This is a genomic window from Runella sp. SP2, from assembly GCF_003711225.1.
Taxonomy (GTDB): Bacteria; Bacteroidota; Bacteroidia; order Cytophagales; family Spirosomataceae; genus Runella.
In genome coordinates, this window is sequence record NZ_CP031030.1 from 5,416,739 (window position 1) to 5,474,409 (window position 57,671).

53 protein-coding genes (2 of these 53 running past the window's edge) are annotated in these 57,671 nt (G+C 45.1%); 23 read left to right on the forward strand and 30 right to left on the reverse strand.

The window, feature by feature from the left end:
• The 3 genes from DTQ70_RS21795 to DTQ70_RS21805 all read left to right on the forward strand — a co-directional run.
• On the forward strand, positions 1–1,938 hold the 3' portion of the coding sequence (locus DTQ70_RS21795; protein WP_122932774.1) for a ribonucleoside-diphosphate reductase subunit alpha. 483 nt of this gene lie to the left of the window's left edge; only the last 1,938 of its 2,421 coding nucleotides appear in the window; its start codon lies beyond the left edge, outside the window; the stop codon is at positions 1,936–1,938.
• 364 nt (positions 1,939–2,302) lie between these two features.
• Positions 2,303–3,355: a PD40 domain-containing protein gene (locus DTQ70_RS21800; protein ID WP_164490149.1), complete on the forward strand. Its 1,053-nt coding sequence runs from the start codon at positions 2,303–2,305 to the stop codon at positions 3,353–3,355.
• A gap of 117 nt (positions 3,356–3,472) precedes the next feature.
• The gene (locus DTQ70_RS21805; RefSeq protein ID WP_122932776.1) at positions 3,473–5,026 is read left to right on the forward strand and encodes a glycoside hydrolase family 10 protein; all 1,554 of its coding nucleotides are present in this window, start codon (positions 3,473–3,475) and stop codon (positions 5,024–5,026) included.
• Between the two features lie 33 nt (positions 5,027–5,059).
• On the opposite strand, the gene DTQ70_RS21810 is transcribed toward DTQ70_RS21805, so the two are convergent.
• The 6 genes from DTQ70_RS21810 to DTQ70_RS21835 all read right to left on the reverse strand — a co-directional run bounded on the left by DTQ70_RS21810 (position 5,060) and on the right by DTQ70_RS21835 (position 10,886).
• Complete coding sequence (locus tag DTQ70_RS21810) at positions 5,060–5,953, reverse strand: S-adenosyl-l-methionine hydroxide adenosyltransferase family protein (protein ID WP_122932777.1); 894 nt, start codon at positions 5,951–5,953, stop codon at positions 5,060–5,062.
• A 13-nt stretch (positions 5,954–5,966) separates the two neighbouring features.
• Entirely contained in the window at positions 5,967–6,803 is an 837-nt protein-coding gene (locus DTQ70_RS21815) for a ribose-phosphate pyrophosphokinase (protein ID WP_164490150.1), read from the reverse strand.
• Positions 6,804–6,879: 76 nt separating this feature from the next.
• Entirely contained in the window at positions 6,880–7,293 is a 414-nt protein-coding gene (locus DTQ70_RS21820; protein WP_122932779.1) for a GxxExxY protein, read from the reverse strand.
• A gap of 152 nt (positions 7,294–7,445) precedes the next feature.
• The gene (locus DTQ70_RS21825; protein ID WP_122932780.1) at positions 7,446–8,921 is read right to left on the reverse strand and encodes a nicotinate phosphoribosyltransferase; all 1,476 of its coding nucleotides are present in this window, start codon (positions 8,919–8,921) and stop codon (positions 7,446–7,448) included.
• A 28-nt stretch (positions 8,922–8,949) separates the two neighbouring features.
• Positions 8,950–9,597 carry an NrtR DNA-binding winged helix domain-containing protein gene (locus tag DTQ70_RS21830; RefSeq protein WP_122932781.1) on the reverse strand — a complete coding sequence of 216 codons (648 nt, stop codon included), beginning with the start codon at positions 9,595–9,597 and terminating at the stop codon, positions 8,950–8,952.
• 104 nt (positions 9,598–9,701) lie between these two features.
• On the reverse strand, positions 9,702–10,886 hold the full coding sequence (locus DTQ70_RS21835; protein WP_122932782.1) for a DUF1343 domain-containing protein: 1,185 nt from the start codon (positions 10,884–10,886) through the stop codon (positions 9,702–9,704).
• A gap of 79 nt (positions 10,887–10,965) precedes the next feature.
• Between DTQ70_RS21835 and DTQ70_RS21840 the strand changes: the two genes are divergently transcribed.
• The 3 genes from DTQ70_RS21840 (at position 10,966) to DTQ70_RS21850 (ending at position 13,916) form a co-directional block, all read left to right on the forward strand.
• Positions 10,966–12,126: a PLP-dependent aspartate aminotransferase family protein gene (locus DTQ70_RS21840; RefSeq protein ID WP_122932783.1), complete on the forward strand. Its 1,161-nt coding sequence runs from the start codon at positions 10,966–10,968 to the stop codon at positions 12,124–12,126.
• Positions 12,127–12,219: 93 nt separating this feature from the next.
• Positions 12,220–12,534 (forward strand): L-rhamnose mutarotase, encoded by a 315-nt coding sequence (rhaM, locus tag DTQ70_RS21845; protein WP_122932784.1) that lies wholly within the window; start codon positions 12,220–12,222, stop codon positions 12,532–12,534.
• A gap of 29 nt (positions 12,535–12,563) precedes the next feature.
• Positions 12,564–13,916 (forward strand): Gfo/Idh/MocA family protein, encoded by a 1,353-nt coding sequence (locus DTQ70_RS21850; protein WP_122932785.1) that lies wholly within the window; start codon positions 12,564–12,566, stop codon positions 13,914–13,916.
• A gap of 163 nt (positions 13,917–14,079) precedes the next feature.
• Here the strand turns inward: DTQ70_RS21850 and DTQ70_RS21855 are convergent, their stop codons facing one another.
• Positions 14,080–14,838 (reverse strand): DUF547 domain-containing protein, encoded by a 759-nt coding sequence (locus tag DTQ70_RS21855; protein WP_122932786.1) that lies wholly within the window; start codon positions 14,836–14,838, stop codon positions 14,080–14,082.
• A gap of 87 nt (positions 14,839–14,925) precedes the next feature.
• On the opposite strand from DTQ70_RS21855, the gene DTQ70_RS21860 reads away from it, so the two are divergent.
• The 4 genes from DTQ70_RS21860 (at position 14,926) to DTQ70_RS21875 (ending at position 17,752) form a co-directional block, all read left to right on the forward strand.
• A complete protein-coding gene (locus DTQ70_RS21860; protein WP_122932787.1) occupies positions 14,926–15,714 on the forward strand; it encodes an SDR family oxidoreductase in 789 nt (262 codons plus the stop codon).
• Positions 15,715–15,914: 200 nt separating this feature from the next.
• Positions 15,915–16,322 carry a MaoC family dehydratase gene (locus tag DTQ70_RS21865; protein WP_122932788.1) on the forward strand — a complete coding sequence of 136 codons (408 nt, stop codon included), beginning with the start codon at positions 15,915–15,917 and terminating at the stop codon, positions 16,320–16,322.
• Positions 16,319–16,897: a nucleoside triphosphate pyrophosphatase gene (locus DTQ70_RS21870; RefSeq protein ID WP_122932789.1), complete on the forward strand. Its 579-nt coding sequence runs from the start codon at positions 16,319–16,321 to the stop codon at positions 16,895–16,897. The genes DTQ70_RS21865 and DTQ70_RS21870 overlap by 4 nt, the downstream gene beginning before the upstream one ends.
• Positions 16,898–16,975: 78 nt before the next feature.
• Positions 16,976–17,752: a hypothetical protein gene (locus DTQ70_RS21875; protein ID WP_122932790.1), complete on the forward strand. Its 777-nt coding sequence runs from the start codon at positions 16,976–16,978 to the stop codon at positions 17,750–17,752.
• Between the two features lie 92 nt (positions 17,753–17,844).
• On the opposite strand, the gene DTQ70_RS21880 is transcribed toward DTQ70_RS21875, so the two are convergent.
• Positions 17,845–19,191, reverse strand: a complete 1,347-nt coding sequence (locus DTQ70_RS21880) for a glycosyltransferase 87 family protein (protein ID WP_164490151.1) — start codon at positions 19,189–19,191, stop codon at positions 17,845–17,847.
• Between the two features lie 186 nt (positions 19,192–19,377).
• Here DTQ70_RS21880 and rpmH point away from each other — a divergent pair, with 186 nt between their 5' ends.
• The 3 genes from rpmH (at position 19,378) to DTQ70_RS21895 (ending at position 20,919) form a co-directional block, all read left to right on the forward strand.
• Positions 19,378–19,536, forward strand: a complete 159-nt coding sequence (rpmH, locus tag DTQ70_RS21885) for a 50S ribosomal protein L34 (RefSeq protein ID WP_028523643.1) — start codon at positions 19,378–19,380, stop codon at positions 19,534–19,536.
• A gap of 76 nt (positions 19,537–19,612) precedes the next feature.
• A complete protein-coding gene (locus DTQ70_RS21890) occupies positions 19,613–20,023 on the forward strand; it encodes a ribonuclease P protein component (RefSeq protein WP_122932792.1) in 411 nt (136 codons plus the stop codon).
• Between the two features lie 194 nt (positions 20,024–20,217).
• Positions 20,218–20,919, forward strand: coding sequence for a response regulator transcription factor (locus DTQ70_RS21895; protein ID WP_122932793.1), 702 nt, complete (start codon positions 20,218–20,220; stop codon positions 20,917–20,919).
• Positions 20,920–20,928: 9 nt separating this feature from the next.
• Here DTQ70_RS21895 and DTQ70_RS21900 read toward each other — a convergent pair whose 3' ends face one another.
• The gene (locus DTQ70_RS21900) at positions 20,929–22,149 is read right to left on the reverse strand and encodes an NADH-quinone oxidoreductase subunit D (protein WP_122932794.1); all 1,221 of its coding nucleotides are present in this window, start codon (positions 22,147–22,149) and stop codon (positions 20,929–20,931) included.
• Between the two features lie 108 nt (positions 22,150–22,257).
• On the opposite strand from DTQ70_RS21900, the gene DTQ70_RS21905 reads away from it, so the two are divergent.
• Entirely contained in the window at positions 22,258–22,824 is a 567-nt protein-coding gene (locus DTQ70_RS21905; protein WP_122932795.1) for a hypothetical protein, read from the forward strand.
• Here the strand turns inward: DTQ70_RS21905 and DTQ70_RS21910 are convergent, their stop codons facing one another.
• Complete coding sequence (locus tag DTQ70_RS21910) at positions 22,825–23,310, reverse strand: MarR family winged helix-turn-helix transcriptional regulator (RefSeq protein WP_122932796.1); 486 nt, start codon at positions 23,308–23,310, stop codon at positions 22,825–22,827. It lies immediately after the preceding gene.
• 191 nt (positions 23,311–23,501) lie between these two features.
• Between DTQ70_RS21910 and DTQ70_RS21915 the strand changes: the two genes are divergently transcribed.
• The 4 genes from DTQ70_RS21915 to DTQ70_RS21930 all read left to right on the forward strand — a co-directional run bounded on the left by DTQ70_RS21915 (position 23,502) and on the right by DTQ70_RS21930 (position 28,462).
• Positions 23,502–24,548, forward strand: coding sequence for an HlyD family secretion protein (locus DTQ70_RS21915; protein ID WP_122932797.1), 1,047 nt, complete (start codon positions 23,502–23,504; stop codon positions 24,546–24,548).
• Between the two features lie 36 nt (positions 24,549–24,584).
• Positions 24,585–26,144 carry a DHA2 family efflux MFS transporter permease subunit gene (locus DTQ70_RS21920; RefSeq protein ID WP_122932798.1) on the forward strand — a complete coding sequence of 520 codons (1,560 nt, stop codon included), beginning with the start codon at positions 24,585–24,587 and terminating at the stop codon, positions 26,142–26,144.
• Positions 26,145–26,159: 15 nt separating this feature from the next.
• The gene (locus DTQ70_RS21925; RefSeq protein WP_122932799.1) at positions 26,160–27,476 is read left to right on the forward strand and encodes a TolC family protein; all 1,317 of its coding nucleotides are present in this window, start codon (positions 26,160–26,162) and stop codon (positions 27,474–27,476) included.
• Between the two features lie 62 nt (positions 27,477–27,538).
• Complete coding sequence (locus tag DTQ70_RS21930) at positions 27,539–28,462, forward strand: sugar phosphate isomerase/epimerase (protein ID WP_122932800.1); 924 nt, start codon at positions 27,539–27,541, stop codon at positions 28,460–28,462.
• A gap of 149 nt (positions 28,463–28,611) precedes the next feature.
• Here DTQ70_RS21930 and DTQ70_RS21935 read toward each other — a convergent pair whose 3' ends face one another.
• The 5 genes from DTQ70_RS21935 to DTQ70_RS21950 form a co-directional block, all read right to left on the reverse strand.
• Entirely contained in the window at positions 28,612–29,265 is a 654-nt protein-coding gene (locus tag DTQ70_RS21935; protein WP_164490152.1) for an OmpA family protein, read from the reverse strand.
• 285 nt (positions 29,266–29,550) lie between these two features.
• Complete coding sequence (locus DTQ70_RS21940) at positions 29,551–30,537, reverse strand: aldo/keto reductase (RefSeq protein WP_122932802.1); 987 nt, start codon at positions 30,535–30,537, stop codon at positions 29,551–29,553.
• A gap of 37 nt (positions 30,538–30,574) precedes the next feature.
• Positions 30,575–30,724, reverse strand: a complete 150-nt coding sequence (locus DTQ70_RS30830) for a hypothetical protein (RefSeq protein ID WP_164490153.1) — start codon at positions 30,722–30,724, stop codon at positions 30,575–30,577.
• The gene (locus DTQ70_RS21945) at positions 30,717–31,310 is read right to left on the reverse strand and encodes a gluconate 2-dehydrogenase subunit 3 family protein (protein WP_122932803.1); all 594 of its coding nucleotides are present in this window, start codon (positions 31,308–31,310) and stop codon (positions 30,717–30,719) included. The genes DTQ70_RS30830 and DTQ70_RS21945 overlap by 8 nt, the downstream gene beginning before the upstream one ends.
• An 11-nt stretch (positions 31,311–31,321) precedes the next feature.
• Positions 31,322–33,028, reverse strand: coding sequence for a GMC oxidoreductase (locus DTQ70_RS21950; protein ID WP_122932804.1), 1,707 nt, complete (start codon positions 33,026–33,028; stop codon positions 31,322–31,324).
• 236 nt (positions 33,029–33,264) lie between these two features.
• Between DTQ70_RS21950 and ygiD the strand changes: the two genes are divergently transcribed.
• Positions 33,265–34,089 (forward strand): 4,5-DOPA dioxygenase extradiol, encoded by an 825-nt coding sequence (gene ygiD / locus DTQ70_RS21955; protein WP_206019772.1) that lies wholly within the window; start codon positions 33,265–33,267, stop codon positions 34,087–34,089.
• Positions 34,090–34,148: 59 nt separating this feature from the next.
• Here the strand turns inward: ygiD and DTQ70_RS21960 are convergent, their stop codons facing one another.
• The 4 genes from DTQ70_RS21960 to DTQ70_RS21975 form a co-directional block, all read right to left on the reverse strand.
• Complete coding sequence (locus DTQ70_RS21960; RefSeq protein ID WP_122932806.1) at positions 34,149–35,168, reverse strand: zinc-binding alcohol dehydrogenase family protein; 1,020 nt, start codon at positions 35,166–35,168, stop codon at positions 34,149–34,151.
• A gap of 75 nt (positions 35,169–35,243) precedes the next feature.
• Positions 35,244–35,744, reverse strand: a complete 501-nt coding sequence (locus DTQ70_RS21965) for a thioredoxin fold domain-containing protein (protein WP_122932807.1) — start codon at positions 35,742–35,744, stop codon at positions 35,244–35,246.
• On the reverse strand, positions 35,741–38,035 hold the full coding sequence (locus DTQ70_RS21970) for a TonB-dependent receptor (protein ID WP_122932808.1): 2,295 nt from the start codon (positions 38,033–38,035) through the stop codon (positions 35,741–35,743). The genes DTQ70_RS21965 and DTQ70_RS21970 overlap by 4 nt, the downstream gene beginning before the upstream one ends.
• Positions 38,036–38,311: 276 nt before the next feature.
• Positions 38,312–38,695, reverse strand: a complete 384-nt coding sequence (locus tag DTQ70_RS21975) for a hypothetical protein (RefSeq protein WP_122932809.1) — start codon at positions 38,693–38,695, stop codon at positions 38,312–38,314.
• Positions 38,696–38,952: 257 nt separating this feature from the next.
• Here DTQ70_RS21975 and DTQ70_RS21980 point away from each other — a divergent pair, with 257 nt between their 5' ends.
• Together DTQ70_RS21980 and DTQ70_RS21985 are read left to right on the forward strand one after the other, a co-directional pair.
• Positions 38,953–39,246 (forward strand): type II toxin-antitoxin system HigB family toxin, encoded by a 294-nt coding sequence (locus DTQ70_RS21980; protein ID WP_122932810.1) that lies wholly within the window; start codon positions 38,953–38,955, stop codon positions 39,244–39,246.
• Between the two features lie 3 nt (positions 39,247–39,249).
• Positions 39,250–39,645, forward strand: a complete 396-nt coding sequence (locus tag DTQ70_RS21985; RefSeq protein WP_122932811.1) for a helix-turn-helix domain-containing protein — start codon at positions 39,250–39,252, stop codon at positions 39,643–39,645.
• Here DTQ70_RS21985 and DTQ70_RS21990 read toward each other — a convergent pair.
• The 4 genes from DTQ70_RS21990 to DTQ70_RS22005 all read right to left on the reverse strand — a co-directional run bounded on the left by DTQ70_RS21990 (position 39,642) and on the right by DTQ70_RS22005 (position 46,336).
• Positions 39,642–42,767, reverse strand: a complete 3,126-nt coding sequence (locus DTQ70_RS21990; protein WP_122932812.1) for an efflux RND transporter permease subunit — start codon at positions 42,765–42,767, stop codon at positions 39,642–39,644. The two genes, DTQ70_RS21985 and DTQ70_RS21990, sit on opposite strands and share 4 nt — an antisense overlap.
• A gap of 1 nt (position 42,768) precedes the next feature.
• Entirely contained in the window at positions 42,769–44,559 is a 1,791-nt protein-coding gene (locus tag DTQ70_RS21995) for an efflux RND transporter periplasmic adaptor subunit (protein ID WP_122932813.1), read from the reverse strand.
• Complete coding sequence (locus DTQ70_RS22000; protein ID WP_122932814.1) at positions 44,556–45,749, reverse strand: TolC family protein; 1,194 nt, start codon at positions 45,747–45,749, stop codon at positions 44,556–44,558. The genes DTQ70_RS21995 and DTQ70_RS22000 overlap by 4 nt, the downstream gene beginning before the upstream one ends.
• A gap of 140 nt (positions 45,750–45,889) precedes the next feature.
• On the reverse strand, positions 45,890–46,336 hold the full coding sequence (locus DTQ70_RS22005; protein WP_122932815.1) for a hypothetical protein: 447 nt from the start codon (positions 46,334–46,336) through the stop codon (positions 45,890–45,892).
• A gap of 134 nt (positions 46,337–46,470) precedes the next feature.
• Here DTQ70_RS22005 and DTQ70_RS22010 point away from each other — a divergent pair, with 134 nt between their 5' ends.
• A complete protein-coding gene (locus DTQ70_RS22010) occupies positions 46,471–46,884 on the forward strand; it encodes a DoxX family protein (RefSeq protein WP_122932816.1) in 414 nt (137 codons plus the stop codon).
• A 199-nt stretch (positions 46,885–47,083) separates the two neighbouring features.
• On the opposite strand, the gene accC is transcribed toward DTQ70_RS22010, so the two are convergent.
• The 6 genes from accC to DTQ70_RS22040 form a co-directional block, all read right to left on the reverse strand.
• On the reverse strand, positions 47,084–48,583 hold the full coding sequence (accC, locus tag DTQ70_RS22015) for an acetyl-CoA carboxylase biotin carboxylase subunit (RefSeq protein ID WP_122932817.1): 1,500 nt from the start codon (positions 48,581–48,583) through the stop codon (positions 47,084–47,086).
• A 113-nt stretch (positions 48,584–48,696) separates the two neighbouring features.
• Positions 48,697–49,692 (reverse strand): PorP/SprF family type IX secretion system membrane protein, encoded by a 996-nt coding sequence (locus tag DTQ70_RS22020; RefSeq protein ID WP_122932818.1) that lies wholly within the window; start codon positions 49,690–49,692, stop codon positions 48,697–48,699.
• Between the two features lie 25 nt (positions 49,693–49,717).
• On the reverse strand, positions 49,718–53,128 hold the full coding sequence (locus DTQ70_RS22025; RefSeq protein WP_122932819.1) for a PKD domain-containing protein: 3,411 nt from the start codon (positions 53,126–53,128) through the stop codon (positions 49,718–49,720).
• A 76-nt stretch (positions 53,129–53,204) separates the two neighbouring features.
• Complete coding sequence (locus tag DTQ70_RS22030) at positions 53,205–53,573, reverse strand: LytTR family DNA-binding domain-containing protein (RefSeq protein WP_122932820.1); 369 nt, start codon at positions 53,571–53,573, stop codon at positions 53,205–53,207.
• A gap of 106 nt (positions 53,574–53,679) precedes the next feature.
• The gene (locus tag DTQ70_RS22035) at positions 53,680–55,128 is read right to left on the reverse strand and encodes a hypothetical protein (RefSeq protein ID WP_122932821.1); all 1,449 of its coding nucleotides are present in this window, start codon (positions 55,126–55,128) and stop codon (positions 53,680–53,682) included.
• 23 nt (positions 55,129–55,151) lie between these two features.
• The gene (locus DTQ70_RS22040) at positions 55,152–55,736 is read right to left on the reverse strand and encodes a hypothetical protein (RefSeq protein ID WP_164490154.1); all 585 of its coding nucleotides are present in this window, start codon (positions 55,734–55,736) and stop codon (positions 55,152–55,154) included.
• Positions 55,737–55,790: 54 nt separating this feature from the next.
• On the opposite strand from DTQ70_RS22040, the gene DTQ70_RS30835 reads away from it, so the two are divergent.
• Complete coding sequence (locus tag DTQ70_RS30835) at positions 55,791–55,949, forward strand: hypothetical protein (protein WP_164490155.1); 159 nt, start codon at positions 55,791–55,793, stop codon at positions 55,947–55,949.
• A 35-nt stretch (positions 55,950–55,984) separates the two neighbouring features.
• Here the strand turns inward: DTQ70_RS30835 and DTQ70_RS22045 are convergent, their stop codons facing one another.
• Positions 55,985–57,671, reverse strand: partial view of a CHAT domain-containing protein gene (locus DTQ70_RS22045; RefSeq protein ID WP_122932823.1) — the 3' portion only. The gene runs 1,154 nt beyond the window's last position; 1,687 of the gene's 2,841 nt are visible here — the last part of the coding sequence; the start codon falls outside the window, past its right edge — the gene reads right to left on this strand; it ends in the stop codon at positions 55,985–55,987.

The following is a 57,671-nucleotide window of genomic DNA, read 5'->3' on the forward strand; positions in this document are numbered from 1 at the left end:
AAAATCGCCGAACGCCCTCAGCACATGCTGATGCGGGTAGCAGTAGGGATTCACTTGGACGATTTAGATTCAGTCATTGAAACCTACAATTTGCTTTCTGAAAGATGGTTTACGCACGCAACTCCTACGCTTTTCAACGCAGGAACACCGAAACCACAGATGTCGAGCTGCTTCTTGTTGACGATGAAAGAAGATAGCATCGCGGGTATCTATGACACCCTCAAGCAATGCGCGCTCATTTCGCAGTCGGCAGGAGGAATCGGGGTAAGCATTCATAATATCCGTGCAAAAGGTAGCTACATCAAAGGGACCAATGGTAATTCTAACGGTATCGTACCGATGTTGCGCGTATTCAACGACACTGCCCGCTACGTGGACCAAGGCGGTGGTAAGCGTAAAGGCTCGTTTGCCATTTATTTGGAACCTTGGCACGCCGACATTTTTGATTTCTTAGAATTGAAGAAAAACCACGGGAAAGAAGAACTCCGCGCTCGCGATTTGTTCTACGCCATGTGGATTCCTGACTTGTTTATGAAGCGCGTAGAAGCCAACGATACTTGGTCGTTGCTTTGCCCTCACGAATGCCCAGGTTTAGCAGATACGTATGGCGATGAGTTTGAGGCATTATATACTCAATACGAACGCGATGGGAAAGCCCGCAAAACGGTAAAAGCCCAAGACCTTTGGTTTGCGATTATGGAGTCGCAAATCGAGACAGGGACGCCTTACATGCTCTACAAAGACCACGCTAACCGCAAGTCGAACCAAAAGAACTTGGGAACCATCAAGTCGTCGAACTTGTGTACTGAAATCATGGAATTCACCTCTCCTGACGAAGTAGCGGTTTGTAATTTGGCCTCGATTTCATTGCCAAAATTTGTAGAACAAGGTCCCGACGGATTCTTACATTTCAACCATGAGAAGTTGTTTGAAATCACAAAAGTGGTAACGCGCAACCTCAACAAAATCATTGACCTCAACTACTATCCCGTACCTGAAGCAGAACGTAGTAACAAACGCCACCGCCCCATCGGTATTGGTATCCAAGGGTTGGCCGATGCGTTCTTGTTGATGCGTATGCCGTTTGAATCCGAAGAAGCCCGCCGCCTCAATGAAGATATCCACGAAACGATTTACCACGGCTCGTTGGTAGCCTCGATGGAGTTGGCTCAAAACGACGGTGCTTACGAAACGTGGAAAGGCTCACCAATTTCTGAGGGTATCTTCCAATTTGATATGTGGAACGTAACGCCTAAGAGTGGCCGCTGGAACTGGGAACAGCTTCGCAAAGATGTGGTGAAACACGGTGTTCGCAATTCACTTTTGTTGGCACCTATGCCAACAGCTTCTACCAGCCAAATTTTGGGTAACAACGAATGTTTCGAACCATTTACTTCTAACCTCTACGTTCGTCGCGTATTGTCGGGTGAGTTTGTGGTTGTTAATAAATACCTCCTCAAAGACCTCGTAAAAGAAGGTTTGTGGAACGATTCGATGAAGAACAAGTTGATGATGCACAACGGTTCGGTTCAGAAAATCGCCGAAATACCACAACACCTCAAAGACCTTTACAAAACAGCTTGGGAGATCAAACAAAAGACGATTGTTGACATGGCTGCCGACCGTGGTGCCTATATTTGTCAGTCGCAGTCGTTGAATATTTTCATGGAAAATGCCAACTACGGCAAACTTACGTCGATGCACTTCTACGCGTGGAAAAAAGGCTTAAAAACGGGTATGTATTACCTCCGTACCCAAGCTGCCGTTGACGCTGTGAAGTTTACGGTTGAAAAACACGTAGAAGCCGTGTTGGAACCTGTAACGACGAAAGTTTCTGAAAAAGACCTCAATTACGAGAAATACGCGCAAGAGCACGCTCCTCAGGTAGCGCCAAAAGAAGATACGCAGTATCCTCTGAACTCACCTAAGGACAATTAATCTTTCGCTTTCTACCTACCCCTTGCAAGCCCGAGCCTTTGTGTTCGGGCTATTTTTTTCTCTATAGTCCTCAGGGTATGAGTACCCTGAGACACGACGCAAGTACCCTGAGGCACAACGCGTGCGGAGGGATACTCATATCCCGACCAAGCAATCCTGACATTTCTCAGGGTATGAGTACCCTGAGACACAACGCGAGTACCCTGAGGCACGACGCGTGAGGAGGGATACTCATATCCCGACCAAGCAATCCTGACAGTCCTCAGGGTATGAGTACCCTGAGACACGATGCGAGTACCCTGAGGCACAATCCAACGTTATGCTTCTTTTTTGCGTCTTCTCAAAAACTAGACTCACCTCTTCTATGAACCGCCTCTTATCTTTTGGAATTGCTGCTGCAATTATATGTTTAATGACTGCATGCCCCAATGGTCTTTTTAATGACCGCAATGGAAAATTTCTTTCCCAGCCCGTCAATTTAGAAGCCTTTAATTCTGAATTTGACGATTATAATTCTGCTTTGCCAGGCAACCGCTACGGAAATGGCTACCTTATTTTTTCCTCAAAACGTGACCTTAAAGAGCTTTTTAACCTTGTTGCTAAACCTTTTGAGCTCGAATACGACGATAAAACCAATTTACTCAATGCCAAAGTCGGCATTCAATCCAACCTCGACATTGCCAAAGACGAACCTTACTACCAGCTTTTAGTACGGAAGGCCAATCAATCGTGCAATGTGCTAGGGCCAGTGGTTTATTCATTCGACCGACAAATTATCAACAGCGGAAGTAGTCGCCATGAGGGTAAATTTTTGTTGCTTTATGCCGACGATTCATCGGGGGATTTACAAATTAAGTTTGTGCATAATTTCAACGACAAAAACACCGCTGAAGGCCCTTTTGAAGTAGCATGGCTCAACAGCACCAACGACGACGCCTATCCTTCTTTCAATTCAGATTTTAGCAAAGTCTATTTTTGCTCCAACCGCGAGGGGAATTTTGACATTTTTGAGGCCGATTTGCCCAACGACAAAACCCAGCTTTTGTCCACCTTATTAGCCAGGGCGATTCTACCCGTTAAGAAAAATACGCAGCTTTCTTCACCCGCCGACGACAAATGTCCGCACTTTGCAACAAGCTATTGGGACAATACCCTATACTTTACTTCCAATCGTGCGGGTGGTTTGGGAGGTTTTGATATTTATTCTGCTCAACTCACCAACGGAACGTGGTCACAACCCGAAAACATGGGAAGTCATGTGAATACTTCTTACGATGAGTACCGCCCAATAACCCTTCCAAACTACGATTTTAACTATCATTTAGGGGTCTTTTCATCCAACCGTCCCCAAGGCAAAGGTGGCTTTGATTTATACATGGTAGGATTTTTGACGGGTGAGCAAACGCGGCCTAAATAGGCAACTTTCAGGGTTTTTATACCGCAAGATAAAGGATGCAAAATTGATTGGTCAAAATCATTACATTTGTGGATGTAACCAATCTTTTTTGCTCATTTTTAACTCTTGCATCATTCCGTGAAAAAACACCTCGCTTGGCTCTGCCTGCTGCTGTTTTTAGTGTTAGAAGGTTGCAAATCATCCAAAAAACCGCGTACCACGCCTCGTGATTTTGGCCCAATGGGAATGAAACGCGAAATGCGGGCGGTTTGGATTGCAACGGTCGATAACATTGATTGGCCCAGCCGCAAAAACCTTCCTCCCGCTGAACAACGGGAGGAGTTTATTCGGCTCATTGAAACACACAAACGGATGGGTATCAACGCGGTATTTGTGCAAGTACGGGCGGCAGCCGATGCTTTTTATGCGCGCGGGGAAGAACCTTGGTCAGAGTGGCTGACGGGAAAACAAGGCAAAGCCCCCGAGCCTTTTTACGACCCCCTCGATTTTATGATTGAAGAATGCCACCGTCGGGGCATTGAATTTCATGCGTGGCTCAACCTCAACCGCACGGCTCACCGAGCGAGTAAGAGTATTTCCAACGATAACATTGGCCGCAAGCATCCTGAATGGGTATTTGACTACGATGGCTATAAGCTATTCAACTTTGGCCTCCCTGAAGTTAGGGATTATATTACGTCGGTAACGACCAATATTGTCCACGAATACGACGTGGATGGCATTCATTTCGACGATTATTTTTATCCCTACACCGTCACTGGCCAAACGCTCAAAGACGAAGAAGCCTACCAACAATACGGCGGTCGATTTCGTAACAAGGACGACTGGCGCCGCGACAACGTTGATAAACTTATCAAACAAATCAGCGATGCGATTACGGCCGAAAAACCGTACGTTAAGTTTGGGGTAAGTCCATTTGGGGTATGGAGAAATCGCAAAGACGACCCTTCGGGTTCAGCAACGGAGGCTGGGCAAACATCCTACGATAATCTGTATGCTGATACGAAAAAATGGATGAAAGCGGGCTGGATTGATTACCTCGTTCCACAGATTTATTTTTCAACCAAATTTGACAAAGTCCCTTTTAAAATTGTGACTTCTTGGTGGTTGCCTTATACCTACGGCCGTCATTTGTACATTGGTCAAGGCCCGTATCGGATTGGCACCGAGGACAAAGATAGAACTTGGGCAAATCCATCTGAATTTCCCAATCAAATGCGGTTTATTCGCCTCAATCCAGAAATCCTAGGGAGCGTTTTCTTTAGTTCAAAGTCATTGATTGGAAACAAACTAGGGCACGCCGACTCCTTGCGTACCAATTTCTACAAAGAGCCTGCATTTCCTCCTACCATGCCGTGGAAAGACCATACGGCCCCTCTGACTCCCAAAAATTTACAGGTAAAAGATACCCGCGACGGCGTCGAACTGCGTTGGGCGGCCTCTGAAGCAGCCCGCGACGGCAGTTTTGCTCACTATTATGCCGTCTATCGTTATTCCGACAGTGAAGCCCCTCGCCTATTGGCAGGTTGTTACGAAGGTCAAACACGTGCGCTTGATAAAAGTGCCAAACGTGGCAGGCGCTATACCTACGCTGTTACGGCCCTCGACCGCCTCCACAACGAAAGTGAGCCTGTGTTAGCGACAGTCTATGCTCGTTTGGCGCGGAAATAAGAAAGACATTCCAAGTTTTTGAAACTTGGAATGTCAGCGTTTTTCTAGCTTTACTTTCCAATTAGGACCGCTTTTTACACTGTATTTAGTAGAAAAATCACCCATATTGACAGCAAAAGAGAAGTTCATCAAGCTATTCAAATAACAAAGATTTTGCCCTTCGGGCACTTCCCCAAACGTATTGGCAAAAGGCATTTCTCCTCGAAACACTTCTTTGTCGCCATCCCAAACCGTCACCATTATCTTTTTACCTGCCGTTAAACCCCACTTTTTCACCATTTCAGCGGGGATATTTGTCCAAACGTTGCCGTACTGAACGTCCAAAATTGGGATAGTTCCAATAATGGCATCTTCCTCCACCACCGCTTTTTGATAAGGAATTTGAACCACTTCGTTGGACAGACGCGTCCCTACTTGCCCCAGCGTAATGACACCCGCGGCCAACCGCGCCGCCGTAAACGCATACACATCGCGCCCATGAAAGGTATAAGAGCCTTGTGAATTACGTCTTCGATTGATGGCTTCGTCAATCTCTCGCACTTCCTGAATCCCCAACGACTCTGCCACCAAAGAAAAACTCCCGTTGTCGGGCCCTACAAAAAAATGCCCGCTTTTAGTTTTTAGCACTACCGATTTACGGTCGGTTCCCACGCCTGGGTCCACCACCGACACAAATACCGTTCCTTTGGGCCAGTAGGTTGCAGTTTGTTCGAGGCGGTACGCAGCTTCCCAAATGTTATATGCAGGAATTTCGTGGGTCAAATCAAACAACCGTAACGCGGAGTTTACGCCCATGGCCACGCCCTTCATGGCCGATACAGCCCCGTCTTTCAAGCCAAAATCAGTTTGAAAAACCACGGTTTTGGGTTGGGCGTACAGGGTAAAGGCAAAAATCCATGCTGTGATTGCAGTGATGAGTTTTTTCATTGAAAACCTATATTTACAGAACTGATTCTACGGGGAAGATTCGTAGCGAAGACGGAGTTTCAGTAAATTCTTTGAAAGAATTGGTACTAAATATGCCATCTATTCCTGCAATATCAAACCCTCGGCTAAAAATACCATGACTGACAATCAATATTACTTTGCCAGCGTTTCGACTTTTTAAAAGTGCGGCCAGTCCCGCAAAAGTACCGCCACCGTCACAAATATCATCAATGATAAAACAAGGTCGTTGGCCAAAATCTTCTTCAAACGTCTTAAAACCTGACAATTGTCCCGTTTTTACATCCCTAAATTTGATACATTCCGCCACCCGCTCTGCACCTATCGATGCTGCAATTTTATATACCTTTTTTAATGCACCTGAATCGGGCGAAACCAAATAATAACCGTCGTTATTGGTAAGATTGAGAAATGTTTTCATTGCCATTTTTACCAACGTTACGTTAGAAATTGCTACCGAACGATGAACAAGCGCCGTAGCAACGTCGGAATGTGGGTCAAAAATGTGGACTTTACGAAATTGCCCTGCATTGAGCATATCAGCCACAATTTTCAGCGAAAACGGCTCTCCTTCCGTCATCACTCGGTCCATACGAGCTGCCATTAGGTAAGATATAGTCACATCTACCGCCTCAACGCCTGCATAATCGAGGGCATTTTTGGCGGCAAGGCAGAGAAATACATCGTTCATGGTTGATAAACGTGTCAAAATATGCACGTGCTTGGTGTCGGCGGGAAGAGCCTCCAATTGAAGGTGCGGCTGTCCGTCGGGAAAAGTAAAGCTTTTGAAAGCTATTTCGCTTTTTTGTGGCGTAATTAAGTTAAGGTTCATTTGAGTTTTGTTTTTTTGAACCATATAAGAACAAAAACTTATAATCCCTTATGTGTCTTATATGGTTCAAAATAAGCTATTTATCAGCTAATTCTCTGTAATACTCGTTCACGTACGTTTTTTGCCCTTGACTGAAAATATGAGTAGCGTTAAAATTGATTAACAACCCCAGTGGAGCTTTAAGTAATTTCATATAGGTCATCAATTGCGCTTCAAACAGCGGCAAAACGGCATCAACAGCTTTTAACTCAACGACTAGGCAGTTTTCAACAAACAAATCACATCGTAAGTCAGCTTGCACGTTCACACCTTTGTACAAAACGGGCACAAGCATTTCTGATTGGAAAATGATACCACGTAGCTGTAACTCGTGTTTTAGGCACTTATGATACACATTTTCTAGCAGTCCAGGGCCGAGGGCTTTGTGTACTTCAATTGCCGCTCCATTGACTTGGTATGTCAAATCTTTTAGGTATGTCTTGGTTGGCATTTTGTCTAAAAAGTGGTTTTCACTTTGACCTATGCCAAGTTTGGGTCGTCACATTTCTGCTTTATTTTTTTGAACCATATAAGACATATAAGGGCATATAAGAACAAAAACTTATAATCTCTTATATGACTTATATGGTTTAAAATGTGGGGTTAAAGCTGTTGCTGCACCCGTGTTCGTATCTCCGACAGTGTCCAATCAATAGTAAGTTTTCCATCCAAAAAGACCGTTTTAAGCTCACCTTGGGCTTCTTCCTCCCACGTACATTGGTCTTGCAATACGTACTTGCCCGTAATAGCATCCCGATGCACCGCCATCAGTCCTTTGGCCGATTTTTTAGTCCCATCGTCGGTTTTAGGGTCTTTAAAAATATCACGCCCTTCGCCATCTACTTCGCCGTAAGTCGCCTTCATCGCAAAACCAAATGTATCGCGTGTCACGTATTCGTAGGTGTATGAACCTATTCCGAGTACCACATTATAACTGGCAAACCCTTTTTGTTTTAGTCCTTCTAAAATGGCTAGTTGCCGCGCAGGCGTAATGCTATCTCCGTAAATAAGGCCAATATGCGCATCCAATAGCTTAAAACCCTGAGGCGTAACGCTCCCCCCAAACGTTTCCCACATACACGCTATCGCCCCTTTGTATTCGGGTGAACCGACGGGCGCTGCTGGGTCACCAACGATAATTTTTATAGGATCACCGCTATCAGGGCGAATGACTACTTTTCCCTCACGGGCCAAAATTTGGTGTTTGAGTTTAGGTAAAAACTCCGTAATCACTTGCCAAAAATCCCACGTATCGCTCACGATAGAAACAATTCCAGCGGGATACACCTCCGTAATCAATCGCTCAAAGGTCTCTATTTCACCATCTTTTGTCCCCATACACATCACGCTATGCTCTGTAGCAGGCACCGAACCACCAATCAATTCTGCTTCACAATCTGCGTTATAGTAATTTTCCAAGAAATCAATGGCAGGAATAGTATCGGTTCCCGTAAAGCTCAGCAGATGTCCTGCCCCACTCATCACCGCATCTTCAATACCAGACATCCCTCTAAAACTGAAATCGTGGCCTTGCCAAGGCACAAAACTAAGGTCATCCCCCACGGTTTCGTGGGCATAATTGATAAACGTTTGGAAGTATTCAAATGCCGTTGTGGCCGAGGTGCTCGGTTTCCATAAAATGGTACTCATCAAGGTTTCGAGCATGTTGGTCAACCAAAAAAATTCAGGTTTTGTATTGCGAATCGTCAGAACAGGCACGCGCATTGACACAAGGCTACCTTCGGGTAATGCCTTGATTTCGAGCGGCAAATACCCCAAGTCATGCAATGCTTCTACGTGGTCGTATGGAATACAATCTTTTCCCAAATAGTTATCAATACGACGCTTGTATTGTTGGATAACTTCGGCTTTGGGGCGTTGAAAGAAATTTTCATCAAACTGGCGAATGAGGTATTCTTTGATAAAATACTGCAACCCAAAAAATACAATTTCGTTTTGTTCTGGGTTTCGTGATTTACGAGGCGTAAAGTTAGAATACACCAACGTCGTCCCGTCGGGATATTGGAATTTGTGTCCTACTTTGTAACCGTCTTTTAGTAAAATGGGAAGTGTTTTCATGGTAACTGTAAACGTATCTATTTAATTTTCAAGGGATAAACTCAAACAATTCAGCAGGACGACTTTTTAGCCCTTCTCGGCGCTCGCCTGTGCTTCGCAATAGGCCCGAAGCCATCATGCGTTTGTGAAAATTGCGGCGGTCGAGGGGTTCGTCCAAAATACATTCGTGCAAAGCCTGCAATTCGCTCATTGTAAATTGGGCATTCAACAATTCAAAACCAATGGGTCGGTACTGAATTTTGGCAGCTAAACGCGCCTGCGCCACCTGAGCAATGTTCTCGTGGTCAAACCCAAGCGAAGGGAGCTGTTTCCAATTAAACCACCGTAAGTCATTCGCCATTTGCCCGACCATCAATTGGTATTTTGCAGGGTTGACCAACGCGTAATAGGCCACCGAAAGGACCCGACCTCTAGGGTCACGCGAAAGCCCTCCAAAGGTGTATAATTGCTCTAAAAATAGATTTTCAATCCCCGTTTTCTCCTTCAAAATCCGTTGTGCTGCCTCTTCAAACGTTTCTTCCAAGCGTAAAAAACCACCTGGTAGCGTCCATTGATTGGCAAATGGTTCAGCTCGGCGATTGAGCAACAAAATCGAAAGCTGTTCGCCATCGTAACCAAATACAACGCAGTCGATAGTAACCGAAGGGCGAGGATATGTTGATAGTTCGTCTTGCATTTGCTTTGCGTATTAACAACACAAAGTAAATTACTACAATTCAAACCTGCAAAATATTTTGCGTATTTATTACACGAAGTTATTTAACGGTCCACCTAAAAGCACTAAAGCAACGAAAAAAGAGGTTCTTTTGACAAATGCCTAACAGAATTAATCCATTGACTTTCAGAACCTTTTAAACAAGAAACTACCTCTAAAAGCGGCTGTTTACCCTGTACAAAATCAATCAACAATTCGTCCCCAACCAAAATCTCCGACGCCGTACGCGGATTCCCTTTTTCGTAAGCGCCTGCTCGCCAAAGATTCGGAACGTATTCGTTAAAGACGCGTAGCAACAGCAGTGAACTCAACAATGAATGGTTTTTTGCTTGCGTAGAAAGGTGTATTTGAAAACCACCGCAGAGTTCGTTGGCATATTTATGAAAAGTAGGAATAAACTGGAGCGGCCTCAACACGTAATTGAACCAACCGTACTCTTTGCTTAGGTGTTCAACATCATGTTTGATGCGGTGGAGGGTTTCCCAGCGCAAAAAAGGGGCGCCCACTATTTCAAAAGGGCGCGTAGTGCCACGTCCTTCGCTCAAAATGGTGGCTTCAAACAAACACTGACCGCTGTAAAGCTTGGCAGTTTGCAACGAAGGGAAATTGGGAGAAGGGTAAATTTGCATAAAATAGTCGGGAGACGCCCCCATAAGCACCTGTAAGTCAAACGTCCCTCCATAAAACCCCTTTAGCCACAGTGCGATTTCACCGAGCGTCAGGCCGTGGCGGTGCAATAGCCCCTCATGCCCTATGAAGGACGCATAAGTAGCCGAAATGGGAGAGCCTTCCACTTGGCGACCTGCGGGATTAGGGTGGTCTATCACCCACACGCGCGGCGGGCGTTGGCAACGGGTAAGCGTCTCAAACAAATACGCAATGGTCGTCAAATAGGTAAAATACCGACACCCAACATCCTGAATATCAATCAGAATATCATCCAATTCCTCCACCTTTTCGGGCGAAACTTTCAAACTCAGCTCATCGTGTCCATACAACGAAACGCAGCTGACATCTTCCCAAAAATGATAGATTTCGGCATTTTCCAAGGCTTCTTGATCTTGTAATTCAGAAAAAAGGCCATGTTCGGGCACAAAAATCGTTTTCAGCACTTTTTCTTTGGCCAACCAATCCATCAAATACATTTTTTCTTCAAACAAAAAGGCGGTTTGGTTGCACAAAAGCCCTACGTTTTGGTGGTTGGTTTTGAGGGTATCAATGAGCGCACGTAACGAACGAGGTGATGTCATACAGTGAAGTAAAAGTAGTAAGACAGCAAATTAACAGAATCGGTTATCTTCGCGGAGTTTTGTTCCTTTTTTTATTCCCATGCACTACTCCCAAATCATTAACGAACTCGCCGAAGACCGCGAACAGTACTTCAACGCCGTCAGCCCGCCGATTGTCCAAACCAGCAATTTTGCCTTCAACGACTTTGCTTCATTACGCAGCGCTTTTGAAGACGAAATGTCGGATTACCTCTATACACGAGGCATGAACCCTACGGTGGATATTCTCCGTAAAAAACTCGCTGCCCTCGACGAAGCCGAAGATGCCCTTGTTCTCAACAGCGGTGCTTCGGCTATTTTTTGCGCCGTCATGTCCAACGTCCAAGCGGGCGACCACATCGTTAGTGTTCAGAAACCCTACACTTGGGCCTGGAAACTGTTTGACAACGTACTGACTCGCTACAACGTCACAACTACTTACATCGATGGCACACGTATCGAACATTTTGAAGAGGCCCTTCAGCCCAACACCAAAGTCATTTATCTCGAATCGCCTAATAGCTTAACCTTCGAACTTCAAGACATTGAGGCCGTAGCGAAGTTGGCCAAATCGCGGGGCATCATTACCATTATCGACAACAGCTATTGCACCCCTATTTTCCAAAAACCGCACCGCCTTGGCATTGACCTTTGTCTGCAATCGGCCACCAAGTACATTGGCGGGCACTCCGACACGGTGGCGGGTGTGCTCACGGGCAGTAAAGCCATGATAAAACAGATTTTTGACCGTGAAGCCCACAATACAGGGGCTTTTGTGTCGCCTTTCAATGCGTGGTTGTTGCTGCGGGGCTTACGTACGTTGCCAATTCGCCTCAAACAAAGCGCAGAAAGCACCCAAAAAGTGTTGTCTTTTTTCAAAACTCACCCCAAAATTGAGAAAGTCTATTTTCCACTTGACCCCGATTTCCCTCAATACGAGCTTGCTAAAAAACAAATGACGGGCGCAAGCGGCCTACTCACAGTGGCCATCAAAGCCGAATCGCACGCCCAAATCGAACGTTTTACTTTTGATCTCCAACACTTTTTGTTGGCCGTAAGCTGGGGCGGGCACGAATCGCTGGTATTGCCCAAATGCGCAGGGTTACACCCCGACGACTTTGACCCTAATGAGCAAGAACACCGATTGATACGTTTTTACATTGGGCTGGAAGAAGCCGATTTTCTCATTGAAGATTTGGCTCAAGCATTAGACAAATTGTAGGAACATCTGGTTTTCTATGCATAACAGTACAGGAGGGTTGAGCCCAAAGATTCTTTTTGGTTTGTTATCTTTTATTCCTTACCCAAAACACACATGGAAAAAGTTGCTTTTTTAATGAAACTAAAGCCTGGTTTTGAGGCTGAGTATAAAAAACGCCACGACGAAATCTGGCCCGAACTCTCCGCAGTGCTCACCGAGGCGGGAGTTTATGATTATTCGATTTATTTAGACCGTGCCACGGGTATTTTGTTTGCCGTTCAAAAACGTACCGAAAACAACACCGCCGACGACCTCCCCAACCACCCTGTTGTCAAAAAATGGTGGGCATACATGGCCGACATCATGGACACCAACCCCGACAACTCACCCGTGAGTACGTCCATCGAGTGTGTATTTCACATGGATTAATTTCGTTTTATAAACCACCTATTTTATACATGAACACTCCTCAAGAAACGTTTAATCGCCGCGAGTTTATTCAGAAATCTTCGTTGGCAACAGCAGGAATGCTCGCTTCTTCGACCTTGTTTGCCAATGCAACCCCCAACGCCAAACGCAAAGTAGCGATGGTCGGAACGGGTCACCGTGGGACGAGTATGTGGGGCATACCTGTGGTAAAAGAATTTGGTGACGTCATCGAATTTGTGGGCCTGTGCGACATCAACCCTGGCCGCGCCGAAACCGCCCGCAAAATGCTCAATGTCACCTGCCCGCTTTATACTGACTTTGAGAAAATGATGGCCGAAACCAAGCCTGATATTCTCATTGTAACAACGGTCGATGCTACGCACGATAAGTTTATTGTACGGGGGATGGAACTGGGTGCGGATATTGTTACCGAAAAGCCCATGACCACCGACGAAGCCAAGTGCCAGGCCATTTTGGATACCGAAAAACGTACGGGTAAAAAAGTGACAGTTACGTTCAACTACCGTTATTCACCGCACCGCCAAAAAATCTACGAACTCCTCCGTGAAGGCGCCATCGGGACTGTCACCTCCGTTGATTTCCACTGGTATTTGGACGTTCGCCACGGGGCAGACTACTTCCGCCGTTGGCACCGCCTCAAAGAAAACAGTGGTTCGTTATGGGTACACAAAGCCAGTCACCATTTTGATTTGCTCAACTGGTGGTTAGAATCGGAACCTGAGAGCGTTTTTGCGCAAGGTTCTTTGGAGCATTACGGTAAAAATGGAGCACTTAGAGGCAACAATTGCCGCAGTTGTGCCCACAAAAACGACTGTAAGTTTTACTGGGACGTGACGAAAGACAAACGTCTTGTCTCTCTATACGTCGATAATGAAAAGCACGATGGCTACTTACGCGATGGCTGTGTTTTCAAGGAAGACATCAATATTTTTGACAAAATGGCGGCAACCATTCATTATGCCAATGGCGTCAACGTAAGTTATTCACTGACGACTTATTCGCCTTACGAGGGCTACCGCATTGCTTTCAACGGAACAAAAGGCCGTTTGGAAGCTTGGATTAAGGAATCGGGCAAAATGACAATTGAACCGTACGATGAATTGATGTTGTCGAAGAACTTTGGCGATGTCGAATACATCAAAATTCCGCAAGCCGAAGGGCACGGCGGTGGAGATGCGCGCCTACGAGATAAGATTTTCCGCAACCCGAACGCGCCAGATACTTACCGCCAGTCGGCAGGTAGCCGCGACGGTGCCATGGCGATTTTGGTCGGAATCGGTGCTCGAAAAAGCATTCAAACGGGTCAACCTGTTAAAATTTCAGACCTTACCGACTTGAAGCCCAAAGCGGTGAAGGCATAGGTTTTAGTTTAGGGTTTGAGGTTTCCAGTTTGGGGTTTGCCATTTCTTGGTTTTAGGCTATTAAATAGTGAGTCGGGTTGCTTACAACCCGACATTTTTATTACCCTACCAAAGCTTATTCCATTTTTAAACTCGAAACCTAAAACCCTAAACCTCAAACACCCTACTTCCCATTCAACTCCCAATCATAATCCATGTAAGATACGGGGGTACTTTTGTCTATTTTTACCGTCGAGTATTTATTCACCCACTCCACTATCGGCATTTTTTTGGTAAAATCGCCGCCGTACCACGTCAAAATCTTCGATAATTCTGCTTTGTCTTTGCGGATGTTGTTTTTAGACTTATCATTCAAGAAATCTCTCCCTTGCTCATCAAGTTGCTTGTTGAGTTGATCGGCTGTAAACGCCTCATTACGCAGCGGTGGGCACGATTTTGCCGCGCAAACCAACGCAAAGTGAATACGAGGTTCGTCAAATTTTTTGCGAATAATTCCGTGTTCGATGTCGTTCAGGTTCATTTTTTTTCCACCAATGACGATAAAATTGACCGTCCACGCATCGCTCACAAACGGGATTTTAATTTTAGAGCCAATGTCTTTGATAGTAGAAATCCCAGGGTAGTGGTCAAGAATAAGCTGAACCGTAAAGGCATTGTAGGCATTAATCCAGTACGCCAACTGCTCTTCTTTCGTCCATTTATTGTTAGGAGCGCTTGCACTAAGCATATCCAAGTACTTTTTGAGCTCGTCGTAATCCTTTTTAAACGCCGTATAATTGACAAATCCTTTGTCGTTTACGTGTTTTTTGAGAAGTTTGTCCCACGCCGAATGATCTACGGGAGCGGCCGTTGAGGTTGGCGTAGCAGTACAACTACCAAATAGCCCCACGACAAAAAACAGAATAAAAGCGAAACTGCGCATAATTTTCGATGGTTTTACTTAACAAACGTAAATCTTTGAAAAACGGTTTTACTATCGTCCAAACGCGCTAACTATTTTTAGAACCAAATGAATCTTGACTTAACCCACAAAACTGCCATTGTCTGCGGAAGTACCCAAGGAATTGGGCGTGCTTCGGCCGTCGAGCTTGCCCTTTTAGGAGCCAATGTCACGCTCATGGCACGTAATGAAGCCTCGTTACAAGCAACTTTGTCGGCACTTGACACAAGCAAAGGACAAATCCACCGCTATCTTGTCGCCGATTTTGCCAGTAGTAGTTTGGTAAAAAACGCCATCGACGCCTATTTAGCCGAATTTCCTGAAGTTCACATTTTGGTCAACAATACAGGTGGCCCCACGGGTGGCCCTATCATCGACGCTGCCCCCGAGCAATTTTTGGCTACTTTTGAAATGCACCTCGTCAACAACCAACTTTTGGCGCAAGCCGTTGTCCCTGCCATGAAAAAAGCAGGTTTTGGCCGAATTATCAACGTCATTTCAACTTCCGTAAAACAACCTATTGTGGGGTTGGGCGTGTCTAATACAATTCGTTGGGCGGTAGCGAGTTGGGCAAAAACGCTTTCGCTCGAAATCGGCAAATTTGGCATTACGGTCAACAACGTTTTGCCTGGTTATACCAAAACGGGGCGCTTGGATTCGGTGAACAAGATGCGCGCCCAAGCGACGGGCAAAACGGTCGAAGAAATCGCCACTCAACTCGAAGCTGAAATACCCATTGGTCGTTTTGCCGAAGCCGAAGAAGTCGCCGCCGCCGTGGCCTTTTTGTGCAGTCCCGCTGCCGCTGCCATCAGCGGTATCAACCTGCCCGTAGATGGCGGAAAAACCGCAAACCTTTAAAAATGAATGTCGAGTCATTATTTTACCCGCAGATGTCCGCTGAATAAAACAAACGCAGATTTTCGCTGATAAGGATTTAATAAAGCCATTCATCTGCGGTTATCTGCGCCTCTCAGTCTGCGCCAATCGGCGGGTAAAACTTTAAATAAATTTAGCTAACGCTTTAACAAACTTGATATTACCTCTAAATCTTTATAAAAATGAAACTTTCCATTGGCGATACGTACGAGTACGAATTCCGTTTTTCACAAGAAGAAGTAATTGCGTTTGCTCAGCTTACGGGCGACGACAATCCTTTGCACTTAGACCACGACTACGCTGCTACAACGCCCTTCAAACGCCCGATTATCCACGGGATGCTAGGCGCTAGTGTTTTCACCAAAATCATTGGTACTCGTTTTCCTGGGTACGGTTCGATTTATGTGGGACAAACATTTCAGTTTTTACGCCCTATGTTTGTCGATACCGACTACAAAGTGAAGTTTACCGTACAAAGCCTCAACCCCGAAAAGCACACAGGCGAAATTCTAGGTGAGGTATTTGACGTAACGACGGGCAAAATCACAACCAAAGGCGTCGCAACGCTTATGCACAAAGAGAAGATATGATAAACCTCTCTCACGCTCTCGTTCTTGCTTCCAACTCTCCACGCCGTCAGCAATTACTGCGGGAAATGGGGGTTGAATTTACGGTGCAAGTTCGCCCCACCGACGAGCTTTTTCCCTCGAATATGCCCGTTTCGGACGTGGCTGGGTACTTGGCCCAACACAAAGCCGAACAATTTGCCCATGATTTAGGCGATAAACTCATTCTTTGTGCCGATACAGTCGTGGTCGTCGATGATACTATTCTGAACAAACCAGCCGATGCCGCCGAAGCGCGCAATATGTTACAGCTATTGTCGGGGAGGTCGCATCAAGTCATTACAGGCGTGTGTTTACTAAGTCCTCAAGGCTATAAAACCCTCAGCGATGTAGCCCATGTCACGTTCAAAACGCTCACCGACAGTGAAATTGAGTACTACATCACCCACTATCGCCCTTTCGACAAGGCGGGAGCGTATGGGGTACAAGAATGGATTGGTATGATAGGAATTCCTCGTATCGAAGGTTCGTTTTATACCATCATGGGCTTGCCGCTTCACAAAGTTTACGAACTTTTGCAGCCTTTTATGGTCGCTTAACCGTTCGTCAAAAAATTATTTGAAAGCGAGTTTTCTGTGTGTATTTTTGTTGTACAGCACTGAAAATTCGCTTTTGCCATGAAACACCTACGACTCGTTTTGTTTTTAGTTGCCGCTTCGCTCATGTCGGGTTGCAGCACGTATTTTTACCAATGGAAACCCGCTTCGGGCGACATTGCTTGGATAGAAGGAAGAGAAGTGACGCGCGCCGAACAAAACGGCGTTGTTTTGGTCGCCTCCTACGAGTTTGAAGATGCCCATAATATTGTTTTGGACGTCGAAGTCAAAAATCGGACTCAGACCTCGCTCTTGGTTGACCCCAACGATTTTCACTACATTCCTTTCGATACTAAAAATGACACCCTGCGCAGTGCTATCAACGCTTCCTATACGGCTTTTTACCGCGCCCTCAATCCCGAAGAAAAAATTAAACAAGCGACCTTGGACATCCAACGGGAAAAACGACGCCTTGCCGCAGCTTCTATTCTGAACGGCGTGTTGTTGGTGGCAACCGTTGCCAGCGACATCAACTCATCCAACCGCCGCGATAAGTCGTGGACGCAACGCGCCAACTCGCAATATGCCCACGCTCAAGCCTACAATTTTATCATCCAAAAACAAATTGCCGACGTAAATCTCCAACGAATCCGCACGGAACGACTACAACACGAACGCGCCAATTGGCAAGAAATGGCCCTGCGAAAAACTACTCTTCCGCCCAACGAATCCATCCGCGGCTTGGTGTTTTTGCCCAAAGATGAACGTGCTTCTTCGGTTTGGCTAACTTACATTTCTCCCAACGACTCCACCCAAATGCAACTGAAATTTTTACAGGAAAAGATAAAAGGAAACTAAGTGAAGAGGCTAAAGGGCAAGTAGGCAAATGAGCAAAGGCAAAAGAGCAAGAGGCAAGTTTGCATGAGGCAAATGGCAAATGAGCAAAGGGGTTAGTTCGTTTGCCAATCAATTCCTTTTAGAAATACTTCGTACGCAAAAAGCCCAAACACAAGTATGTATTCAAGCCCTACTACTCGAAGGTTTTCTTGGTAGGGAGACGAAGCGTAGGCAACGTACGTCAATGGCAACAACAGCGACCAAACCACAGGATACCAATACCTTGTAATCGCGCCCAATGCTACCAGCGTCGTGATATACCACGGATGTACGGTCGTGGCCAAAAAGAAATATATGGTCAAAGAAAGGAGCATTTTTTCGGCAAGACTTCGTTTTTGAAACGCTAACCAGCTCACCGTTCCTAAAGTAATCAAAGACAACACAGGGCCCAACGATTGGATGAGGTTATAACCCGTTATCCAATAGCCAACTTCACGTAGGAGGTAATAGACACTGGCATTAAACTCAAACTTCTGAAAATACAAATCAAGGCTTTTTCCTACGTTGATAAAAAGGCTTTTACTCAAAAAAGGGAGAAATAAACCAACCATTGTTGCCCCAACTATTGCACCGTAAATTATTCCTTTCTGCCAACCTATCCGCCGTACCAGTAATGGTAGAAAAATCAGCGGCAGCAGCTTCACCGATGCCCCCAGTCCTAATGCCACGGCTGAAGGTATAAAATAGGAATCCTTGCCACAAGGGCGGTTAAGCCAACGCAAAGCCAGCAACACAAAAAACAACGTCACTGCTTCGAAATGTAAATTGCCAGTCAGTTCCACAATCACCAGCGGATTCAAAGCATAGACCAAACCGTTGATTTTCCGCTTTGCCGCTGGTTGAATTCCAAGATTTTGAGGTGATGATAACAGCCAGCAATTCCCCACCTCAGCCATGAGAATAATAACCCGCATCACAACCACCGAAAGTTGAATATTGTCGCCTCCTATCCAAGCCGCAATTCCAAAGAACAACTGATTAAGAGGTGGATAAACTGTAAAGTAATTCGGGGAATTAAGCCCTTCATACAGAGTTGTGGTTAGGTTTGCTGATAAAAAAATGGAAGAAGGAAGCAAGTCAGAAGGAAGATACAGGTATGGATTAAAACCCGCCACCAACAGACGTCCGTCCCACACAAAACGAAAAAAATCATCGGACAATACAGGCGTAGAACACAGCAAAATGAGCCGAAAAAGCACGGCGACTCCCATCCACCAACGGATTTGAATGGCATTCCAAAAGCGAGTTACAACAAGCCCATATACCAAAAACAGGCTTCCATACACCAAAATCAACGTTTTTGACTGTGTACGTTCTATTTCATAACCAATCCACCAATAACCAATGCCACTACTCACCAAAACCAGCAACATCCACCCTATCGGCTGTTTGTCAGGCAAGGTGAACAGGGGTGAGTTGGGGCTCTTATGAGGCTGAAAGAAGGGCATAAAGTCGTTGAATGTAAGTAAGCAAAAACAAAGGTCGGTTTTTTATTCAAAATTAGTTTGTAAACTTTTAAAAGTTTCCGTACCTTTGCGGACTCGTTTTGAAATCAAGGATTTACAAGAAATAAAAGGCTTAGAGAAATGAAACGTACATATCAACCATCAAACCGCAAAAGACGTAACAAGCACGGGTTCCGTGAGCGTATGTCTTCTGCTAACGGTCGTAAAGTATTAGCAGCTCGTCGCAAAAAAGGCCGTTGGAAATTGACAGTTTCTGACGAAAAGCGTCACAAGCAATAAAAGTCAGTAGTTTAGAGTTTGAAGTTGAGCGTTTTTGCTTTTAAGCCAATGCTTTAACTTGATACTCGATGCTAAGATGAAGCAAACTTTCCCAAAAACTGAACGCCTCTGTAGTCGAAAAACCATAGGGCGTTTGTTCGAAAAAGGTAGTACGGAAACAAAAACGTCCTACCTTTTTCCATTTAAGGTATTTTACCTATTCGACTCGGAGATTCCTTCGGGTCAGCCTCCTCAAGTCTTGTTTTCGATTTCAAAGCGCAACTTCAAAAAAGCGGTTGATCGCAACCTCCTTCGCCGTCGTTGTCGTGAGGCTTATCGAAAAAACAAACATCTTTTCTTTTCTTCGCCCGAGCAGCGCCCCCCCAGTGCCATTGCATTTATTTTGATTGCCAAAGAAAAAGTCGATTACGAGCATATTGAGCGTAGCTTGCAAAAGCTTATTGTTCGCCTTAGTCAAGAAACAACACCTCCGCCCCAAAACGCCTAATTTAACTGACATTCTAAAAAAATCGTTTTCTTCTATAACTTTCATAGTCAACCTTTTACCCGTGGGCACTGGTTTCTTGTTTTCTACTTTTGGAAAAGTGACTTCTACTGTTAAATTTGTGTTAAGAATACGTTTTGAGTGTTAAAATTGTTGACACGACTCGTAATTTCGTCGCCGTAATAAAAATCCATGCTATGAGCGCTGCCAAATCGGCTCAAATCGCACACAAAGTTTTAGTCGTTGACGACGACCCAGATATTGTTGAGCTACTTGAATACAATTTAGAAAAAGAAGGTTACGAAGTAGCCACCGCTGCCAACGGAAAAATGGCCATTGAAACAGCACGCTCATTTATCCCTGAGCTGGTCGTTCTTGATATTATGATGCCCCAAATGGACGGCATCGAAACCGCCCGCCAGCTGCGAGAAATCCCCGATTTTAGAAATACCTACATCTTATTTTTGACCGCTCGCTCGGAAGAATATTCGGAAGTAGCAGCGTTTGAAATTGGCGCCGACGACTACCTGACCAAGCCCATCAAGCCCCGCGCGCTGATGAGCCGCATCAATGCGCTTTTTAGAAGAGAAGCCCAAAAATCCGAGCCAGAATCCCAAATTGAGATTGCGGGCTTGCATATCAACCGTAAAAACTACACGGTGACCAAAGGCGATAAAGCGGTTGTTTTGCCCAAAAAAGAATTTGAGTTGTTGTTTTTCTTGGCCAATCACCCCAATAAGGTCTTCAATCGAGAAGAATTACTTCAAAAAATTTGGGGAGCAGATATTTATGTACTCGAACGCACTGTCGATGTGCACATTCGTAAAGTCCGCGAAAAGGTCGGTGAAAATTACATCAAGACCCTCAAAGGTGTAGGGTATATGTTTACCGACGAATAGAAAACTTTATCACCTATCCACTTCGCCCATGACGACGTCGATAGAACCGATAATAGCTACCAAGTCAGCGAGCATAGCACCGCGTGAGATTTCGGCAATGACCGATAAGTTGTTGAACGAACACGCCCGTGCTTTGCATCGCACAGGAATATCCGACTTTCCATCGGTACGGAAGAAAAAGCCTAATTCACCTTTGGGGTTTTCCGCGCGTACATAAAAATCCATCGCCTGTGGGCGAATTTTCTTCGGCACTACTGCCTGCGGGTCAAAGTCAGGCGTGCGACGGTGCTCTCCCAACAGTTTTTCAACACATTGTTCAATAAGGCCAAGGGATTCCCAACATTCCTGCACCCGAACGTAGTTCCTATCCCAACAATCGCCCACGGTTCCTACAAGCCCTTCACCAATCGGTACGTTAAATTCCAACTCAGGATAAACCGAATAGCCATCTACTTTACGCAAGTCCCAACGCAAGCCCGAGCCACGCAACACGGGCCCCGAGCACCCATAATTAATAGCGACAGGCAATGGCAAAACGCCTACATTGGCCGTACGTTCCACAAAAATCTTATTGTCAATGACAAGCTGTTGAAGCTCCTTCAATTTAGGTTTGAGATAACTCACAAACTCTTGGCAACGCTCTTCAAAACCCACTGGTAAATCGTAAAACAAGCCTCCAACCCAAACGTAGTTATAGAGCATTCGAGCGCCTGAGAGCCATTCCAACATCCGCAAAATATGTTCGCGGTCGCGCATGAGCCACAAAAAAGGCGTGTACGCCCCAATATCCATGGCGTACGTACCAATAGCTACGAAGTGCGAAGCCAGGCGGTTTAACTCTGCCACCAACACCCGAATGTATTCAATGCGTTTTGGAATATCTTTCTCAATACCCAACATTCGTTCAACACCCATCACATAAGCATGTTCGGAGTTGATAGCCGCCACGTAGTCCATCCGATCCACGTACGGGATGATTTGGTTGAAAGGCAGCGATTCGGCGTGTTTCTCAAAACAACGGTGCAAGTACCCAAGGTGCGGCACTACGTCCACGATAATTTCACCATCCGACACCACTTCTAAGCGCAACACTCCGTGGGTAGAAGGGTGCTGCGGGCCTAAGTTAATCACCATTTCTTCCGACTTTAGCTGGTCGGCAGTGTATTTACTTGGCTCCGAAATGTTCAAATGCTCGGGTTGGTAATCGTATTGTACCGTTGAAGTAGCCATAACAATGGGTCAAATTGAGGATGCAAGTTAGTAAGAAAATCCTTCCACCTCGCCCTTATTGACCTTTGGCGTTTGTATATTTGTCACGGACGAAGAGAAGAAAGCGCTATGCACGAGATAGAACCTTTTTATAATTGGGAAAAACATTATGTCGCTGCCAACGACCGCAAATCCCCTTTTTACGGTCGAGACTATAATTTAAACCAGTACGAGCACGACATATACGGGTATTATATTCACCCTTTGTGGGACGAAATAGACTCCGAGACGCTCTATGTCAAGATTTTATTTGCTGACTACAAGAAGAAATTTGCCGTCATTGAGCTTTTTGGAGAATGGAACGACACGCTGCACAACGACATCATGCACTTCAAACGCAATGTCATCGACCATTTGCTGGCTCAAGGCATCAATAAGTACATTCTTATTGCCGAAAACATCCTTAATTTTCACGGCTCCGACGATGAATATTATGCCGAATGGTTTGACGAAATCGAAGACGGCTGGATTGCCGTAGTGGGCTCGCGCGACCATACCGAACGCGAATGGAAACGCTACCGCCTTGACTATTATCTCAATTTTGGGGGCACACTTCACCTCGATAACTGGCGAACGCTGCAACCTCAGCCTTTTTTTGAGTTAGTCAAAAGTTTGATTGTGAGGCGCTTGATGTAGCTATTCTTCGGCATCAAGCACTGCCAGCAAATCGCACATAGTATCCACCATTTGGTTATACTTTTTGGCACTTACAGCTTTTTCAAAACGCGCTTGCATTCCTTCCATTTCTTCGTTTAAGTCCAGCAAAAACTCTTTGCCACGATCGTCCAAAAAAATGATGCTTGCTCGGGCATCTTTTTCGCTTGGGCAGCTGTAAACGTAACCCGTTTCTTCTAACTCTTTAACGGCTTTACTCATGGCTTGCTTGGTCACTTCTAGCTTTTTGGCCAACTCACTACTCGTAATCCCTTCCTCCCCGATGTTGACCAACAGCGAAATCGAGCTCATCTTAATATCTGTGTAGCCACGTTTCTCTAAAAGTGGGGCAATGTGAAGATGAACGTGGCGTTTGAGCCGCCACAACAAGCGCCCAATGGAACGCTGACGCATTGATTCAAACTTCTCAAAGCTATATATCCGTCCTGATGCAAGTACTTTTTCCATGTTACAAATCTATTGGAATACAGGTTATTAAAAAATAGCACTCAAATTTTAATCCAATTTTTAGTCAACTTATTTGACTTTTTTGGTCAACTTAGTTTACCTTTGCTGCCACAAATATAGTCAACCAAGTTTACTTATAAACTTATTTGTAAAACAACTTATTGCTCATCATCGAATAAAAACAAAACGCCATGGATACCACTGCATCTAAAAGTCCTTTCAAAAAACTACTACCATTTGCCATTGTTATCGCCGTGCTCGGCGTAGGTAGTTTTTACGGTTTTCAATCGTACCGTTACAATCAAACCTACGAAACCACCGATAACGCTCAGATTGAAACCAAAAATTCGCCCGTACTCGCCCGCGTGGCAGGTTATGTACTTGAATCGAACCTAGAAGATTACAAAAGTGTACGCGCCAACGACCGTCTTATTGAGATTGACCCCCAAGAATACCAAATTGCCGTAGCTCAAGCCGATGCCGACTTACAACAAGCCGTAGCCGACATCGAAACTGCCAAAGCAGCCCTCCGCAACGCTCAAGAAGCTTACAAAGTATCCAAGGCCAACGCCGACGTACAGGCCAGCCGCAAAACCAAGGCTACAGCAGACCTAACCCGCGACAAAAACTTGTACGAAGGCGGCTCTACCACCAAAAAGGTCTTGGACGATAGCCAAGCCAACGTAGAAGTGCAAAGTCGCCAATACGATGCCGCTTTGGCCCAAGTCAACCAAGCCAAAGTAGCCGAAGGCGCAGCGATCGCAAACATCAAAAAAATGGAAGCCATGGTAAAAGTCAAACAAACGATTCTTGACCAAGCCAAATTACGTTTGTCATATACCCACATCGACGCACCTGTATCGGGAAAAACGGGCAAAATCAACGTTGCCAAAGGTCAATACGTACAACCTGGCCAAAACCTGTTCACGATTGTCAACGAAGCGGTTTACTGGGTAACGGCTAATTTTAAAGAAACCCAGCTCGAAAAAATGCGCGTAGGCCAACCCGTTGAGCTCAAACTTGATGCCTATCCGACGTTAAAAATCAGTGGTAAAATCCAAACCATTTCCGACGCAACAGGCGCAAAATTCTCGCTTCTCCCTCCCGATAACGCTTCGGGTAACTTCGTCAAACTTACGCAGCGCGTTCCCGTTAAAATCGAGATTGAGCACCCCGAACAATACAAAGAACTGCTTCGCGCTGGTTTGAGCGTCGAAGTAGCGGTCAAAGTACAGTAAACGAGGTTCAATCATCGGAGTTAGAAAACACACACTATGAAAAGATGGATTGTTGTCATCACGGTCATCACAGCGGCCGTTATGGAACTGATAGATACCTCGATTGTGAACGTAGGTATTTATCAAATGGCGGGCAACTTAGGCGTAACCATTGAGGATATTTCGTGGGTGATTACGTCGTATGCCATCGCCAACGTAATTATTATTCCCCTTACAGGATTTTTACAAAACTACTTTGGGCGGAAAAATTACTTCATCGTCTCCATTGCCCTTTTTACGTTTGCTTCGTATTTGTGTGGCATTGCCGATACCCTACCGCTGCTTGTCTTAGCGCGTTTTTTACAAGGAGTAGGCGGTGGAGCTTTACTTTCAGTTTCCCAAGGGTTGTTGTACGATTCATTCCCGATTCAGCAACGCGCCATAGCCTCGGCAGTATTTGGGATGGGTATTGTACTTGGGCCGACGTTTGGGCCGACCCTCGGCGGGTACATTATCGACAATTACCATTGGAGTTGGATGTTTTTTATCAACGTTCCGATTGGGATTGTCGCCTTCTTGTTAAGCTATATCTACATCGACAAGAAACCAGAAGAGCACCACATCGACCGCAGTAAAATCAAGATTGATTATTTGGGAATTGTGCTTCTTTCGATTGGCATCGGGTGCTTGCAGTACGTGCTCGAACGCGGCGAAGCCAACGACTGGTTTGAAGACCAAAACATTGTCATTTGTACCATTGCGCTGGTTGTTTCACTGACTTCGTTCATTTGGTGGGAATTAAAAATCCCCAATCCCGTTGTGAACCTGCGGGTGCTGAAAAACCGCAATCTTTTACTGGGCTCTATTCTGGTCTTTGTGATTGGTATCGGGCTTTTTACGTCCGTCTTTATGTACCCGTTGTTTGTACAACGGATTATTGGCTACACTGCCACCCAAACGGGGCTTTTGCTTATCCCTGGCGCAGGAATTACGCTTTTTATTTTCCCAATTGTGGGACGATTAATTTCAAAAGGCGTTCCACCGCGCTCCATTGCCACCGTCGGTTACCTTGCATTTGCACTTTTTTGTTACCAAATGTCTATCATCGACCTCAACGCGTCTCCTGCCATTTTAATGGGCGCCTTGATGATTCGCGGAGTAGGGCTTGCTCTTTCGAACGTCCCGCTTATTAACCAGTCGATTTCGACCTTGACACCCCAAGAAATGCCAATGGGTATCGCCATCACCAACATGATTCGGCAGATTGGCGGTGCTGTCGGGGTGGCACTTGTCAATACGTACATTGCCCAACGCCTCCCGCTCAATGCCATGAATCTTTCGGCGCACCTACAGCCTGGCGATATGCTTACCCAAGAACGCCTCACGACCATGTCGCAAGGGCTCATAGCGCGTGGCATCAACCCACTCGACGCCCTTCAACTTTCGTACGGCAACCTCAACTTAGCCGTCCAAAAACAAGCCTTGATGCTATCTTATTTGGATGTATTTCAGGTGGCTACGATGTTCTTTATTGTCACATTTCCTTTATTATTTCTCCTAGAAAAGAAAAAAATGACGCCTCAAACTGCCAAAGCGGCGGCCGATGCTTCTCACTAATTGCCGATATATCCAATGAAAACCTTTGTAAAAATATCCGTCGTAGGGGTGCTTATGCTCGTTTTGAGAAACGCCGCAGTGGCCCAAACTCCTACCCCACTTTCCAAGTTGGTCCAGCAGTCTTTTGAACATTTCCCCAAACTCAAGGAAGCCGAACAACTCATCAAAGCAGGCGAATTGCGCGTGGATGTAGCCAAAACAGCGCTTTTGCCTTATGTTAATGCCAGTGCTTCCTATAACTACGTGGCTCCTACGATGAAAGCTACCTTGCCCCTTCCTGAGGGTTCACGCGAGATTCAGTTTATGCCCAACCACAACCTAAACGTAGGAGTAAATGCAGGCTATGGTTTGTATGATTTTGGAAAAACAAACCTCAACATTCGTCAAGCCCAGGAAAATATCTTGAGCGCTCGTCATACGTTGGAGTTGAATCGACATAATTTAGCTTACCAAATTGCCCAACTCTACTACACCATCGCCTTTCTGGAGAAAAGTAAGCAAGTACAGCAAGACGTCATTCAAACCAGCGAAAACGTATTGAAACAAATCAGTAAACGGGTTCAAAATGGCGATGCGTTGGAGTTTGACGTTGTTTCGCAGCAAGTAAAATTGAAACTCGCCCAAAACCGTAAAGTGGATTTTGAGAACCAAATCGACAAACAAAAAATCACGTTGAGCTACCTTACGGGAATTCCGAGCAGTGAAATTAGCGTCGCAGATTTGGCGCTTGGGCTTAATGCCAACCTACCAACGAAAGAAGCGTTGACCCAACTTTTCAACAATCAGAATAAAGAGGTACAGTTGGCCAAAGACCGCATTCAAAATGCGGAAACAGAGGTGGCGATTGCCGCCAAAGCCCACTTACCAACGTTGATGCTTACAGGAAGTGCTGGCGAAAAAAATGGGTACATGCCCAACGTCAACCAATTGCGTTTCAACGTTGCGGCTGGTCTTAGCGTGACCGTTCCCTTGTATTCGGGCAAGCGGTACGACATTCAGCGTAAGGCGGCCTTGGTAAACTTGGAAGCCACAAAATACAACCTCGAATCGGTAAACGCATCGCTTCAAAAAGACGTCGAAATGGCTCTTTCTGACCTCAAAAGCAACGAACAACGCCTCGAAAACGTGCGAATTCAAGTGACCCAAGCCGAAAGAGCCCTGGCACTTGCCCAGAACCGTTTACAAAACGGAACCATTACTACCGTAGAGTTAGACAATGCTCAAACTTCCATTGAAGAGGCTCGTTTGGCGGAACTCACCTATCAGTTTCAATGGTTTATCAATCAACTGGAATTAAAACGTTTGACGGGAGACGAATTTTGGAAAAATTGAGTGTAGGCAACTAAAAGTATTTTTGTGGAGGCTTGTGCCTTTTTACTGAAAATGATACACTTATGGCCACCTCTCGTCGTCGATTTATCCAAACGCTTACTGCTACTAGCGCTGTTGTCGCGTCCAAGCCTTCTTGGTCTAATGCCTCAGCTGCACCCTTCATTTCGTGTAATCAATATTCGTGGTTTACCTTTTATGAACGCGAAAAACGCAGTTGGGGTGAAAACCTCGACGCCTCGCTTGCTGAATACGTGAAATCAGGATTGAAAGCCTTTGAACCCAGTTTTTATTCCACCAACGACGTCAAAACGCTGGCACCTCTCTTAAAAAAATACCAATTAGCCCTTCCTTCGGCTTACATCGGGAGTATTTTGCACGAAGACGCCGAAAGTCAAAAAACCATCGAAACGGCCATTGCCATTGCCAAAGAAGCCAAGCCGCTGGGGTTATCGATTTTAGTTACGAGTCCCAACCCCATTCGCTGGGGCGGAACCGAAATCAAAAGCGATGAACAGCTAATCAAACAAGCCAAAAACCTAGACCTGCTAGGTTCTGAGTTAAAAAAGCAAGGCATTACCCTCGCCTATCATACCCACGACGCGGAGTTTAAAGCAGGCGCGCGGGAGTTTCACCACATGCTACAAAATACGCATCCGCAAAATGTCAGCTTGTGTTTGGACGCGCATTGGATTTACCGAGGAGCTGGCAACTCCCAAGTGGCGCTGTTCGATATTGTAAAAATGTACGGAAAACGCGTAGTAGAACTTCACATACGGCAGTCGGTGGGGCAAATTTGGGGAGAAACCTTCGGCGAGGGCGACATCGATTACCCGCGGCTTGTCCGCGAATTGAAAACCATGAATATCAAGCCTTTACTCGTATTGGAACAATGTTTAGAACCACAATCTCCCAACACACTCAACGCCATTCAAGCCCATCAACAAGACCTTGCTTACGCTCAAAAAGTTTTTAAAGGCTGGGTGTAAACAAAAGAGCCAGAGAAGATATCTTCTCTGGCTCTCCGTCTATTCCTAAACCCTTTACCTTATGAAAAAACAATTACTATTATTTTATTCTTGACGAAATTTCTGATTTTTGGCCATAGCCATTAAAAACTTTGTGTACTTCCAGCTAATTAGTTCTGAACTACGCTACCCGATTCTACGGCTTTCCGAACCTCCTCTTTCAAACGTTGGTTAGCCACAACAACTACTTCAACTCGCTGATTTTGACGGCGGCCATCCAGCGTTTTGTTTGAAGCTTTAGGCGTCGTTTCTCCAAAGCCTTCTGTTACGATTCGCAATTGAGGAACCCCATGTGCTTGCAAAAAATCCGCTAAAGCTTCCGCGCGTTTCTCAGAAAGCGCTTGATTCACTTTCAAACTTCCTTGAGAATCGGTATGTCCCGCTACCAATATTTCAGTGTCTTTGAAATCTTGTAATACCTGCGCAAGTTTCTTTACGAACGGTTGTGGGTCATTCGATAACACATACGAGCCTTCAGGATATAAGATAGCGGATTGAAACGTAATTTTAATGCCTTCTCCCAAGCGTTCAATTTGGGCGATGCCTCCTAGCTGTTGGCGTAGCTGGATGGTTTGCTGTTCCATGTATTGTTCAATACGAGTACCTGGCAAACCACCCACTACTGAAGCGCTTATCGCGTAATTGGCAGGATCTTTCGATTTACTTTGCCCATGTTTGGCAGGTGAAACCGTTTTCCCCTTAGTTCTTGATAGAAAGGATGTGGACTTACAGTCGGAAAGCCCTATGATCAATAAAAAACTCATTGATACAAGCAAGAGACTTTTAACCGTTTTTTTTGTTGTATTCATGGCTGACAAAAAACTTTGTTAGTAAAAAAAGGAGCTTTTGAATTTTTAATGCTCAAAAGAGCCTTATTGATAAACTCCGTGTTATTGTCATTGCTGTTAATCTGATATTAGATGTAAAATACTTATGCCACGGTAGTTTTAGGCGTTCATTAGGGAGATATGGGGAATTTGGGGAATTTTTGGGCAAAAAAATCCCCACTCATTAACTAAGTGGGGAGGTTATCAAACGAAATTTGGCGTTTACCACAAATGATGCACCTGCGGTTTTATGTATTTAGCATAGATTTCATTCACAGATTGTAATTGATCTTGGGTCAAATCAGGAATCGTGAGCGCTTCCAAATTGGCAGTTGCTTGCGTAGGATTGGACGCACCTGGTATAATAGTACTCACCGAAGAAAAGCCCAAAATCCAGCGTAAAGCCACTGGGGCAAGGTTTTCGTACGAAGGAAATACCGCTTTGAGTTCTTCTACTGCGTCCAATCCTGTTTCATAATTAATGCCCGAAAACGTTTCTCCTTTATCAAAGTGTTCGCCATTGCGGTTAAAAAAGCGGTGGTCGCCTGCCGTGAAACTCGAAGATTTTGAGAATTTGCCCGTCAGCAAGCCACTGGCCAAAGGTACGCGCACGATGACACCGATATTTTTCTTTTGGGCTTGCTCAAAAAACAATTCCGACGGACGCTGGCGGAACATATTGAAGATGATTTGAACCGTAGTGACATTGTCGTACTCAATGCCTTTCAACGCCTCTTCTACTTTCTCAACGCTGATACCCAAATTCAAAATTTTACCTTCTTCTTTTAAGCGGTCAAACAACTCAAAAATTTCGGGGCGATAATACACCTCCGTGGGTGGACAATGGAGTTGAATCAAATCCAGGGTCTCTAACCCCATATTTGTGAGGCTATCTTCTACAAACTTACGCAATACCGCAGGCTGGTAGGCTTCACTAACATGCGGGCTAAGTTGGCGGCCGCATTTGGTGGCGACATAAATACGTTCTGAGCGGCTTTTCACAAATTTACCCACGGCTTTTTCACTTTCTCCCGCACCATAAACATCAGCGGTGTCAATAAAATTGATGCCTGAATCCACTGCCGCGTGAAGAATTTTTTCTGCATTTTCGTGGCTAAAATCATCTCCCCATTTTCCTCCCACCTGCCACGTTCCTAAGCTGATTTCCGAAATCTCAAATCCTGTTTTTCCTAATTTTCTGTAATTCATTGTCAATGTTGTTTTTGGGTTGCAGTCAGACGGTGGTCTAGTACGCAGTCAGACGGTAGTCAGACTGCTCTTTCGAGTGGTTATGGTCTTGACACACTACCGTCTGACCATTGTACGCTGTCAGACGATAGTCAGACTGCGCTATCATGCTTACGGTCTGACTATCGTCTGACCTTGTCTTATTCATTCCATGCGTTCATGCCAAGTGTTAGCGGCATACACGCAATGTATTTCCCTGGAATTGGGTCGTAGCCGAGTACTTCTTTACCAATTTTTTGGGACGTAAAATAGCCAAGGAGCGTCAGTTCCTTCACTCTTCTAAAAAATGGCGTTGGAGAAGGCGGTGCCAGACGAATGCCCCATACCGATGGTGGTAACTTCTCCGCTTCCGCATCCAGTTTAGTCAAAAATTCCTTTCGCTGTTCGGGAGTACATTCCACAAACGACTTCCCATAAGCTTTTTCACAATCTTCTTCCAATTTTTCTAAACCACCCACAAAATCCTTTTGTTCTTCTTCCGACAACAAATCTTTTAACATTTTGTCAATAAACTGCGGTACTCCTAGCTCTTTGGCGCCAGGCGTTTTGGTTTTGGGCAGAATAGTTTCCGCAATTTCAGCAATGCTTGCCGCTTGGTTATTGGTCAAAAAAGTAGGTTTCCAGTCCAATTTTGCTTCTTGCGAGCAGGCCATAAACGCCTCGCTCAACGTAGCCGTGGAAACAGCATAGCCCAAAAACAGGGCCGACGACTTTATAATATCTCTGCGGTTCATCTGATTAGGGATTAGAGATTTTTACGATTGAGTTCTTTTACGGCAAAATCAGCGGCACGCGCCGTGAGCGCCATGTACGTGATGGACGGATTGACACAACTTGAGGAAGTCATGCAGGCTCCATCTGTAACAAATACGTTAGGTACAGCATGAAGTTGGTTATTGGCATTGACCACCGACGTTTTCGGATCGCGGCCCATGCGTGCCGTTCCCATCTCGTGTACGCCTACGCCAATTCCTCCCGAATAATCAAATGGCGTCACATTTTTCAAGCCCGCATTTTCGAGCATTTCTACGGCATCCTCTTTCATTTGTTTACGCATCGCCATTTCATTTGCTTTAAATTCGGCATCAATACTCAGCGTAGGTAAGCCCCATTTGTCTTTTACGTCATGGTTGAGGGTTACTTTGTTTTCGTGGTACGGCAAACATTCTCCAAAACCTACAAGTGACATACCCCAGCTACTTGGCGCAAACAAACTATCTTTAAACTCAGCGCCTACTCCGCCTCCACCGATCCCAGCACCCCAATTTCCTCGTCCACCAGCACCTTGATAGTCATATCCTCGAATAAAATCTTTCATTTTGGAAGCTTCGTCGAGGTTGCGGTAACGCGGAATAAAAATCCCGTTGGGGCGGCGGCCTTTGTAGTATTGGTCTTCAAACCCATCATAACTACCCATTGCTCCTACTCGATAGTGGTGATCCATTAAGTTATGTCCCAATTCGCCACTATCATTTCCTAGACCGTTAGGGAAACGACTTGACGTAGAATTCAACAAAATTTGGGTGGTTCCGAGCGTCGAAGCGTTCAAGAAGATGATTCGTGCATAAAACTCAATTTCTTCCTTGGTTTCCGAATCAATCACCTTTACGCCTTTTGCTTTGCCCAATTTTTCATCATAAATAATCGATGCTGCTTGCGAGTTGGGGCGGAGGGTTAATTTGCCTGTGGCATCGGCCGCAGGCAGCGTTACGGCATTGCTGCTAAAATACGCCCCAAAAGGGCAGCCCCTCGAACAACGGTTACGATTTTGGCATTGCCCCCGACCGTTGATAGGTTCGGTCAAGTGCGCTACGCGTCCAATGGTCAGGTGGCGGCCTTTGTACGTTTTTTCAATACTGCCTTTGACGTGTTTTTCGAGGCAATTTAGCTCCATCGGGGGCAAAAAATGCCCGTCGGGCAAGTGCGATAATCCTAGCTTCTCACCACTAATCCCGACATATTTCTCTACGTAGGTGTACCAATTTTCAAGGTCTTTGTATCGAATAGGCCAATCTACTCCGATGCTTTGTTTGGCATTAGCTTCAAAATCAAGGTCGCTCCAGCGGTAGCACTGTTTTCCCCAAAGCAACGAACGCCCTCCTACCTGATTTCCTCGAATCCAGTCAAAACGCTTTACTTCGGTGTAAGGGCTATCAAGGTCGTTGTTATAAAAATGCTTGTTGGATTCATCAATAAAGCCACTCCGAACTTGAATATGGTATTTCTTTTTATCTTCATCGGTCAGCTTTCCACGGTGTTCAAAATCCCAGTGGTCGTTGTTCATCGTAGGGTAGTCTTCAACGTGACGCACCATCCGTCCTCTTTCCAAGACAAGCGTCTGCAACCCTTTCTCACACAGCTCCTTAGAGGCCCAACCGCCGCTAATTCCTGACCCAATCACGATGGCATCGTAGGTATGGGTTTTGTTGACTTTTAAATTAAAACTTGGCATAGGTTAATTAGATATTAGAATAGTGAAATATGTTTGCGAAGATAGGTATTTAACTGTCTATACGACAATTAAAATGATTTAATAGCAAGCAAAAATGAAGGGAGAACTATTTTGGAAAATTATATGTATCTACATATATTTATAACATCCTAAGCTACTAGGCTCAAGGTGGTGTAAAATAGCGTGGTATGAAAAGAAACGAATTTCTAAAAAGTGTTCTGGGAGGAACTATTGCAATGGACTCATTAAAAGACCTTTATAAATGGAACGAACAATTGGCAACCAAAGACTCGTTCATGCCCCTACTTTTTGTGGGGCACGGCTCGCCCATGAACGGAATCGAAGAAAATGAGTTTAGCGGTGGCTGGAAACGGCTTGGCAAAGACATACCCGTCCCAACGGCCGTCTTGGTAGTGTCGGCGCACTGGTACACCCGTGGCACCAAAATAACGGCCATGAACGCCCCGCGTACCATCCACGATTTTGGTGGATTTCCGAGGGCTTTGTTTGAGGTTCAATACCCTGCGCCAGGTAGCCCTGCGTTGGCCAACGAAACAGCATCGCTCGTTAAAAAAGCGCAAGTCAGCCTTGACCATGAATGGGGCTTAGACCACGGAACGTGGACGGTCGTACGTCACATGTACCCTAAAGCCAACATTCCCGTATTACAATTGAGCATTGATTACACCCAACCACCTCGTTATCATTATGAGCTGGCAAAAGAATTAGCAGCTTTACGCAAAAAAGGGGTGCTAATTATTGGAAGCGGAAACATGGTTCATAACCTTGGTATCCTCAATTGGCAATACACCGAACGAGGTTACGATTGGGCCATTGAAATGAATACCAAATTCAAAAAACTAATCGTCGAGAATGACCACGCTCCGCTGATTAATTACGAGAAATTGGGACAAGCAGCATTATTGTCGATTCCATCCCCCGACCACTACTTACCATTGTTATATATTTTGGGCTTAAAAGAAGAAAAAGAGCCTATCAGTTTCTTTAACGACAAAACTGTTTTAGGCTCTATTTCAATGACTTCTGTAAAGATTGGATAAAGGGTGCAGTTACTCATAACCGCACTCACGTACCTCTGGTTGTGAGCAACCAGAGGCACTTACAATTCAATTACCGCTTTTATGACTCGACTTTCAGGAAGAAGAAGCGTTTCAAATGAGTCGATAAGGGAGTCAAACGAAACGCGGTGAGAAATCCAAGGTTGGGTATCTAATGTCCCATTCTCCATCGCCGCGATGATGCTCGTAAAATCCTCTGGTAGGGCGTTACGACTGGCTAAAAGTGTCACTTCTTTTCGGTGAAATTCAGGGTCGTTAAAAGTTACCTCTCCCTGAAACAGCCCAACAAAAGTCAATCGACCACCGTGAGCTACATATTTGAAGGCTTGCATCATCGACGTTGGATTTCCTGTGGCATCAAACACCGCCGTTGGCAAGTCACCATTCAACACACCACGAATAGCCTCTACGGGGTCATTAGTTGTCAACAAAATGGTTTCGTCCACCTTCAATTGTTGTTTGCAAAACACCAACCGCCCTTCGTTCATGTCCATCACGGCCACTTTAGCGCCTTTGAGCTTGGCAAATTGAATTACAGAAAGGCCAATCGGCCCTGCTCCAATGACTAACACCAAATCGTTGGCTTGCACTTGTGCCCGATTGACCGCGTGTGAGCCAATGCCCAACGTTTCGACCAAGGCCAACTGCTCATAACTCAACGTTTTTGACGTATATACTTTATTGGCAGGAACTTTCAGAAACTCGCGCATTCCACCATCGGAATGTACACCGAGTACTTGAAGTTTTTCGCAGCAATTGGTTTTGCCCATACGACACGCTTGACATTTGCCGCAATTGATGTAAGGCTCCACCGATACTTTATCGCCTACCGTCACGTTGCCAACACCTGTACCTATCGCTACTACCTCCGCTCCGAGTTCGTGACCAAGAATACGAGGGTACGAAAAAAACGGTTGCTTCCCACGGAAAGCATGGTAGTCGGTTCCACAAATACCAATGCGATGAATTTTTAAAAGAACTTCGCCGTCTTGAAGTTCCGTGTTCAAGTCCGTTTCAGACTGCTGAAAATGGCCTGGACTAAGTAGAGTTAAAGTCTTCACAAGATGTATTATTTAGGGGGTTACAAACCTAAAGAATCTTTATCAGACAACTTTACTGTTCCGTACTAAAACTTTTCACTTGTTTCCTACCTCCATTGAATTTTCAATAAAAAGGTCGAGCGCTTTTTCTAGCCGCTTTGTTTCTAATGCTCCCACTACTCTACCTTGAAGTTGCAGGTATTGGTCAAAAAAAACGGTGGTTGGGTAGCTCAGTTTTCCATTTTCGGTTCCTAGTACTTGTGCCAACTCGTGTACACCCGTTTTTACCCCCGTTGGCTTAAACTTGTACGTACGTTGCAAAAACGTAATGGGCTGCGCATCTTCCGCATTGAGGCGAACACAGTAAAATTTCTCATGAAGCTTGCTGACAACCTGTTGGTCTGCAAACGTTCGCAATTCCATCATTTTACAATACGTACACCAATCGGTATGAATAAACACCAGCACGGGTCGGCGCTCTTTGCGGAGGCTGTCGGTGAGGTGTTCAAACGACGTCCAACGCAATGTTTGGGCTTGGCATTCGACTGCCAAAAGCCCAAACAAGCCAAAAAGTGCTATCCAAACGTGCTTTTTCATTTGAACAAATTGTATCTAACACCTGCAAAGAAGCGAATACCTTGGTTGGGCGCATAGACGTACGACGGGTCGAAGGTCAAGGCGTAGGGGTTATTGGGAGTCGGCACTACTTGCCCCGTCGCATCAAACGTTACTTGTTTATCAAACGGGTCAAAAGCGCGGGCAATGGCATCAGGAGATGGGGTAAAATTCAATAGATTTTTCACCCCTCCGTAGATTTCCAACCCATTGTTAAATTTCTTCCCTAATTGGATATTTTGAAGGCTCCACCAAGGCGAATACTCAGGGCGAGGGTCAAGTGGACCTAGTACGGGCAGTTTCATTGGGCCGTACAAATTGCCTGTATAATCGACCGACAGGCCAATTTGTGGGAAGGTATATGACACCGACCATACACCCGTAAACTTCTCTGTCAAAAGCTGGGTTTGCTTCACCAGCGTTCCGCTGCCGTCGTCTTCGCGCTGGAATACATCCATGGCTGTTGCGCCCGTCATAAATTTGAGCCCGTTGGCCAGCGATACGTCGATATTTAACGACAAGCCGCGTGAAACGGCGTTTCCGCTCAAGTTGCTGTAAATGATTTTGTTGGGGTCAGTGAGGTAATCAGGAATAATACGGTTATTAAAAAACGTGTAGAAAGCCGTTGCATCCAGTCCTACGTATCCGCCGTTACCCAAGAAAAACTTCCGCACGTAGTTTAAATTTCCGTTCCAAGAGCGTTCAGGTTTCAATTCTTCGGTAAACTCTACTTTCCGCGCTCCAGTCAAGGCTGCGTGGTCTTCAGTGAATACGTTGGCCACCCGATACCCATTTCCGACGCTTGCACGAAGCACGTTTTTCTTGTCGGTGGAAGTCCATTTGTAATTTAAACGAGGCGTAAAGATGCTCCCGTGGATAGAGTTATAATCATAGCGCGCTCCTAGCAACAACTTATGGTTGGTCGTAAGCGTGATTTCATCTTGGACAAACAACCCAGGCAATAGCACTTTCGACGGTGCATTCTTTCCATCGGCGTCCGTTGCAGGGGTATTATCATCGTAAAAAGTGTAGCGTAGAGCCGTTCCTACCAACAAATCGTGGCGCTCTTTGAGTTTTTTATCCCATGTAAATTGGCCAAAACCAATGTACTGCTGCGCTTGGTACGGGGTTGTTCCGTAGTACGAATCCTGCAAATGCCCGTTGGCCGAAAACTGAAAGGTTATCTTTTCTTTCATGGGCAATTGATACGCTCCAATTACCTCCCAGCGCTTGGTATTGATACTTTCGGCATAAATCTCATTACTTCCACGGTACTTAGGCGTCCACTGAGTTTGCCCGCCCCAACGGTCTTCATAGACGTAGCGCCCACCTAGCGTGAACACCCGATTATCTTTACGGTCTATGCTAAATTTATTAAAAAGCGAGATTCGATTTTGAAGCGTAATGTCCGTAAAACCATCGCCATTTTTATCGGTCGGGCGTTGAAAATTAAAATAGTTAAGCCCAAATAATGATTGGATTTTTTCGCCCAACTTGTACTTTAACCCCAAGTCTGCATTGAATTCTGCCCATGAAGTTCCCATCACATCTACTGAAACCAAAGGCGCTGACGACGGCTTTTTGGTAATGACGTTGATCAAACCACCCACCGCTTCCGAACCATACAAGGTAGAGGCAGGGCCTTTCACCACTTCGACCCGTTCGATGAGCGCACTTGGAATCCCGCTCAACCCATATACTGTCGAAAGTCCTGATACAATGGGCATTCCATCAATCATAATCATGGTATAGGGACCTTCCAAACCATTGATGTGAATATCGCCCGTGTTACAGACGTTGCAGTTCAACTGCGGACGAATCCCGTTAATATTCTGTAATGATTCAAATAAGTTGGGAACAGGATTCCGCTTAAAAAATACGGGGGTATAGATTTCAACAGGAACGGGGCTATCTAGTTTTGAGACCTCTTTCATCGTTCCTGTCACTACAACTTCGGCCAGCGAATTTTCTAACTCATCCGTTTGAAGGGTCAATTCTTGGAAAAATTTAGCCTCCGAAATGGTCACGGCCTTGGTAATGGTACGATAACCAATGGCCGAAATCACCAACTGATACGAACCGTACTTGACATTTTTGATTTCGAAAACTCCTTTTTCGTCGGTCGTGGTACCGTATTGGGTATTTTTCAAAGCCGCCGTTCCAAATTCCAGAGGTTTACCTTTGACAGTTACCGTTCCTCGAATACTTCCAGTTTGTGCGAAAATAATGGTTGACACTAGCATGGACGCTAGTAATAAGAACAAATGCTTCATTGTGAGAATGCCGTTAGGAATGTATGTACAGCTTGTTCGAAGCCACCTTCTGTTTCACAGAAAAAATGCGCCTTCGACATACTGATGTAAAATGATACGAAAATGAGTCGATGACAACCACAGCGCTTCGCGTGGATGACAACCAACAAGATTAAAAAGGGAGACGGTCTTCGTTTTTGAAGGAAAAAAATATGGCGTACATGTGCGATTTTATCCGTTTGATAAAACCGATTTCACCTAGTTACGTGTGTGATTTATTTCCCATCAAATCAAAGACTATGAGTGGGTAGTAGTAGGTGGCCCTCGAAGGGAGAAATCTCCGAAAAAAGGAGTTCGGTAGGCTGCTAATAAGTAAAATGAGGTACGTGGAGAATAATTGGTAACCAACCGCTTCAAAACTGCCAATGCCACCGATAGCGTAAGTGCGGCGTAGGTTGCGTTGGTCAACGAATCCAGCAAAAACAGTTCGTTTTTGGTGTGGTCGTTGGGCTGAAAAGGAGTATTAGAATTAGAGGCTTTGTAAGGGTGCGCGTGGGTAATAATCTTTCCACTTGAGAGCTTGTGCGCATGACGAAACACAATGCCGTTGAGAAGCATCAAGGTGAATAACACCAAGAAACCCTGAGCAATGGTTTGTCGTATGCGTTGATGAAACAACATGAAGTGGATGAATATTTCGTAAATCTAACCAGTATCTACGAGAAAAAGTTTATCTCTCGCAAATAATTAGCGATTTCTCCTATTTTTTGTGCTTTCCCCCAATAATCTCTTGTAAACGTTCTATAAAACAGGTTTTTGGGAAAGTCAGGTAAGTGTTGAAGTCGGAGGGTGGGTGGGTTTTGGCAAAAAAGAAAAATTTTGATTTTGTTTATTTAATTTTGTTTTTTGTATTTTTATAACCCAAAGCAAAAACGCAATTGGTCATCATTTCAAAAACAATCATTCGTGAGTTTGGACTAAAGCACGCTGATGCAAACGATGCGCTTAATGATTGGTTTGCTACTGTCTCAGAAGCAAACTGGTCAAATTTTACTGACATAAAACAAACTTTTAATTCAGTTGACTATGTGGGCAATGAGCGATTTGTTTTTAACATAAAAGGCAATCGTTATCGCCTAGTAACAATGATTTTTTTAGACATTCGTACAGTATTTATTCGTTTCATAGGAACTCACGCAGAATACGACAAAATTGACTCAACCACTATTTAAACAATGACTTCCCCACTAAAAACCGAAGCTGAATACAAGCAAGTAATGGCTGAAATTGAGACGTTTTTACAAAAAGCTACTCATAATGAAGGTTTTACAAGCCTTTCTCCTGAAGAAACAGAACGTCTCCGAAATCTATCTTTACAAGCAGAAGCTTACGAAGACGCTATCCCAATCATGCCTTTACAAATTCCTACTCCTCAAACACTTTCTGACATGCTGAGTTTAAAAATGTTTCAGTTAAAATTGAAACAAAAAGACTTAGCAGCACTACTTGACATCACGCCTACCCGACTCTCGGAAGTGATGACGGGCAAGCGTAAGGTCAACATGGATTTAGCTAAACGACTTTATCAAAAATTAGCCATCGACCCTGCGTTTATTTTAGAACATGCTTAAAACTCCCGAACCTTATTTTTCTCTTTGAAATAAGTGCCAAGGGCTTTTTGTCCAAAAACATAAAACACAGCGGGCGTTACCACCATATCAAGTAACGTACTCGAAATCAATCCCCCCAAGATAACCGTTGCCACAGGGTAGAGAATTTCTTTCCCTGCGGCTTGGGGATCGAGGGTAAGGGGAATGAGCGCTAAGGCTGCCACCAAGGCCGTCATTAGTACCGGAACGAGGCGTTCGAGCGAACCACGGATAATCATTTCTTTCCCAAAATGCTCACCTTCGTGCTCGATAAGGTGGATGTAATGCGAAATCATCATGATTCCGTTGCGGCTTGCGATTCCCGTCAGGGTAATAAAACCCACCAACGTTGCTACCGAAAATACGCCCCCCGAAAGCAACACCGCCACCACACTCCCCACCAGCGCCAATGGGACATTGAGCATGATTTGCAGCACAATGCGGCTTGATTTAAAATGGGTAAAAAGTACCAAGAAAATACTGACGATGGAAAGAATACTCAAGAGGCTTATCAATTGCGTAGCTGACTCCTGGCTCTCAATCAGTCCCGAATAAACGACATACGTTCCTTGGGGAAGTTGCAACTTGCCCACTTGCTTTTTTATTTCTTCGACAGTACTTCCCAAATCTCGTTCTTGAACATTGGCCGAAATCACCATCCGCCGCTGGGTATTTTCGTGCATCACTTGGTTGACGGTCACGGTTTGTTCGATGTCAGCAATCTGTTCCAAAGGCACCAATGTCCCATCAGGAGTACTGATTTGAGTGTTGCGGATGGCTTCAAGGTTTGAACGTTCGTGTTCGTTGGCACGAATGAGAATATCAAACGTTTTTTGTCCATCGTACATCTGACCTGTCACTTTTCCGTTGTAAAACACTTCGAGTTCCTCCGCCACTTTACCCGCTTGCAGCCCAAAACGTTGGAGTGCGTCGCGTTTGACACGAATCTGCAACTGAGGTACCATCACTTGACGCTCGATACTCAAGTCCACCACTCCCTCAACGCCTTGCATCACATTTTTGATTTGCCCTGCGGTGGTACGAAGTTCGGCTAAATCATTTCCGTAGAGTTTAAGCGCTATTTGCGCCTGTACCCCCGAAAGCAAGTGCTCAATTCGGTGCGAAATAGGTTGTCCTACTGCAATTGTTACGCCTTTCATCACCGACAGTTTTTCGCGGATGTCAGCAATGATTTCATCCCGACTTCGCTTGGTATCAGATTTTAATTCTACTTCAATTTCGGAACGACTGACAGGTTCGACGTGCTCATCGAGTTCGGCTCGTCCTGTACGACGACTGGCATACTCCACTTCAGGTACTTGCAGCATGAGTTTTTCGGCCAAGGTTCCTAACCGATTCGACTCCTCCAACGAAGTTCCAGGCGGAGCAATGAGATTGATGGTAAACGAACCTTCGTTGAAAGGTGGCAAAAACTCCGTTCCTAAAAAAGGAAGCGTGCCAACTGAAGCCATAATCAGTAATGTCGCCATAACTATAATTGCCTTTGGCCGCTGCAATGCCCACTGCAACAGCTTCGTATCCTGCTTTTTAAGCCACCGCACCAGCCCCCCGTCCCCCGATGGGGGGGCAAAAATAGCTCCTCCATTGGGGGATGGGGGGCTTAGATAACTACATAACACGGGCGTAACGGTAAGCGACACCAACAATGAGGCGATAATCGAAGTGATGTAAGCCAAGCCCAACGGCGCAAAAATCCGTCCTTCGACGCCTTCCATAAAAAACAACGGCACAAATACGAGAACCACAATAATGGTAGCATAGACAATCGAATTGCGCACTTCGGAACTGGCTTCATATACTACCCGAAGCGTTGATTTGGGGTTGCCTGAGGCTTGGTTTTCTTTCAACCGTCGAAAGACATTTTCAACATCGACAATAGCGTCATCGACCAACTCACCGATGGCAATCGCCAGCCCGCCCAATGTCAGGGTATTGATGGAAATATCAAACAATTGAAAAATAATAGCCGTCATCACCAACGACAGCGGAATGGCCGTCAGCGTAATAACCGTCGTGCGGAGATTCATCAAAAACAAGAATAAAATCACCACCACCAATATAAACCCATCTCGCAATGCCTCGGTGACGTTGTGGATGGAGTTTTCGATGAATGTTTTCTGCTGAAAAATCTTCGGATTTAACGATACATCGCGCGGCAACGCAGGCCGAAGCTCTTGGCAGGCTTTTTCTACCTCATCGGTCAAGACCACGGTATTGGCCCCTGGTTGTTTTTCTACCGCCATAATCACCGCAGGTTTCCCGTTGATACTTCCGTCTCCTCGCTTAAAGGCCGCTCCAAATTTTACATCGGCCACCTGTTTGAGTAGCACAGGTTGACCCTGTCGGCTGGTTACGACCGTATTGGCCAAATCGTCCAGCGATTCCGCCCGTCCTACGTTTCGAATCAAGACTTCCGAACCGTATTCGTAGTAAAAATTTCCCGTGGTATTGCGCGATGAAAGCGACAATGCTTGTTCCACTTCGTCGAGTCCTACGCCAAATTGTTTAAGCTTTATACTCGACACTTGCACTTGGTACTGCAAACGGTCGCCTCCAATCGGAATCACTTGCGCTACTCCTTTGATGGTCAACAATCGACGCCGAACGGTAAAATCGGCCAAGGTTCGAAGCTCGGCAGGCGATGTACTATCGGCACTCATTCCGACGTACATAAACTGTCCCATTACCGACGAAATAGGCCCCATAATCGGCTTAATTCCGTTGGGTAAAGTCACGGTTTGGAGTTTTTCGGCCACCAACTGCCGCGCTCGGTAAATTTCGGTATTCCAGTCAAATTCCACATAGACCATCCCCAAGCCAATCGCCGAACTACTTCGTACCGATTCTACGCCTGGTGCGCCATTGAGGGCAGTTTCGACGGGTAATACCACTTGGGTTTCTATTTCTTCGGGAGCTAAACCGTTGGACTCCAAGAATATCGTCACGCGGGCTCGGTTCAGGTCGGGCAATACATCAATCGGCAATCGAATCGCCGTATAGGTTCCTCCAACCAACAATATCCCCGCAAACGCCAATACAATCAGTCGATTGTTTAGCGAGAATTTTATTATTTTATCGAGCATGTTATTGATTCAGGAAAATCATTTTCAATTGATACGAAGAAGTAACCACTACTTTTTCTCCCGAATGTACACCCTTCAAAATAGTCGTAGATGCTCCGTTGTTGTTTCCAATCGCCACATATTCCACCCTGAAACGCTCAGGCGACTCTTTTACAAACACACAAGGTTTGCCGTTGAGCTGGCTTAGTGCGCTATTGGGCAATGCCAACGTCCTATTTTCGTCGCGTGCTTGCGCTCGCACGGTCACGTATTCGCCAATTTTAAAATCACCATCGGGATTCTCGACTTCAAAAAGCATTTTTTGCGATTGGTTGGCATTTACGACTTGCGCCGCCGACAATAACCGCACTCGATTGGTTTTATGTTTTTCACTGTCTCGCTGGCATTCCACCTCGAAGCCTGTTCCTAAGCGGACTTTGTCAGCATCTTGTTCAAATACCTGCGCTTCGACATACACTTTGTTGAGATTGGTAATCGTAAAAAGCGTTTCACCCGTTCCTACTGTTGAGCCAATTGCCACCGCAAACGGTGCCACTACGCCCGAAATCGGTGCGGTAAGCGCGACCAAACGGCTATTACCCTTGCCATTTTTAGCAATGTTGTTAAACACTTTGAGGTTTTCTTGCGCTTTGCGAAGACGGGCTTCGGCTTCAACCATATCACGTTTGGCAGCAATGTCTTCGATTTTTTTCAAGCGGTCGTACTCTTTTTGAGCCGTCGCCAATTCCACTTCCAAATTGTTGCGTTCGGCTTGCAAACTCACTTGCGTACTGGCATCGATGGTCTGTTCGACGACCGCCAACGTCTGTCCTTTGTTGACACGCTGCCCCACTCGGGTAGTAAGCGACACGATGCGCCCCACTTGTGGCGTTTGCACCACCGCCATCCCCGTCGAAGCAGGAATCACTGTTCCATACAGCTGGGTTGTTTCGCGGAAGTTGCCCGTTTCAACAGGATTGGTCAGTACTTCAAATAGGAATTGTGTCTCTTTTGGTACTTCAAACGCGTCACCATTAGCTGTTTGCCCTTTGGCGTTTTTCTCCCCTTCGTGGTTATGTCCATCTTCTTGGGCCTGACTAGGCTGATAGGTTGGGAAAAGGCAAGCACCGATGAGAAGAATCGAAAAAAGGGTTCGGTTTTTCTTCATGGCCAAAAACATGGCGATTAAACCAATTACCAAACCACCCCCAAACATCACCCACATTCGCCAATTGTCGATTTGCCATTCATTTGTTTGTTCGTTGGCTTCCTCGTGGGCATGTTCCGACTCATCGTGACCTACCAATACTCCTTTCAGCACCATCAAATCGGGGCCATTGATGCCTTCAATTTTAGCGGTGAGTGAAAAGGTACGCTCCCGACTAAAACGCGACGTAACCTCATAGATGCCCGCCTCTTTGGGTTTTATATCAAACGTAGCTTTGGAATCTAACGAGGCCGAAAGTGCGATTTTTGCATTGCTAATAGGGCGATTGGTGGCAGGGTCAGCGACGTAAAGCGTAAGTTTGCCCGCTTCGTTGGCGTGCAAGTGTTCGTATTTTAAAACCAACTCATAGCGGTCTGATACCGCTTCGGCCTTTTTGACTTTGATGGTTTCAGCCGCTGGCTCATGAGCTCCGTGGTCATGGTCATCGTGCATGGTACCATCGGCGTGCATGTGCTGAGCGTACGTAAAGCTCCCCATTCCCCAAAGGAAGCATATCAACAAACAAATTAGCTTATTTAAGCTTACAAAGAGCCCTCTAACAATTCCCCCATCGGAGGTTAGGGGGGGGCTATCTATTTTTTTCATAAATTTCCTGTTAGGTGTTGTATGGTCAAAATCGACTGAAAATAGCTACGTTGGGTTTCGATGTAGCGAAGTTTGATGGTGTAGGCGTCGTTGGTTGTTCGTAGAAAATTGATGTAATCGGTTTGACCATTTTCAAAAAAACGACGAGCTGTTTCAATCATCGTATTGGCTTGTGGTAGAGCCACACTTTGGTAGTAGGCCAGTAACATTCGAAATTTCGTCGCCTCATTTTGCGCCATTTGCAAGTCGAGTGACACTAGCTGTTTTTGCGACTCCGTCCGCTCATGGGCAGCTTCTTGCGCCGTTTGAGCGGCCTCAATTCGGCTTTTGTATGACCCCCACCAAAGCGGGATACTCACCCCTGCCCGCAGACGAAACCCCATCCGCGTTTCTGGCGTACCTTGATTGTAATAGCCTACCATGAAACTGGGAAGTCGGCTACTTTTTTCTACTCCAACTACCTTTTGACCAACCACTTCCATTTGCTTAGCCATTTCCACAAGCGGAGCAGAGTCCACATCACCTAAGGTATCCGTAGGGAACGGCATTTTGTCCAACGGAAGTAGTGCTACCTCTGGCGAGAGCACATTCCCCATCAATATCCCTAGTTGATTTTTTTGCAAGATTACCTCTTGACTAGCCATCGAAACTTGGTTACGAAGTTCCGCTGCTTGCGTTTCTGCGAATACCAACGCTAGCTTGTCGATGGTGCCTACTTCAAAGCTCCTCTTTGCGGCAATGGCGATTTGGGTGTAGGCGCTGTCTTGGCTTTGGAGTTGTTGGAGATACGACTGGGTAAATTGCGCATTGAGATATGTCCATTTTACCCGAAATTTTAGCTCGTTTTCGGTGATTTTTTGGTCTTTTTGAGCCAATCCTACGTAGGCTTGCTGCAACTGCGCCTGCTGGTGATACACCGAAGGCAAACGAAAGCTTTGCTGCACGCCCAGCGTATAAAATACCCCTGTCGGGCTATCAAACGTCAGCTCAGGGTTAGGAATCGCTCGGGTGGAACGGATGAGTTGTTCGTTTTGCTTCACCACCAAACTCGAAGCTTTCAGTGCATGACTGTTCTTGAGCGCTGCTTCCACTACTTCGTCGGGCGTCAGCGTACGTTGTGACCACGCGCAGGTACTCAACACCCAACCAAGTCCGACCGTCAAGGCTGACTTTTGCCAGTAAGTGTTCATCAAAAATGAAGATTTGATTTAAAAACTAAGAAAAAGTTAAGAGGCGAGTTTGCAAAGAGCGAGTTTGCAAAGGGCAAGTTTGCAAGGGGCAAACTCTTTTGCCTGTTTGCCTTTTACAAACTTGTGCATTTCCTCTATTTCTAAATCAAAAAGCTCTGAACCAGCGTTAGAAGAAAACGCCCGTAGGTTCGTCGAAAGACGTAGGACGGTTTAAAAAAAGCAATACCTATCTCTTCTTTTTGAAAGAGCGTAGGCTTGTAGAAAAATGCAGAAAAAGAGGGAATAAAAGGAATAAAAACCGTTGAAGCGAAGTTAGGGGCTTTGGTCGTAACTTCGGCATAACAATACACAAAGTTGACTTGTGCTTCTTCTTCGTGGGCCTGAAAACCCGCAGCGGCCTCGTGATGGTGATGATGTTCGTCTTCGTGCTGCTGGTGTTCGCACGACGTCTCCGCCCAGCTTGAAAGAATGTGGCGATGCGTTCCATGCTCCTGACACGAATGTTCCAGCACCCCAAAGCCATTACCCGCCCAAAGGGCCAGCGACGCCATTGTCAATGCCAAAAACTGTTTCAGAAGCTTTTTCATCAAAACCGATTTTTAGCAAAAATAAATCAAAAGCACGTGCAACAGGGTTTCAGATAGTAAAAAGGGGGAAATAAGTCTGTCAAAACCTCTTTGGTTTTAGTATAATTGCACCAAAAGATAACTCCTAAACGACCATGACACTACTCGGCTTTCCTGTATTGGTACTTACAAAAATCCTGTTTGCGGCTTTCAATGGTATTTTGTTTACGCAATCGGGCTTAGACAAGGTTTTTCACTACCAAGGCAACCTCGATTATTTTAAAGATCATTTTAAAAAATCGCCGTTGGCTTCCAGCATCGGGGCGCTGATGCCCACCATTACGTTGCTTGAGACTTCAGCGGGTTTGGTGTCCTTGGTGGGCGTAGTGCTTTTGCTCATTGGAAGCGATTTGGCCAATGTGGTAGCGGCCTCGGGCATGTGTTTGGGGGGAATTTCGTTGGTGTGTTTGTTTTTTGGGCAACGGCTGGCACAAGACTACGCAGGTGCCGCCTCGTTAGTGCCTTATTTCTTAATGGCCGCAGGTGGGTTAGTTCTGTATGCTTTCTAAACATTCGGGTTGTGTGAGTAAGCATAAAAAAGAGGGTTGTGAGCAACCCTCTACACAACAAGAGTGCTGTGCGTTTGGATACTATTATCCAAACACAGGGTTTCTCAAAACCCAATTCAGAAATCGAGATTGGGAGCAACCCCAGGCACGAAAAAAGAGGGTTGTAAGCAACCCTCTACACAATATCGTAATTCCCACTCTACTTTACTCGATTAGTTTTCCATTTGCTTTTGGTAGCCACAGAAACCGTTGTGCCTCCGCTGGTAGGTTGTTTGGTTTGATTCATTAGATAGGCCACCAACGCCGCCGCAACTTCGATTTCTTCCTGATCGACCTCTTTTTTGAGCACTTCGGGGGTAAAGTAGTGTTTGACAAAATGCGTATCGAAATTACCAGAAGTAAAAGCTTCGTGCAACATCACAAAACGACAAAACGCCAACGTCGTTTGTACCCCCGTGATTTCGTATTCATCAATGGCTCTTACCATTTTATCAATCGACTCCTGACGCGTCGCCGCGTGGGTGATAAGTTTGGCAATCATGGGGTCATAATAAATCGGGATGTCCATGCCTTGCTCAAAACCATCGTCCACCCGAACGCCATTTCCTTGTGGACGCACGTAGGTTTTTAGATTTCCAACATCGGGCAGGAAGTTATTATAAGGATCTTCAGCATACACCCGAATCTCCATAGCGTGCCCGTTGATTTCAAGGTCTTCTTGCTTGATCTGAAGTTCTTGACCTTCGGCAATATAAATCATCTGACGCACCAAGTCCACCCCCGTAATCATCTCGGTCACTGGGTGTTCTACTTGAAGGCGTGTATTCATTTCGAGGAAATAGAAGTTCAGTTGGTCGTCCACAATAAACTCGACCGTCCCTGCGCCATAATACCCGCACGAGCGAGCTACGTCCACGGCGCATTTGCCCATTGCTTCTCGGATTTCGGGCGTAAGGCACGACGAAGGTGCTTCTTCGACTACCTTTTGGTGACGGCGTTGCACCGAACACTCCCGTTCAAAAAGGTAAATAATATTTCCGTGCTGGTCGCCCAACACCTGAATTTCGATGTGCCGTGGCGAGGCTACGTATTTTTCGACAAACACCGCTCCGTCGCCAAAAGCCGAAATGGCCTCACTGACGGCGCGCTCCATTTGTTCGTCAAACTCTTCTTCATTTTCAACAATACGCATTCCTTTTCCACCACCACCTGCACTTGCTTTAATTAACACAGGATAGCCGATTTGCCCCGCAATGGCTTTGGCTTCGGCGCGGTCGGTAACAGCATCGGGTGTACCTGGTACCATAGGGATTTTATATTTTGCCGCCGCCCGTTTTGCCGACAGCTTATCGCCCATGATTTCGATACTCTCTGCCGATGGCCCCACAAAAAGAAGCCCCGCATCTTTGACCATTTGCGAGAACTTGGCATTTTCGGACAAAAATCCGTACCCTGGGTGAATGGCATCTACGCCCAATTTTTTACATACGTCTATAATTTTATCACCCCTCAAGTACGATTCTGATGAAGCAGCAGGGCCAATACATACTGCCTCATCGGCATAGCGTACGTGCAACGCGTTGCGGTCGGCTTCACTATACACTGCCACCGTTTTAATGCCCATTTCGCGGGCAGTTCGCATGACCCGAAGAGCAATTTCCCCACGGTTGGCGACCAGAAGTTTGTTGATTTTGCGCATGAACAGCTAGATATTTTTCTATAAAGGCACCGAAAGTTACAACATATCGTTCAGTGTCATAGAATTATCTTGGTAAAACAGTATAGAAGTTTTACTACAAAAGAATACAAAGGTTAGTATTTCAAACACCTTGTCTTTCTTCTGGCAGCGCTGCTTTTGCCTCTAAACCTAAAAAGGGCATCAAATCCATACCAAATAGCTAGTTCAAAAGCGCCAGTATCCGTACCAAGGGAAGAAATACTAACATCATAACTGGCCTGAAAAAGGATATTATCTCTGGCCCATCCCATGGTTCCGACCAAGGCATCTCTGCGTTTAGGGCCAGTCAAAAGACCTCTGTACCATACACCTACCAAAAGCGGAGAAAAGATAAGGTTTGTGCCTACGTCTAGCTGCTGATTCATCCCCTGACGACGCCATTGTAGTGCCACACTCAGTGCGCTTTCTCGGTCCAAATCTCGCCCATATCCATTTCCAAACACTTGAATTTGGAGGGGAAATTGGGCACCTAGCTGAACACCCCAGCGTTCGCGTAACCAATCATTGTTTCGAAACCCCATATTGTGATAAGATACACCCGTCCAAAAAAAAGGCTCATAATCGCTCTGTGGGTCATAATCAAAACGAAGCCCACTTGAAAAAGCCAAGCGGTTATTGGTTAAACCATCTTGCGCTAGTGGATCATTAGTACCCAGATAATTGGATACAAACATAAGGTTATCACCACTCCATCGATCAGAGACCCACGCCGCTTGAAGCCCTGGTGTAAGCCTTAACTGCTGTTTAGCATCTAAATAAAACAACCGCGACACTTGGCCTGCCAAATGTGTACTGTTGAGAATACTTCCCCTACGATCATACATCGCCTGTACTCCCAAACCTACTTGTGCATCTTCTGCGTAGGTATCAAAAGAAAAGGCAGCAGTCTGAAACGCAGTACCAATCGAAGGCCATTGGTTACGATAATTCGCAATCAAACGAGGAGTGCCTGCATCACCTGCCAATGCTGGATTTTGATACAAAGGATTGGTGTAAAATTGGGAAAATTGAGGCGCTTGCGCACTTACATTAATCACAATACTCCAAAAGATAAAGGATAAATAGCGCATGGGTAGAAAACGTGTTTTTAGTAAGTCATCGCATCAAGTAAAAATTACCTCGAAGCCGTTCTCGTTTACGAGTTTCAATATACATTACCTCACTTTCTAAAACATACATGTCTGCTGGCATGGCCCGACCATTAAAAGTACCATCCCAAGATTCTGCCTCATTTTGGCTACCTGCTGGTATATTTTTTACTTCAAAAACTACCTCTCCCCATCTATCTCGAATACGAAGCCAGATGATTTCCTTAATACCGTTTCCGAATAGGGTAAATCGGTCACCGATACCGTCGTTGTTCGGGGTAAATGCTTGGGGAATCACCACTGAGCAGCTATCTGTTTGAAAAGCCGACACCCGAAAAGTAGAATCTTTACAAACCCCACGGTTACTAACTACCAACTTAACATCGTATTGACCTTTAGGAAACGGAAGGATTGGGTTGGGCGCATCGGATGTACGTCCATCGCTGAAATACCACTTAAAAGTATCTGCATTTTGAGAACGATTGATGAATCTTACTGGGCCAGGTGAACAAAGCAGAGAATCACCCTCTATCGAAAAGTCAGCAACAGTGCGAGCTAGTATAGGTACTGTCTTACGGATTGGTACCCCTTTGCACGCAGTACTACCCCGATACACCGTCAATGTGGCCGAAATAGAATTGGCAGTAGTGGTATAGGTGTGTAAAGGCGAGTAAGTAACCGAGTCGAGGGGAGAACCATCTCCAAAATCCCAAATAACACCTAAGCGGGGATCGGATAAATTGACAAATTGAACTGGCTGCCCTTGACAGGCCATCGGAGATTCAAGGCGAAAATCACCTTTAGGTAGGCTATCTACCTTCACAATTTTAGAGGTAGAATCAAACCCGCAAGCGGTGTAAGCAATCAGTGTAATTCGATAATCACGATTTGGTTGGGAAAAAGCATGGGTAGCATTGGGGCGTGTGTCTATCTTTCCATCTCCAAATTTCCAAACCCAGCGTTCGGGCTTGGGGACAGTGGCATCTTTCACTTGAATTGGTTCGCCTGGGCATACGATTGATTTTGACAATTCAAAAAGTGGCCTAACTACATTTGGGTGAACCCGAATATCTACCGTGGCACTGTCTTGTCCGCAATCACTGGTGACTGCTAATTTCACACGATAAGTACGGGAGCTATCCCGTGCCGAAAACCAATGTTTCAAGGTATCTGCCCCTGAAGTGCGCATACTACCATCTCCAAAACTCCAACGTGTCAAAGGTTTATTGTGCCCAGTAGAACGATTAGAGAAAGTAATCAGTGCAGGCGTACAGCGAACCGTCGTAGAGTCCACTCCTATTTCTGCTTTTGCCCGTGGACGAACAGTGACAGATTTACTAGCTCGTTGTTCTCCGCAAGCATTTTTTACCGACAAAGTGACGGTAAAATCTTTGGCCACCCGTTCAATATTTTCGTATTGCTTAGCAGGCGGTGTAAACCCTGTATGTTGTGTTCCATCCCCTAAAGTCCATGTGTAGTCGGAGGTACTATTGGGCGTACCTGTCGGTGTAAAGTTCACCGTCAATGGTGCACAACCTTGTGTTTGGCTGAGACTAAAATCGACATTCGCAGGGGGTGCTAAAATGAGCACTTCTCGCGTCGTGGTATCAGCACATCCTCCCGCTCCTGCAATGAGCGTTATTCGATTGGTTCCGGCAGCTAGCGAAAGACTAGGGGTAGCACCATTGGCTACTTGATTGTTGTTGACCAACCACGTATAAGTTGACGCACCCGTCGAATTGTTCGTAGGGCGAAGCGCACTACCCGTACATCCATTCGCTATCGCAAAATCAGCTTTAGGACGACCAATAGAAATAACGGCATCATCTGTACTTCGACACCCACTGGGGCTGCTCACCTCGTACGTAAGCCTAATCTGATTATTAGGAACCGCACTAATTATTAATGTATCTCCTCTCAGGCAATTGGAACATCCTGTCCAACGTCCTCCCGAAGGAGTAGCTTGTAGTTTAAGCAGCGAAGCTCCTTGACAAATCGTCAAATCTCTGGCATCAGGCTGTATGCCTTCAACAACGACTGTCACACTATCTTTGGAAGAACAACTCCCACTTCCTACTACATAACGAATCAGATGTCGTCCTAACGTTTTTGGGTTAAAAACACGATTTGTTCCCTGAGATTCAATCAAGGCTGAGCCTGACCACGTACCACCCAAAGACGACGCACGTAGTGAAAGGCTTGCTGTACCTAAGCATAAGGTCGTATCTCTTACTGGAGTCGTAATCTTTACTTGACTAGCTGCCGATACCAAAAAAGTATCACGGTCGGTAATTACTCCGCCACAAGGGTTCGGAATGGTTGCTTCGACAATATAAGGAGCTGTTTGAAAAGTAAGTTCTTCTCCAACAGCAGGATCAAACGCTCGACCATTTAAGGTGTAAGAGACACCCGTTTGTGAGGCAAATCGGTAACGAAAAGGTGCTTGACAAACATCTGCTTGGCGCGGCAGGTTGAGTGTGGGTTTGTCAATGACAGTATGAGGGCAAGGATTAGGCTTCGAGCGTCCACAATCATTTTCGGCAACCAATGTAACGGTATATATTCCTGCTTTCGAGAATTGAATGACAGGTTTGGGCGAAGAGGCATTAGTTCCGTTAATAAAACGATAATCACTTGGGCTAACCGTCCATTGATAGCGAGTGGCATCAATCGAAAGTGTCGCATCCAACGTAAGCGTACCTCCATTTGATAAACAAATCACCGTATCACCATTGACCAATGAGAAGCCGCTCGTTAGTACATATTTAGCTTCTGGCAGTTTTTTGAGTTTGACATCCACTTCGGCTGTACTCACCCCACAGTTTTGTGAAGTAGCGGTAAGTTTGGCTTTGTATGTTTTCGTAGGGTCACTGTAGTTGATAGAAGGTGAAGAGCCAGTACTGGTTTGGCCATTTCCAAAATCCCACAAAAAACTTACATCTGAGGAAGTCGGGCAAGAATTATTTGAAAAACGCACAGGCGAACCCTCACAAGCCGCCCCAACGGCAGGATTAGCGACAGGTTTCTTGTTAAAAGTAACCCTAAAGCCTTTGTTATCGTTTAAACACGTAGCACTCCCTACATCAATATCAAAACGAACTAAGCCCGCACTACAATTTTTGACAAAATTTTTCAAGTCATAAATATGCTTGATTGTCACCTCACTATTGAGTGTTACATTTTCACTTTTACCATCACCCCATTCCACTTCATATACCTTACTAGAACAAGGGCCTGGTTTAAGCTTGACACAAAGCTCATACAGGGAGTCAGTCGGTGAAATACACACCACTCCTGAGCTAGTAGCGTCGCAAGTGGTGATGTCAACCCGCTCTTGGGCATAGAGATTACCGCCCAATACCGACAAAATAACCGTGAAAAAATAGAGGATTTTCTTGAGCGTCGAGTGAGTTAACATAATGGTAGTAGAGTTCAGTCAAGAACCTCTAAATTACAATAAGCACCTAAAATTGCATAATCAATTTATAAACTTATTATGCCTTATGTCGTAAGCGGTGGTTCATCTCTGTAAACTCTTTTATACGTCGATTGGCTATTGTAAGTACTTGACCGTTTGTAAGTACCAAGGTATTTTTCAAAGGTGAATCAACCCAATGGCTAATAAAAGAGTGGTTGACAAGATGAGATCGGTGAATACGCACAAAAGAGGAAGGAAGAAGCCGCTCAAAAGCACCTAACGTTTTGGCCATCAGTACTTGGCGGCCATCGGTTAAATACACACGTGTGTAATTCCGCTCTGATTGGAACCTCACTATTTGCATCAACGAGACTGCTTCTTTGCGATCACCTATCCTCAAAAAAATTGGCGGGCACAACGACGGAAGTGACTGTGGAGTATTCATAATTATTTATTTGTGTACGATTCATTTCTGAACCTTTATCTTTTTTTGAGTGAGATAGGTAACAGAAAATCAGAGGTTTTTACACAAACCCTAGCGCCCTCCTTTGCTAGCGGCGCGAAATAGTGTACTGTAGCGTCGTACTGAAATTATGAGAGATGGCCCTTGGAGTTGGGTTAGCCTCTAGTCGAAGACACTGAAACTCGTAATTAAACAGTAACTTCCAATGGCGTGGCGCAATGGATTTTCGCAGCCTAGCAAAGCCAAGGCTCAATCTAGGTGCAATTGAAGGTTTTAGCGTTGGTGCAGCTACCGAAATCAGGTAATTAGTGTAAGTCATGTCTCGTAACGGAACGCATACATTCAACCCGATACTTCCAACGAAACCCATCTTGAGTGAACTTAACCGCTCACGTGGGTTCATTGCAGTATTCCAACCCACCTGTGGACAAAAAGAAACGTAGTCTAGCTGAAACTTTTCGGCTAACTTCCGTCCATCTTCGGTTTCAATCGTTGTACCATAATGTTGCTGGTTCCAATGCAAATCAGCAGCAAAAAAAAGTGGCTTATCCCATCTAAAACGAGAAGCCGAAAAACCGACTTGAAAACTAGGCCGTTCTTGGGATTGATACAAAAAAGCAGGGACTTTTTGGCCTTGCACCGAAAACTGAGGACTCCCCGCCAGTATCATGCCTGCACTCACACTAATGTCCAAATAATGGCGCGAAGGCCATAAATCGAAATAAGCACTGTTAGAAATTTCAGCAAATCCGCGGCTCGCTACAGTGGCGGGTAATTTTCTCACCAATTCTTGGTATTTACGCATCAGGGCAATACGGTCTTTAAAAAAGGGATGTGTTCCGTAAGACTTCCCCAACTGCTTAGCAGTATTCTTATCTTCTTTTTTTGTAACAGTATCCGCTCTCCTTTTTTCGTCTTCCTGCCATAGGCGCAACGTATCCATTTGCGCAATTAATTTTTTAACATCAAAATTTTTCTCTGCCTTACTTAAAAGCCACAAGGCAAACAAATCAGCTTCTATTTCTTGGGCCATGGGGTTGGAACTGCTCAAGTTAAAATGCCTTCTGATGTACTCATGCTCTCGCTCATAAAGCTGTTCTATTTTGGATAATGGCCCCAATCTTTTAAAATGCCCCAACACATGATGCCCCAACTCGTGCGCTAGTATGTGTTTATCCACTAGCGTCATGGGGATTTTATCATTTTGATTAATTAGGTTAATAAAATAATCGTTGAACAAAATCAATCGATTATCACCTTCACAAAGCATGGCCATAGGTGATTCACAAACCGCCTCTCGCACCTGAATAGGCGACTCGGGTAGCCTAAGAGATGAGTGATTAGCAACCTGTTCCAGAAAAAATTTTATTTGCTTTTCTGCGGCCTCCCCACTTTCAATGTACCTTCTTTTTTTATTCCAATCCAATGCTCGACAATCACAAGGAGGCAGGTCTTTGAGAGGAGTAGTTTTTTTTTGGCCATACGCCAATCCCCCCCAACCTACCAAAAGCAATATAGTCCAAAACGAGCAGTTCATCGCCGAATACAATTAATTGAAGGTTAGGGCAATAGTACTTTAGGATTGGTACGGCAACTGTCCACTAGCAGTTGTTTGGTGGTGAATAAACCAATGGCATATTGCTGGGACATCGCCTCATATTCTAGCTGGATTTTGGTTAAAAGGCTATCTTGGGTAGGTTTATCTCTGGTGTATAACTTCAACGTATCCTCACAAAAAATATACGCCAATTGTGCTTTTTGCTGAGGCGCTTCCCACCATTGTACGGGCAACTCACCGATTGGTAGCCCTTCTGCGTACCCCAATCCTCTCGACGGTGTTTGTTGAGCTGCATACACCTCCATTTGTTGGTTACGAATAAACACAAAACTAGCACTTGAGGATTGATGACGCCAAACACTCACCCCAACAATCAATAACAGTATAAACGACGCCGCAAAAGCAGTATAATATGGATACTGCTGAAAATAAGCTACAATTTGCTGAGGATAAGTTTTAGGAGCGCTAGGCATCGAAAATTGATTCGCAGCATCATAAAACGCCTCGTCTTGAGCTATTTTAGTTTGCAGAGACAAAAATTCATCCCAACGAAGTTCGTCAAAAAATGAGGAGTCGTTTTGTAGCAATTCTAAGTATTTTTCATATATTGGGACGTTTTCAACCACTAACCGCTTACACAAATGAAAAGCCTCATGCGTATTTTGTCGTTTGTAGCCGTTGTTGCTTTTATGTCAGCTTGTACGGAAAATGATGTCAAACCTGTAAAAAGTACGCCGTCGTATGCGGAGGATACGCCTCCAAAGCCACCTCCATGTTCTGGTGGAGGTACTTGCGACTAGCACCATTTAGTTGTTGACTTTACCTTGTATGGGGGTTATCGTTTCTTAAGAAACGGTGGCTCCCATACTCCTTTTCTGGTTTTTCCTTTCCACAACAACGCTGCTGCTAGAACGAAACCAAAGACGGCTATTCCCACTTTCCAAGAAATCCCCCCAAAAAACTGTTCAGCATAGACAGCCTCTCGGTTTCCTAAAACAATATAATTTGCCCAATAATAAGGATGGCGGTACTTCTTATGTTCTCTAGAAGAAAGTATGTCAAGCTTTGCCTTTTGAAGTGCTTCGTCGATAGCATATCCCTTGGATAGATAATGATGGAGTCGAATTGATAAAAAAGACACGGCATCATTGTTGGCTTCCCAAGTCGTGGTCACTACTGCTTGAGCACCTGCATAGGCAAATGCCCTTGCTAATGACAAGATACCTTCACTCCGTAGCATCGTTCCTCTATTGGCTTCGCAAGTACCTAAAACTACCAACGATGTATTTTGTAACGGTAAGTGGCAAATGTCATCAAAATACAGGTGACTATCGTGATCGGGATATAGTTGTATGTAAGAGTTAAAAAAATCTGCCGAATCTATGAAAGTATGGGCAGCGATATGGATTATTTTTTTGTTTAAATCTGCCTTTAATAGACGGGTTTTTGTTGCTTTTGTAGTTAAAATCTTTTCACCATCTATCTTCTCTACTTCTTCTGTGCTTGAGATTGGCAGCCATTTTTTTGCCAACAATTTTTCGTCTAAAAAAGGAGCAATAACTAATGCCGACTGGGTAGTTCCTTTTGGCGCATCTAACAGCGGCTTAGAGCGCTCTTGATACACACGACTGGGATGTTGCCAATACCACTGTGCCGAATAAGCATAAGAAATCGAATACTTTGACAACAAATAATCGTACTGTTTTTGCCCTGTTTCCAAAATCTCAAAAGGTAAAAATTGGAAACGAGGATCACGGTTAATAACCAAGATTTTTTTGTTAAGTACTACTTTTTTTATCGGTTCTATAAACTGTTGGTAACAATAAATAGCCGATGCAGAGCCATAGTAACGCCCCAATCCAGGGTTGTTCACTATTTGCTCTTGTAAATTCCTTAGACAAACCTCTAATTGTGGAGCAATGGGTTGACACAATACATCGGCTTTATCATGGGTAACAACAAAAGTATAAAGACAGTCATTTTGCCAAATATAGGATACATAAGCTGTTTCATTGTCTAATTGTTGCTGTAGCGATGACAAAGAAAAAGCAAGTTGTTGATAAATACTTTGGTAATAACTTGGGTATTTTTTAAAAAGTTGTTGTTTAAAACGGTGCCACCGAATTTGAAGATTAATATAGGCATCCATATCAACCGATTGTTTTCCCCTAAAACTCATCAATTGACGCTCAATTCTACTTTCTTCGTCTAAAATATGAGGCGGTAATGTATGTCTTTTTAATGTATTAACCTTAACTGTTTCTTTGAGGTGGCTAGACTGAAAAGCTTCAATCCACCGAAACAACCGATGAATACCAAATAACGATGGATAGTTCTTGCAAGCTTCAACCCCCATTTTGATGGCTTCTGGATAAACAGAAAAGTTTTGCTCCGCCAATAAAAGCCTCACTTGTTTATCGTCAATTGTTTTACCAACCAAGGCATGTACTTTTATGGCAACCTCAAACGCATCAATCGCTTTTTTTAAATCAACTGCTTTATTGCTTTTTTTAAAATTGTTG

Bases quoted from the DNA above. Each gene is read 5' to 3' on its own strand.
- DTQ70_RS21800 (WP_164490149.1), top strand. From the start codon at position 2,303: ATGAACCGCCTCTTATCTTTTGGAATTGCTGCTGCAATTATATGTTTA.
- DTQ70_RS22025 (WP_122932819.1), bottom strand. From the start codon at position 53,128: ATGTTAACTCACTCGACGCTCAAGAAAATCCTCTATTTTTTCACGGTT.
- DTQ70_RS21830 (WP_122932781.1), bottom strand. From the start codon at position 9,597: ATGCAAGACGAACTATCAACATATCCTCGCCCTTCGGTTACTATCGAC.
- DTQ70_RS22020 (WP_122932818.1), bottom strand. From the start codon at position 49,692: ATGCGCTATTTATCCTTTATCTTTTGGAGTATTGTGATTAATGTAAGT.
- DTQ70_RS21920 (WP_122932798.1), top strand. From the start codon at position 24,585: ATGAAAAGATGGATTGTTGTCATCACGGTCATCACAGCGGCCGTTATG.
- DTQ70_RS21905 (WP_122932795.1), top strand. From the start codon at position 22,258: ATGCACGAGATAGAACCTTTTTATAATTGGGAAAAACATTATGTCGCT.
- DTQ70_RS21990 (WP_122932812.1), bottom strand. From the start codon at position 42,767: ATGCTCGATAAAATAATAAAATTCTCGCTAAACAATCGACTGATTGTA.
- DTQ70_RS21870 (WP_122932789.1), top strand. From the start codon at position 16,319: ATGATAAACCTCTCTCACGCTCTCGTTCTTGCTTCCAACTCTCCACGC.
- DTQ70_RS22035 (WP_122932821.1), bottom strand. From the start codon at position 55,128: ATGAACTGCTCGTTTTGGACTATATTGCTTTTGGTAGGTTGGGGGGGA.
- rhaM (WP_122932784.1), top strand. From the start codon at position 12,220: ATGGAAAAAGTTGCTTTTTTAATGAAACTAAAGCCTGGTTTTGAGGCT.
- DTQ70_RS21910 (WP_122932796.1), bottom strand. From the start codon at position 23,310: ATGGAAAAAGTACTTGCATCAGGACGGATATATAGCTTTGAGAAGTTT.
- DTQ70_RS21835 (WP_122932782.1), bottom strand. From the start codon at position 10,886: ATGACATCACCTCGTTCGTTACGTGCGCTCATTGATACCCTCAAAACC.
- DTQ70_RS21945 (WP_122932803.1), bottom strand. From the start codon at position 31,310: ATGAACCGCAGAGATATTATAAAGTCGTCGGCCCTGTTTTTGGGCTAT.
- DTQ70_RS21840 (WP_122932783.1), top strand. From the start codon at position 10,966: ATGCACTACTCCCAAATCATTAACGAACTCGCCGAAGACCGCGAACAG.
- DTQ70_RS21850 (WP_122932785.1), top strand. From the start codon at position 12,564: ATGAACACTCCTCAAGAAACGTTTAATCGCCGCGAGTTTATTCAGAAA.
- DTQ70_RS21925 (WP_122932799.1), top strand. From the start codon at position 26,160: ATGAAAACCTTTGTAAAAATATCCGTCGTAGGGGTGCTTATGCTCGTT.
- DTQ70_RS21815 (WP_164490150.1), bottom strand. From the start codon at position 6,803: ATGAACCTTAACTTAATTACGCCACAAAAAAGCGAAATAGCTTTCAAA.
- DTQ70_RS21965 (WP_122932807.1), bottom strand. From the start codon at position 35,744: ATGAAAAAGCACGTTTGGATAGCACTTTTTGGCTTGTTTGGGCTTTTG.
- ygiD (WP_206019772.1), top strand. From the start codon at position 33,265: ATGGACTCATTAAAAGACCTTTATAAATGGAACGAACAATTGGCAACC.
- DTQ70_RS21890 (WP_122932792.1), top strand. From the start codon at position 19,613: ATGAAGCAAACTTTCCCAAAAACTGAACGCCTCTGTAGTCGAAAAACC.
- DTQ70_RS22005 (WP_122932815.1), bottom strand. From the start codon at position 46,336: ATGAAAAAGCTTCTGAAACAGTTTTTGGCATTGACAATGGCGTCGCTG.
- DTQ70_RS21975 (WP_122932809.1), bottom strand. From the start codon at position 38,695: ATGTTGTTTCATCAACGCATACGACAAACCATTGCTCAGGGTTTCTTG.
- DTQ70_RS21825 (WP_122932780.1), bottom strand. From the start codon at position 8,921: ATGAAAACACTTCCCATTTTACTAAAAGACGGTTACAAAGTAGGACAC.
- DTQ70_RS21820 (WP_122932779.1), bottom strand. From the start codon at position 7,293: ATGCCAACCAAGACATACCTAAAAGATTTGACATACCAAGTCAATGGA.
- DTQ70_RS22000 (WP_122932814.1), bottom strand. From the start codon at position 45,749: ATGAACACTTACTGGCAAAAGTCAGCCTTGACGGTCGGACTTGGTTGG.
- DTQ70_RS21930 (WP_122932800.1), top strand. From the start codon at position 27,539: ATGGCCACCTCTCGTCGTCGATTTATCCAAACGCTTACTGCTACTAGC.
- DTQ70_RS22030 (WP_122932820.1), bottom strand. From the start codon at position 53,573: ATGAATACTCCACAGTCACTTCCGTCGTTGTGCCCGCCAATTTTTTTG.
- DTQ70_RS30830 (WP_164490153.1), bottom strand. From the start codon at position 30,724: ATGAATAAGACAAGGTCAGACGATAGTCAGACCGTAAGCATGATAGCG.
- DTQ70_RS21895 (WP_122932793.1), top strand. From the start codon at position 20,218: ATGAGCGCTGCCAAATCGGCTCAAATCGCACACAAAGTTTTAGTCGTT.
- DTQ70_RS21915 (WP_122932797.1), top strand. From the start codon at position 23,502: ATGGATACCACTGCATCTAAAAGTCCTTTCAAAAAACTACTACCATTT.
- DTQ70_RS21970 (WP_122932808.1), bottom strand. From the start codon at position 38,035: ATGAAGCATTTGTTCTTATTACTAGCGTCCATGCTAGTGTCAACCATT.
- DTQ70_RS21935 (WP_164490152.1), bottom strand. From the start codon at position 29,265: ATGAGTTTTTTATTGATCATAGGGCTTTCCGACTGTAAGTCCACATCC.
- DTQ70_RS22010 (WP_122932816.1), top strand. From the start codon at position 46,471: ATGACACTACTCGGCTTTCCTGTATTGGTACTTACAAAAATCCTGTTT.
- DTQ70_RS21900 (WP_122932794.1), bottom strand. From the start codon at position 22,149: ATGGCTACTTCAACGGTACAATACGATTACCAACCCGAGCATTTGAAC.
- DTQ70_RS21950 (WP_122932804.1), bottom strand. From the start codon at position 33,028: ATGCCAAGTTTTAATTTAAAAGTCAACAAAACCCATACCTACGATGCC.
- DTQ70_RS21995 (WP_122932813.1), bottom strand. From the start codon at position 44,559: ATGAAAAAAATAGATAGCCCCCCCCTAACCTCCGATGGGGGAATTGTT.
- accC (WP_122932817.1), bottom strand. From the start codon at position 48,583: ATGCGCAAAATCAACAAACTTCTGGTCGCCAACCGTGGGGAAATTGCT.
- DTQ70_RS21940 (WP_122932802.1), bottom strand. From the start codon at position 30,537: ATGAATTACAGAAAATTAGGAAAAACAGGATTTGAGATTTCGGAAATC.
- DTQ70_RS21810 (WP_122932777.1), bottom strand. From the start codon at position 5,953: ATGAAAAAACTCATCACTGCAATCACAGCATGGATTTTTGCCTTTACC.
- DTQ70_RS21860 (WP_122932787.1), top strand. From the start codon at position 14,926: ATGAATCTTGACTTAACCCACAAAACTGCCATTGTCTGCGGAAGTACC.
- DTQ70_RS21865 (WP_122932788.1), top strand. From the start codon at position 15,915: ATGAAACTTTCCATTGGCGATACGTACGAGTACGAATTCCGTTTTTCA.
- DTQ70_RS21855 (WP_122932786.1), bottom strand. From the start codon at position 14,838: ATGCGCAGTTTCGCTTTTATTCTGTTTTTTGTCGTGGGGCTATTTGGT.
- DTQ70_RS21985 (WP_122932811.1), top strand. From the start codon at position 39,250: ATGACTTCCCCACTAAAAACCGAAGCTGAATACAAGCAAGTAATGGCT.
- DTQ70_RS30835 (WP_164490155.1), top strand. From the start codon at position 55,791: ATGAAAAGCCTCATGCGTATTTTGTCGTTTGTAGCCGTTGTTGCTTTT.
- rpmH (WP_028523643.1), top strand. From the start codon at position 19,378: ATGAAACGTACATATCAACCATCAAACCGCAAAAGACGTAACAAGCAC.
- DTQ70_RS21875 (WP_122932790.1), top strand. From the start codon at position 16,976: ATGAAACACCTACGACTCGTTTTGTTTTTAGTTGCCGCTTCGCTCATG.